The 56,381-nt window shown below is 70.2% G+C and carries 53 protein-coding genes; 33 read left to right on the top strand and 20 right to left on the bottom strand.

Annotated elements, in window-relative coordinates; genetic code table 11:
* Window positions 1-79: 79 nt before the first annotated feature.
* Entirely contained in the window at window positions 80-784 is a 705-nt protein-coding gene (locus ACFW48_RS29870) for a hemolysin III family protein (protein ID WP_386319939.1), read from the bottom strand.
* A 296-nt stretch (window positions 785-1,080) separates the two neighbouring features.
* Here ACFW48_RS29870 and ACFW48_RS29865 point away from each other — a divergent pair, with 296 nt between their 5' ends.
* A complete protein-coding gene (locus tag ACFW48_RS29865) occupies window positions 1,081-2,925 on the top strand; it encodes a phosphoenolpyruvate carboxykinase (GTP) (protein ID WP_386319936.1) in 1,845 nt (614 codons plus the stop codon).
* 204 nt (window positions 2,926-3,129) lie between these two features.
* Here the strand turns inward: ACFW48_RS29865 and ACFW48_RS29860 are convergent, their stop codons facing one another.
* From ACFW48_RS29860 to ACFW48_RS29845, 4 genes are read right to left on the bottom strand one after another with little or no spacing between them, the layout of a single operon-like run.
* Window positions 3,130-3,741 carry a hypothetical protein gene (locus ACFW48_RS29860; protein WP_386319933.1) on the bottom strand — a complete coding sequence of 204 codons (612 nt, stop codon included), beginning with the start codon at window positions 3,739-3,741 and terminating at the stop codon, window positions 3,130-3,132.
* The gene (locus ACFW48_RS29855) at window positions 3,728-5,278 is read right to left on the bottom strand and encodes a substrate-binding domain-containing protein (protein ID WP_386319930.1); all 1,551 of its coding nucleotides are present in this window, start codon (window positions 5,276-5,278) and stop codon (window positions 3,728-3,730) included. Before ACFW48_RS29855 ends, ACFW48_RS29860 begins: the two co-directional genes overlap by 14 nt.
* Window positions 5,275-6,495, bottom strand: coding sequence for a toxic anion resistance protein (locus tag ACFW48_RS29850; RefSeq protein ID WP_386319927.1), 1,221 nt, complete (start codon window positions 6,493-6,495; stop codon window positions 5,275-5,277). The genes ACFW48_RS29855 and ACFW48_RS29850 overlap by 4 nt, the downstream gene beginning before the upstream one ends.
* On the bottom strand, window positions 6,492-7,571 hold the full coding sequence (locus tag ACFW48_RS29845) for a substrate-binding domain-containing protein (protein ID WP_386319924.1): 1,080 nt from the start codon (window positions 7,569-7,571) through the stop codon (window positions 6,492-6,494). Before ACFW48_RS29845 ends, ACFW48_RS29850 begins: the two co-directional genes overlap by 4 nt.
* Window positions 7,572-7,729: 158 nt before the next feature.
* On the opposite strand from ACFW48_RS29845, the gene ACFW48_RS29840 reads away from it, so the two are divergent.
* Window positions 7,730-9,586, top strand: a complete 1,857-nt coding sequence (locus ACFW48_RS29840; protein ID WP_386319922.1) for an Ig-like domain repeat protein — start codon at window positions 7,730-7,732, stop codon at window positions 9,584-9,586.
* Between the two features lie 136 nt (window positions 9,587-9,722).
* Here ACFW48_RS29840 and ACFW48_RS29835 read toward each other — a convergent pair whose 3' ends face one another.
* From ACFW48_RS29835 to ACFW48_RS29820, 4 genes are all read right to left on the bottom strand, one after another.
* Window positions 9,723-10,145 (bottom strand): hypothetical protein, encoded by a 423-nt coding sequence (locus tag ACFW48_RS29835; RefSeq protein WP_386319919.1) that lies wholly within the window; start codon window positions 10,143-10,145, stop codon window positions 9,723-9,725.
* Between the two features lie 145 nt (window positions 10,146-10,290).
* A complete protein-coding gene (locus ACFW48_RS29830; protein WP_386319916.1) occupies window positions 10,291-11,502 on the bottom strand; it encodes a pyridoxal phosphate-dependent aminotransferase in 1,212 nt (403 codons plus the stop codon).
* 96 nt (window positions 11,503-11,598) lie between these two features.
* Entirely contained in the window at window positions 11,599-13,209 is a 1,611-nt protein-coding gene (locus tag ACFW48_RS29825) for an amidohydrolase family protein (RefSeq protein ID WP_386319913.1), read from the bottom strand.
* A gap of 49 nt (window positions 13,210-13,258) precedes the next feature.
* A complete protein-coding gene (locus ACFW48_RS29820) occupies window positions 13,259-14,542 on the bottom strand; it encodes an amino acid deaminase (protein ID WP_386319910.1) in 1,284 nt (427 codons plus the stop codon).
* 138 nt (window positions 14,543-14,680) lie between these two features.
* Between ACFW48_RS29820 and ACFW48_RS29815 the strand changes: the two genes are divergently transcribed.
* The 6 genes from ACFW48_RS29815 to ACFW48_RS29790 all read left to right on the top strand — a co-directional run bounded on the left by ACFW48_RS29815 (window position 14,681) and on the right by ACFW48_RS29790 (window position 20,690).
* A complete protein-coding gene (locus ACFW48_RS29815; protein ID WP_386319907.1) occupies window positions 14,681-15,802 on the top strand; it encodes a sugar kinase in 1,122 nt (373 codons plus the stop codon).
* Window positions 15,799-16,563 carry an IclR family transcriptional regulator gene (locus tag ACFW48_RS29810; protein ID WP_386319904.1) on the top strand — a complete coding sequence of 255 codons (765 nt, stop codon included), beginning with the start codon at window positions 15,799-15,801 and terminating at the stop codon, window positions 16,561-16,563. Before ACFW48_RS29815 ends, ACFW48_RS29810 begins: the two co-directional genes overlap by 4 nt.
* Window positions 16,560-16,970, top strand: a complete 411-nt coding sequence (locus ACFW48_RS29805; protein ID WP_386319901.1) for a RidA family protein — start codon at window positions 16,560-16,562, stop codon at window positions 16,968-16,970. The genes ACFW48_RS29810 and ACFW48_RS29805 overlap by 4 nt, the downstream gene beginning before the upstream one ends.
* A gap of 122 nt (window positions 16,971-17,092) precedes the next feature.
* Window positions 17,093-18,580, top strand: a complete 1,488-nt coding sequence (locus tag ACFW48_RS29800; protein WP_386319898.1) for a GntP family permease — start codon at window positions 17,093-17,095, stop codon at window positions 18,578-18,580.
* A gap of 90 nt (window positions 18,581-18,670) precedes the next feature.
* Window positions 18,671-19,300: a hypothetical protein gene (locus ACFW48_RS29795; RefSeq protein WP_386319895.1), complete on the top strand. Its 630-nt coding sequence runs from the start codon at window positions 18,671-18,673 to the stop codon at window positions 19,298-19,300.
* A 67-nt stretch (window positions 19,301-19,367) separates the two neighbouring features.
* On the top strand, window positions 19,368-20,690 hold the full coding sequence (locus ACFW48_RS29790) for an Nramp family divalent metal transporter (RefSeq protein ID WP_386319892.1): 1,323 nt from the start codon (window positions 19,368-19,370) through the stop codon (window positions 20,688-20,690).
* A 681-nt stretch (window positions 20,691-21,371) separates the two neighbouring features.
* Here the strand turns inward: ACFW48_RS29790 and ACFW48_RS29785 are convergent.
* The gene (locus ACFW48_RS29785; RefSeq protein ID WP_386319889.1) at window positions 21,372-23,078 is read right to left on the bottom strand and encodes a chitinase; all 1,707 of its coding nucleotides are present in this window, start codon (window positions 23,076-23,078) and stop codon (window positions 21,372-21,374) included.
* Between the two features lie 373 nt (window positions 23,079-23,451).
* On the opposite strand from ACFW48_RS29785, the gene ACFW48_RS29780 reads away from it, so the two are divergent.
* From ACFW48_RS29780 to ACFW48_RS29725, 12 genes are all read left to right on the top strand, one after another.
* Window positions 23,452-24,339 (top strand): hypothetical protein, encoded by an 888-nt coding sequence (locus ACFW48_RS29780; protein WP_386320166.1) that lies wholly within the window; start codon window positions 23,452-23,454, stop codon window positions 24,337-24,339.
* Between the two features lie 100 nt (window positions 24,340-24,439).
* Window positions 24,440-25,147 (top strand): Flp pilus assembly protein CpaB, encoded by a 708-nt coding sequence (cpaB, locus tag ACFW48_RS29775; protein ID WP_386319886.1) that lies wholly within the window; start codon window positions 24,440-24,442, stop codon window positions 25,145-25,147.
* An 8-nt stretch (window positions 25,148-25,155) separates the two neighbouring features.
* The gene (locus ACFW48_RS29770) at window positions 25,156-26,418 is read left to right on the top strand and encodes a CpaE family protein (RefSeq protein ID WP_386319884.1); all 1,263 of its coding nucleotides are present in this window, start codon (window positions 25,156-25,158) and stop codon (window positions 26,416-26,418) included.
* Window positions 26,415-26,825 (top strand): TadE/TadG family type IV pilus assembly protein, encoded by a 411-nt coding sequence (locus ACFW48_RS29765; protein WP_386319882.1) that lies wholly within the window; start codon window positions 26,415-26,417, stop codon window positions 26,823-26,825. The genes ACFW48_RS29770 and ACFW48_RS29765 overlap by 4 nt, the downstream gene beginning before the upstream one ends.
* A 124-nt stretch (window positions 26,826-26,949) precedes the next feature.
* Window positions 26,950-27,270: a TadE/TadG family type IV pilus assembly protein gene (locus ACFW48_RS29760; protein ID WP_386319880.1), complete on the top strand. Its 321-nt coding sequence runs from the start codon at window positions 26,950-26,952 to the stop codon at window positions 27,268-27,270.
* Between the two features lie 18 nt (window positions 27,271-27,288).
* Window positions 27,289-28,626 carry a CpaF family protein gene (locus tag ACFW48_RS29755; RefSeq protein ID WP_386319879.1) on the top strand — a complete coding sequence of 446 codons (1,338 nt, stop codon included), beginning with the start codon at window positions 27,289-27,291 and terminating at the stop codon, window positions 28,624-28,626.
* A 123-nt stretch (window positions 28,627-28,749) separates the two neighbouring features.
* Window positions 28,750-29,694 carry a type II secretion system F family protein gene (locus ACFW48_RS29750; RefSeq protein WP_386319878.1) on the top strand — a complete coding sequence of 315 codons (945 nt, stop codon included), beginning with the start codon at window positions 28,750-28,752 and terminating at the stop codon, window positions 29,692-29,694.
* Window positions 29,695-29,710: 16 nt separating this feature from the next.
* Window positions 29,711-30,604 (top strand): DUF5936 domain-containing protein, encoded by an 894-nt coding sequence (locus ACFW48_RS29745; protein WP_386319875.1) that lies wholly within the window; start codon window positions 29,711-29,713, stop codon window positions 30,602-30,604.
* A 445-nt stretch (window positions 30,605-31,049) separates the two neighbouring features.
* Window positions 31,050-31,250 (top strand): Flp family type IVb pilin, encoded by a 201-nt coding sequence (locus ACFW48_RS29740; protein ID WP_386319872.1) that lies wholly within the window; start codon window positions 31,050-31,052, stop codon window positions 31,248-31,250.
* Window positions 31,247-31,840 (top strand): pilus assembly protein TadG-related protein, encoded by a 594-nt coding sequence (locus ACFW48_RS29735; protein ID WP_386319869.1) that lies wholly within the window; start codon window positions 31,247-31,249, stop codon window positions 31,838-31,840. The genes ACFW48_RS29740 and ACFW48_RS29735 overlap by 4 nt, the downstream gene beginning before the upstream one ends.
* Before the next feature lie 33 nt (window positions 31,841-31,873).
* Complete coding sequence (locus ACFW48_RS29730) at window positions 31,874-32,452, top strand: hypothetical protein (RefSeq protein WP_386319868.1); 579 nt, start codon at window positions 31,874-31,876, stop codon at window positions 32,450-32,452.
* 8 nt (window positions 32,453-32,460) lie between these two features.
* Window positions 32,461-33,078, top strand: coding sequence for an OmpA family protein (locus ACFW48_RS29725; protein ID WP_386319865.1), 618 nt, complete (start codon window positions 32,461-32,463; stop codon window positions 33,076-33,078).
* 31 nt (window positions 33,079-33,109) lie between these two features.
* Here ACFW48_RS29725 and ACFW48_RS29720 read toward each other — a convergent pair whose 3' ends face one another.
* Entirely contained in the window at window positions 33,110-33,403 is a 294-nt protein-coding gene (locus ACFW48_RS29720; protein ID WP_386319863.1) for a Scr1 family TA system antitoxin-like transcriptional regulator, read from the bottom strand.
* A gap of 352 nt (window positions 33,404-33,755) precedes the next feature.
* Here ACFW48_RS29720 and ACFW48_RS29715 point away from each other — a divergent pair, with 352 nt between their 5' ends.
* Window positions 33,756-33,995 carry a hypothetical protein gene (locus ACFW48_RS29715; protein ID WP_386319861.1) on the top strand — a complete coding sequence of 80 codons (240 nt, stop codon included), beginning with the start codon at window positions 33,756-33,758 and terminating at the stop codon, window positions 33,993-33,995.
* 190 nt (window positions 33,996-34,185) lie between these two features.
* Complete coding sequence (locus tag ACFW48_RS29710; RefSeq protein ID WP_386319859.1) at window positions 34,186-35,043, top strand: hypothetical protein; 858 nt, start codon at window positions 34,186-34,188, stop codon at window positions 35,041-35,043.
* 11 nt (window positions 35,044-35,054) lie between these two features.
* On the opposite strand, the gene ACFW48_RS29705 is transcribed toward ACFW48_RS29710, so the two are convergent.
* Entirely contained in the window at window positions 35,055-35,432 is a 378-nt protein-coding gene (locus tag ACFW48_RS29705; protein WP_386319857.1) for a DUF192 domain-containing protein, read from the bottom strand.
* A 191-nt stretch (window positions 35,433-35,623) separates the two neighbouring features.
* Here ACFW48_RS29705 and ACFW48_RS29700 point away from each other — a divergent pair, with 191 nt between their 5' ends.
* From ACFW48_RS29700 to ACFW48_RS29670, 7 genes are all read left to right on the top strand, one after another.
* On the top strand, window positions 35,624-36,283 hold the full coding sequence (locus ACFW48_RS29700) for a hypothetical protein (RefSeq protein WP_386319855.1): 660 nt from the start codon (window positions 35,624-35,626) through the stop codon (window positions 36,281-36,283).
* Window positions 36,271-37,302, top strand: coding sequence for a hypothetical protein (locus tag ACFW48_RS29695; protein WP_386319853.1), 1,032 nt, complete (start codon window positions 36,271-36,273; stop codon window positions 37,300-37,302). The genes ACFW48_RS29700 and ACFW48_RS29695 overlap by 13 nt, the downstream gene beginning before the upstream one ends.
* Before the next feature lie 127 nt (window positions 37,303-37,429).
* Complete coding sequence (locus ACFW48_RS29690; RefSeq protein WP_386319850.1) at window positions 37,430-37,747, top strand: hypothetical protein; 318 nt, start codon at window positions 37,430-37,432, stop codon at window positions 37,745-37,747.
* Window positions 37,744-39,108: a putative T7SS-secreted protein gene (locus tag ACFW48_RS29685; RefSeq protein WP_386319847.1), complete on the top strand. Its 1,365-nt coding sequence runs from the start codon at window positions 37,744-37,746 to the stop codon at window positions 39,106-39,108. The genes ACFW48_RS29690 and ACFW48_RS29685 overlap by 4 nt, the downstream gene beginning before the upstream one ends.
* A 696-nt stretch (window positions 39,109-39,804) precedes the next feature.
* Window positions 39,805-40,470, top strand: a complete 666-nt coding sequence (locus ACFW48_RS29680) for a hypothetical protein (RefSeq protein ID WP_386319844.1) — start codon at window positions 39,805-39,807, stop codon at window positions 40,468-40,470.
* 41 nt (window positions 40,471-40,511) lie between these two features.
* Window positions 40,512-41,399 (top strand): LLM class flavin-dependent oxidoreductase, encoded by an 888-nt coding sequence (locus ACFW48_RS29675; RefSeq protein WP_386319841.1) that lies wholly within the window; start codon window positions 40,512-40,514, stop codon window positions 41,397-41,399.
* A gap of 83 nt (window positions 41,400-41,482) precedes the next feature.
* Window positions 41,483-42,274 carry a class I SAM-dependent methyltransferase gene (locus tag ACFW48_RS29670; RefSeq protein ID WP_386319839.1) on the top strand — a complete coding sequence of 264 codons (792 nt, stop codon included), beginning with the start codon at window positions 41,483-41,485 and terminating at the stop codon, window positions 42,272-42,274.
* Window positions 42,275-42,375: 101 nt separating this feature from the next.
* Here ACFW48_RS29670 and ACFW48_RS29665 read toward each other — a convergent pair whose 3' ends face one another.
* Window positions 42,376-43,569 (bottom strand): winged helix DNA-binding domain-containing protein, encoded by a 1,194-nt coding sequence (locus ACFW48_RS29665; RefSeq protein ID WP_386319836.1) that lies wholly within the window; start codon window positions 43,567-43,569, stop codon window positions 42,376-42,378.
* A gap of 1,091 nt (window positions 43,570-44,660) precedes the next feature.
* Here ACFW48_RS29665 and ACFW48_RS29660 point away from each other — a divergent pair.
* The 3 genes from ACFW48_RS29660 to ACFW48_RS29650 all read left to right on the top strand — a co-directional run bounded on the left by ACFW48_RS29660 (window position 44,661) and on the right by ACFW48_RS29650 (window position 48,653).
* Window positions 44,661-45,986 (top strand): PhoH family protein, encoded by a 1,326-nt coding sequence (locus tag ACFW48_RS29660; protein WP_386319834.1) that lies wholly within the window; start codon window positions 44,661-44,663, stop codon window positions 45,984-45,986.
* A gap of 426 nt (window positions 45,987-46,412) precedes the next feature.
* Window positions 46,413-47,117 carry a transglycosylase SLT domain-containing protein gene (locus tag ACFW48_RS29655; protein ID WP_386319832.1) on the top strand — a complete coding sequence of 235 codons (705 nt, stop codon included), beginning with the start codon at window positions 46,413-46,415 and terminating at the stop codon, window positions 47,115-47,117.
* A 150-nt stretch (window positions 47,118-47,267) separates the two neighbouring features.
* Complete coding sequence (locus tag ACFW48_RS29650; RefSeq protein WP_386319829.1) at window positions 47,268-48,653, top strand: AI-2E family transporter; 1,386 nt, start codon at window positions 47,268-47,270, stop codon at window positions 48,651-48,653.
* 87 nt (window positions 48,654-48,740) lie between these two features.
* Here ACFW48_RS29650 and ACFW48_RS29645 read toward each other — a convergent pair whose 3' ends face one another.
* Both ACFW48_RS29645 and ACFW48_RS29640 read right to left on the bottom strand, forming a co-directional pair.
* Complete coding sequence (locus ACFW48_RS29645; protein ID WP_310871478.1) at window positions 48,741-49,277, bottom strand: alkyl hydroperoxide reductase; 537 nt, start codon at window positions 49,275-49,277, stop codon at window positions 48,741-48,743.
* Window positions 49,278-49,283: 6 nt separating this feature from the next.
* The gene (locus ACFW48_RS29640; RefSeq protein ID WP_121748980.1) at window positions 49,284-49,838 is read right to left on the bottom strand and encodes a peroxiredoxin; all 555 of its coding nucleotides are present in this window, start codon (window positions 49,836-49,838) and stop codon (window positions 49,284-49,286) included.
* A gap of 137 nt (window positions 49,839-49,975) precedes the next feature.
* Between ACFW48_RS29640 and ACFW48_RS29635 the strand changes: the two genes are divergently transcribed.
* Window positions 49,976-50,914: a LysR substrate-binding domain-containing protein gene (locus ACFW48_RS29635; protein WP_375924087.1), complete on the top strand. Its 939-nt coding sequence runs from the start codon at window positions 49,976-49,978 to the stop codon at window positions 50,912-50,914.
* 113 nt (window positions 50,915-51,027) lie between these two features.
* On the opposite strand, the gene ACFW48_RS29630 is transcribed toward ACFW48_RS29635, so the two are convergent.
* From ACFW48_RS29630 to ACFW48_RS29610, 5 genes are all read right to left on the bottom strand, one after another.
* Window positions 51,028-53,370: an ABC transporter permease gene (locus ACFW48_RS29630; RefSeq protein WP_386319826.1), complete on the bottom strand. Its 2,343-nt coding sequence runs from the start codon at window positions 53,368-53,370 to the stop codon at window positions 51,028-51,030.
* Entirely contained in the window at window positions 53,367-54,056 is a 690-nt protein-coding gene (locus tag ACFW48_RS29625) for an ABC transporter ATP-binding protein (protein ID WP_386319824.1), read from the bottom strand. The genes ACFW48_RS29630 and ACFW48_RS29625 overlap by 4 nt, the downstream gene beginning before the upstream one ends.
* Complete coding sequence (locus ACFW48_RS29620; RefSeq protein ID WP_386319821.1) at window positions 54,053-54,577, bottom strand: PadR family transcriptional regulator; 525 nt, start codon at window positions 54,575-54,577, stop codon at window positions 54,053-54,055. The genes ACFW48_RS29625 and ACFW48_RS29620 overlap by 4 nt, the downstream gene beginning before the upstream one ends.
* A gap of 165 nt (window positions 54,578-54,742) precedes the next feature.
* On the bottom strand, window positions 54,743-55,135 hold the full coding sequence (locus ACFW48_RS29615; protein WP_386320163.1) for a hypothetical protein: 393 nt from the start codon (window positions 55,133-55,135) through the stop codon (window positions 54,743-54,745).
* Window positions 55,081-56,028, bottom strand: coding sequence for an SPFH domain-containing protein (locus tag ACFW48_RS29610; RefSeq protein ID WP_386319818.1), 948 nt, complete (start codon window positions 56,026-56,028; stop codon window positions 55,081-55,083). Before ACFW48_RS29610 ends, ACFW48_RS29615 begins: the two co-directional genes overlap by 55 nt.
* Window positions 56,029-56,381: the final 353 nt, after the last annotated feature.

The following is a 56,381-nucleotide window of genomic DNA, read 5'->3' as shown; positions in this document are numbered from 1 at the left end:
CGCGGGGTGTGGCACGCGCGTCCGCGGCGTTGTCGTCGGTTGCCAGGGCTCCGCCCTGCCGCCCTCCTCACGACAGGCCCTAGTACGCGACCATCGAGATCCCCACGTAGTGCGCGATGAAGGCCGCCAGCGTGAAGGAGTGGAAGACCTCGTGGAAGCCGAACCAGCGCGGTGACGGGTTGGGCCGCTTGAGGCCGTAGATCACGCCGCCCGCGCTGTAGAGCAGGCCGCCCACGATCACCAGGACGAGGACGGTGATGCCGCCGGCCCGCATGAACTCGGGGAGGTAGAACACGGCCGCCCAGCCCATGGCCAGGTAGCACGGGGTGTAGAGCCAGCGCGGGGCGCCGACCCAGAAGACGCGGAAGAGGATGCCAGCCGCCGCGGCGGCCCAGATGCCCCACAGCAGCCACTGGCCCTTGGCCTCCGGCAGCAGAAGCATCGTGAGCGGGGTGTAGGTGCCCGCGATGATCAGGAAGATGTTGGCGTGGTCGAGACGCCGCAGTACGCCGTCCATCCGCGGGCTCCAGTCGCCCCGGTGGTAGAGCGCGCTGACGCCGAACAGCAGGCAGGCCGTCAGGACGTAGATTCCGCAGGCGATACGTGCTTCGGTCGACTCGGCGAGGGCGGTGAGCACCAGGCCCGCGACGAGGACGGCCGGAAACATACCGAGATGCAGCCAGCCGCGCAGCTTCGGCTTGACCGGATGCGGCAGGGAGAGCGCTACGGGACCGCGGCCGTCGGCGGGCGTGTCCCTGGGCGCGTCGGAGGCGGACGCAGTCATGGGGGCATCGTACCTACGGGACCGTAAGTTACGCATCAGTACGGACGGTCGTGGGTGGCGAGTGGTCATCGTCTCACGGGGTACCCGGCCACGCACCCCCGTAACTCCCCGATGCGGGCACGTGGCGATCCTCACGCCGCTCAGGTGTGACGCCCCCTGGACAGATGGGCGCTCACGTCGGATGATCAAATGAGTGCGGTCGACACCGGATGAGCGCCCAAGAGGTCAACGTCACGCATCCGGGTCGCAGCCCCCACGGGGCCTCCAAACAAAAAACCCCTCATTTAGGAGCAATCGTGGCGCGCGACATCGCTGCTCCCCCCGTCCCCACCAACCACCAGGAGCTGATCTCGTGGGTGAACGAGATCGCCGAACTGACCCAGCCGGACGAAGTGGTCTGGTGTGACGGATCCGAGGCCGAGTACGAGCGCCTGTGCGGGGAGCTCGTCGAGAAGGGCACCTTCCGCAAACTCGACCCGATCAAGCGCCCCAACTCGTACTACGCGGCCTCCGACCCCTCCGACGTCGCGCGCGTCGAGGACCGGACCTTCATCTGCTCCGCCAAGGAGGAGGACGCCGGCCCGACCAACCACTGGAAGGACCCCGCCGAGATGCGGGAGATCTTCAGGGGGGAGAAGGGCGAGGGCGGCCTGTTCCGCGGCTCCATGCGCGGCCGGACCATGTACGTCGTGCCCTTCTGCATGGGCCCGCTCGGCTCGCCGCTGTCCGCGCTCGGCGTGGAGATCACCGACTCCGCCTACGTCGCCGTCTCCATGCGCACCATGACCCGCATGGGACAGCCGGTCCTGGAGGAGCTGGGTGACGACGGCTTCTTCGTCAAGGCCGTGCACACCCTCGGCGCCCCGCTGGAGCAGGGCCAGGAGGACGTTCCGTGGCCGTGCAACAGCACCAAGTACATCTCGCACTTCCCCGAGGACCGCGAGATCTGGTCCTACGGCTCCGGCTACGGCGGCAACGCCCTGCTCGGCAAGAAGTGCTACGCCCTGCGCATCGCCTCCGTCATGGCCCGCGACGAGGGCTGGCTCGCCGAGCACATGCTCGTGCTGAAGCTGACCCCGCCACCCTTTGCCTCCAGCCGGGTCGAGCCCAAGTACGTCGCCGCCGCCTTCCCGTCGGCCTGCGGCAAGACCAACCTCGCCATGCTGGAGCCCACGATCTCCGGCTGGACCGTGGAGACCATCGGCGACGACATCGCCTGGATGCGCTTCGGCGAGGACGGCCGCCTGTACGCCATCAACCCCGAGGCCGGCTTCTTCGGCGTCGCGCCCGGCACCGGTGAGCACACCAACGCCAACGCGATGAAGACCCTGTGGGGCAACTCCGTCTTCACCAACGTCGCCCTCACCGACGACGGCGACGTCTGGTGGGAGGGCATGACCGAGGAGACGCCCGCCCACCTGACCGACTGGAAGGGCAACGACTGGACGCCCGAGTCCGGTACGCCCGCCGCGCACCCCAACGCCCGCTTCACCACCCCCGCCGCGCAGTGCCCGATCATCGCGCCGGAGTGGGAGGACCCCAAGGGCGTGCCGATCTCGGCGATCCTCTTCGGCGGGCGCCGCGCCACCGCCGTACCGCTGGTCACCGAGTCCTTCGACTGGAACCACGGCGTCTTCCTCGGCGCCAACGTGGCCTCGGAGAAGACCGCCGCCGCCGAGGGCAAGGTCGGCGAGCTGCGCCGCGACCCGTTCGCCATGCTGCCGTTCTGCGGCTACAACATGGGCGACTACATGGGGCACTGGGTCGACGTGGCCAAGGACAAGGACCAGTCCAAGCTGCCCAAGATCTACTACGTCAACTGGTTCCGCAAGGACGACGAGGGCAAGTTCGTCTGGCCGGGCTTCGGCGAGAACAGCCGCGTCCTGAAGTGGATCGTGGAGCGCCTGGAGGGCAAGGCGGACGGCGTCGAGACCCCGATCGGCGTGCTGCCGACCAAGGAGTCCCTCGACACCGACGGCCTCGACCTCGCCGACGCCGACCTGGAGTTCCTGCTCAGCGTCGACAAGGAGGTGTGGCGCGAGGAGGCGGCGCTCGTCCCCGAGCACCTCAACACCTTCGGCGACCACACGCCCACCGAGCTGTGGGACCAGTACCGCAACCTGGTGCAGCGCCTGGGCTGACCGTCCCCACCCAGCTCCGCGTCCGGTCCGACTAGCCCTGACCCGCGAAGTCGTCACGAAGGCCGGCCGCGAGGGGGTCTCCCCACGCTCCAGTAGCTCAGCAGTACCCCGGAGCACGGGGGAGGTCCCGCTCGGGCCGGGTCACCGCACAACGGCGTGCGGAGGACCCGGCCCTCCAGCGTTTCCGGGCCCGCCCGTCGCCCGTCACCCCGAGCGGTCCTCCAGGTACCGCGTGTGGGACTCCTGCCGCCGGGCCTCGGCATCGCGCAGCCGGTCCGTCAGCCGCTCCGCCTCCTCGTGGAGCAGCGTGAGCTGCCGCTCCAGATGCCGCTCCGGCGGTTCCTGCCCCGGCGTCATCCGCGTCCACCACCGGGCCCGTACATAGGCGTCGACCGCCTCCGGCACGTCCTGTCGCACCGCCCGCGACACCGCGTGCACACCGTCCGGGTCGGCCGCCAGCACCTCGACGACCCACCCCGGCTCCAGCAGCGCCTCCAGCAGGCCGGTCAGCTCACCCAGCCGCTCCCCGGCGGCCGGCGGCAGCTCGACGCCGGCCAGGTAGGCGCGCAGCCGCCCGAAGTCGCCGCGCACCGCGTCCAGCTGCGCCGACGGGTCGGCGAAGTCGGGCGGCGCGGGTCGCTCCGGCGGGGCGATCAGCGCGCCGGCACCGTACAGACCGGCGACGACCACGGGCCAGTACGGCCCCGCCACTCCCGCGAAGGTCAGCACCACGCCCGCCAGCCCGCAGGCGCTGCCGGCCAGGTTCTTGCGGGACTCCAGATACGCCCAGACCCCGTTGCCCTTACTGGTAGCCACGGATCTCCTCGAAGGCGCCGTCCAGCGAGCCCTTCCGGGCGTCGAAGAGGCGGCCGCCGGTCAGTTCGGCGATGTGCTCCAGCTCCGCGCGGTCGGAGTCGCCGAAGAGGACGGTGAAGACCGGGATCTCCTGCCGGGCGGCGCCCAGCGAACCGTAGAAGCGGTCGAAGTCGGCCGCCTTCGCGCCGGTGGTGTTCTCGCCGTCCGTCATCAGCACGATCGACGTGAACGTGTCCCCGCCGCCGCCGAGGTGGTCGTACGCCTTCTCCAACGAGGTGTAGATCGCGGTGTCGCCCCGGGCGGTCAGCCGCTCGGTGTCCCGGCGGATGCCGTCCAGCCCGGCCTGCGGGTCGGCGGGGTCCACGACGTGGGTCGCCACGCGCTTCACGTCCGACCCGAACGGCATCAGCGTCACCTCCTCGCGGTCGCGGAAGTCGCCGGTGAGGGCGGTGAGCGACTGCTTCAGGCGGCTCAGCCGCTCGCCCTCCATCGAGCCGGAGGTGTCGAGGACGTAGACCGTGCGGGACGGGCGGCGCAGGTCGTTCTCGTAGGCGTCGAGCAGGCCGTCGGCGACGGACCGGGTGCCCGGGTAGGGCAGTTCGCGCCGCCGGCTCGTGTCCAGGGTGGACACGAGCGGCACGGAGGCCAGCACCGGGCGGCGGTGCGTCCGGACCGTGATCTCCTCCTGCGTCCCCGGGCTGCGCAGCGCCTCGGCGAGGCGGCGGACGTCCTCGCGGGTCGTGGCGTTCGTCCAGGCGAGCGTGGAGAGCGGGTAGTCGGCGGTGACCACGCCGTCGGTGGGGCGGAAAACGGTCAGTCCGGGCAGGCCCGCGAGGACGGACTCGTAGTTGAGCAGCGCGTCCACGTTCTCCCGCCGCTCGTACGCCGCCGCCAGCCAGCCCGACGAGCCGGAGGTGAGCTTCTGGCCGGTGAAGAACGTCCGCAGCCGTGGCGTCGCCTTCGCCACGTCCGCGTCCGTGAGCGCGGACTGGGCGCCGGAGAGCGCGGAGGCGACCGAGACCAGCGTGGCGAAACCGGAGTTGGAGCGGGCCGGGTCGGTCATGCCGTAGGTGAGCCTGCCGTCGGCGACGGCCCGCTCCACATCGGACCAGGTGACCTGCCCGGGCCGCCAGCCCAGCTCCGCCACGGTGGCGTTCTTCACGCCGATGGCGACAGGGCTGGTCATCACCGGGGTCTCGGACACGACCTGCTCCGCCGCCTCGGGCCGCAGCCGCAGGGGGTCGTTGGAGGACAGCCACACGGCGTCGTACTTCCCCTCCGCCCGGCCCTTCGCCAGCAGGTCGACGGCGTCGAGGGTGCCGATGGGGGTGAGCTGGACGGAGATGCCGGTGTCCTCGCGGACCTTGTCCAGTACCGGCGTCATGTCCGTCAGCTCGCTGGAGGCGAGGACGCGCAGGGTTCCGGGCTCGGCGGCACCGGACACCCCGGGCGTCGGCCCGTCCTTCCCGTCCTCCTGCGTGGTGCAGGCGGTGAGCAGGGCGAGCGCGGCCAGGCACCCGGCCAGGGTGCGCCTCATCCCAGGCCCCCGTCCCCGGCGTCCAGGGCACCCTGCGCACGGCTGCGCTCCAGGTACGCGCTCGCGTGCCGGAGTTCCCCGGTGAGGGACTCCACGGTGGCGGCCATCGCCTCCGTCGCCTGGACCTTGTAGGTGTCGATGGCGTCGAGGGTGCGGTAGATCTGCTGGAAGGCGGTGCGCAGGGTCTCCGCCCCCACCGCGGGGTCGGCGGCGATGCGCTGGATCTCCCCGCTCTGGGTGGCGAGCATCTCCGCGTTGCCCCGGATCAGGTCCTCCGTCGTCCCGCGCAACGCGTTGACCTGCTCGACGACCTTCTTCTGGTGGTCCAGCGCGGAGGCGAGCATCACGGAGATCCGCAGCGCGGACACCGTGGTCGTGGCCGCCCGGTCGACGCCCTTGATCAGTTCCTCGTTGTTGCGGCGTACGACGTCCATGGCGAGGTAGCCCTGCGCGCACACCGCGAGCTGGGTGAGCAGGTCCTGGTGCTTCTGGCGGACCGGGAAGAGGACGTCCGCGCGCAGGGCGTCGGCGGCCCGCGGGTCGGCCGGCTCCACGTCGGCGACGTGCTGCTCGACGGCCGTGTCCAGGGCCTCGGTGAGTACGACGTACTCCTGGAGCTTGCCCATGGTCTCCCACAGGCGGACCCGCTCGGTCTGCAGCGCGGCGTTGTCGCGGCGCAGTTCGTCCTGGCCGCCGCGCAGCGAGCCCACGATCTTGTTCAGGGTGCCCTGGGCGGAGGCGTACTTGGCGACGTGGTCGCGCAGCTTGTTGCCGCCGGGCAGCCGGGAGAGGAACCTGCGGCCCTTGTTCGCGGGCAGCTCGCGCGGGTCCAGGTCCTCGACCACGCGCCGCAGCTCCACCAGCGAGCCCGCGACCCGCGCCTGGGCGTCGCCGCCCTGGTCCGGCAGGCTGCGCACGGTGCGCTCCAGCATGCGGTTGGACTGCGAGGCGGCGGTGCGCATCTCGGCGGCGCCGAGTCCGGTGATCTCGCCGACCTTGCCCGCGAACTCCGGCGACCGGGCGTCGAGCGCGGCGAGGCCCTCGACGTAGGCGGCGGCCTTGCGGGCCATGTCGGCGCGGGCCCCGTCGTCGACGGGCACGAGTCCGCCGGCCTTCTCCCGGGGCACGGGTGCGACGGGCTCGGGCGGGGTGAGGGTGAGCGTGAAGTCGTTCCCGGTGTCGGTCACTTGGCCGGTCCCCCTGTGGTCCGCTGTCATCCGCGCGCCCGGCGGGCCATCCCGTGCAGCACCTCGGAGGTGGGCACGGGCGCCTGCCGGACGCCGGTCAGCTGCTGGTTGAGATACGCGGTGTGGGCCTCGGTCGCCTTGGTGAACTCCGCCCCGGCGCCCTGCGGCCGGAACCCGTGCCGGACGGCCAGTTCCCGCAGCCGCGGATCGGTGGCGAGGAGTTCGCCGAGCGCGCGGCCCTCGTCGGTGAGCGGTACGACGGTGTGGTCGCTGGTGGCGGTGGTGTCCGGGTACAGGACGGTCAGGTCCCCGACGCTCTCGCCGCCCTCCCGCAGCAGCGCGGCGACCTGCGACTCGTAGACCAGCACCAGCGGGTCGCCGACGCCGCTGGTGAAGTCCCGGAACGCCGCGTCCGTGCTGGACTTCTGGGCGCCCTGCACCTGGACCAGCTTGCGCATCAGGGGCGCGGTCCGGTCCACGTCGGCGTCGCTCGCGGCCACCCGGTCGCCGTTCGCCACGTAGGAGGCGGCGGCCAGGTACAGGGCGCCGGAGTTGGAGGTCTCCGGGTCCGTGGTCGCGATGTACACCGTCCCGGTCAGCTCGGCGTACTTCTGGGCGCCCTTCAGCTGCTGCCAGGTGCGGTCGGCGCGGGCCGCGTCGAGGTAGGCGCCCATCTTCAGGGTGCCGCCCCTGCTGCGGTCGAGCGTGGCGAGCCCGTTCGCCGCGAGCACCTGGGCGGCGCTGCGGTGGGCGACCACGACGAGCGGTGAGTAGAAGGGCCGGGGCAGCGGCTTGCGTACGCCGTGCTTGTCGGCGAGTTTGTCGGCCGGGGCCTGGCTGGAGGGGAAGGCGAGGTCGTAGCCCTTGAGGTCGAGCCCCTCCATCGCCCAGGACCCGGAGGTCTCCGCCCTTACGGTGTAGCCCTTGGCGGCTAGGGCCTTCACCACGTCGGGGTCGGCGAAGAAGGCTGCCTTCTCCGACCCGATCACCGCGCGCACGGTCTTCGTTGCCGTGGCCTTGTCCTCCGCTTGCCGGCCCGCGACGACGGCTGCCACCACTCCGCCGATCAGCAGGACCGCGAGGACGATTCCCGAGATACGTCTCACACGCGGAGCATCCCTCCGGAATCCTGCGTTCCCCGGCGCTCCGGGTGAACGGCAGGTGGCCGAGCCATACCGGTATGCAACGGGAACGAGCCACTCCGCCCCGACCCGCCGCCGGAACTCCACCACGACGCGGGGCGCGGCGGTGTACGCTCCCGATCTTGCACGACCCGAACGGCGGTTCCCCGCCCCGCAGGGAAGGGGAGCCGTTCCCCAGGGTCGCCGAACACCGCCTGTGGGGGGCACAGTTGAATACGGTTCGAAGCACCAGAAGTACCCGGCGTACCGGAAGCACCAGCCGTACCGGACGTCTCGCGGCCACGCTGCTCACCGCCGCGCTCGCGGCCGGCGGCCTGACCGTCGCCGCCGCTCCCGCCGCGCACGCCGCGGCCTCCGACGTCGTGGCCAAGCTGCCGATCTCCTCGTTCTCGGCACTGACGGTCGACTCCGCGCACCAGCGCGTGTACGTCGCCGACAGCAACCTGGGCTACTACGACAACAAGGGACTCGTCGCCGTCTACGACTTCTCCGGCGAGCGCGTCACCACCATCACCACCCAGCGCCACGTCTCCGGTCTCGCGCTGAACGCCGACGGCAGCGTGCTGCACGTCGGCGGCCGGGACGGGATCCTGCGGTACGACACCACCACGTACCTGCCGCTCAGCTCCGCGGTGGCGGGCACCGACACCTGCGGGCGCAGCATGGCCTTCACGGGCGGCAGGGTGTACCACACCGCGCCGTACGCCAACTACGCCTCCGACTGCGCCGCGACGCTCACGTACCTGGACTACAGCCAGACCGACAACACCTGGCAGCGCAGCGGATGGCAGGACCACGGCAAGCTCCAGCTCGAGGCGGGCCCCGGCGACCGGCTGATGATGGGCCAGCCGCTGAACGCCAAGGCTCCGGACCCGTTCGTCTCGGTGTTCGACGCGAGCGGGACGACCCTGGTGCGCACGGCCGGACGCCGCTTCGCCGACGGCGAGGGCAAGGGCGCCCTGAACCTCAAGGACATGGCGTTCTCCGCGGACGGCACCAAGGTCGCCGTCGCCGACGCTGCCGCCGGGACCCGGCTGCTGGACACCGCCGACCTGTCCGACGCCGCGACCGGTTACCCGGCGCTGCCGTCCGGCGCCTCGGCCTCCGCCGTCGCCTTCAGCGGTGACGGGAAGTACCTGGCGCGCGGCGCCTCGGCCTCCGGGGCCACGCCCGACCTGCTGCTCTCGCCCGCCGACCCGGGCGACGCGACCGCCCCGCTGGAGTTCGTCTTCGAGGGCAGCCTCGACGGCGACCGGGTGGCGCCGCGCGGACTGGAGTGGTCCGCCGACGGCTCCCGGCTGTTCGCGGTCACCACCAACGCGGCCGGTAGCCAGTACTGGCTGCACGTCGTCCAGCCCCCGGCCGTCCAGTACGACACCCGCTTCACCGGCGGGCTGTCCCACAGCCCCGTCCAGGCGGTCGCGGGTGAGGCACTGGCGGTGCGCGGCCGGCTGGAGCTGGACGGCCCGGCGCCCGCCGAGCCGTTGAAGGTCACGGCGACCCGCACCGACGCGGCCGGTACGCACGAGCTGGGCACCGCCACCGTCAAGGCGGACGGCACCTTCACCGTGCTCGACGAGCCGGACCTGATCGGCGAGGCCACGTACACCGTGTCGTATCTCGGCGACCTCACCCACCGCCCGGCCACCGACGTCACCCACACGGTGTCCGTCGGCAAGGCGGCCAGCTCGCTCGCGCTGACCGCCCCGGCGGAGGCGTCGATGAGCACCGGCGTCCACATCACCGGCACGTTCACCGCACAGGGGAAGGCGCTGCCCGAGCGGGCCGTACTGAAGGTGGAGCGCACCGACCGGCTCGGCACCGGCACGCTGTCGTCGGTGACGGTCGCCGCCGACGGCACCTTCGCCATCGACGACCTGCCGCGCACCCGCCGGGACACGACCTACACGGTCAGCTGGCCCGGCGACGACCTGCACACCGGGTCGGCCGCGTCGGCGACGGTCCGCGTCACTCGCTGATCACGCGCACGGCGGGACGGGGCACTCCGGGCACGCTGCCCGGGGCCCTGTCCCGCCGTGCGGGGTGAGTGGCACCCGGCCCGCGCGTCGCTGCGGGTGCGCGCGGGCCGGGGCCGTCGGGGGGAGCCCGGAGGGCTCAGTGGGACGCGAATTCGCGCGGTTCGAGAGCCGCGGCGTGCGCGTCCATGCGCTCGGCGGTCAGGATCGCGGCCGCCGTGTCGGCGCGGGAGGCCGCCACCACCAGGGCGCGGCCCGCGAGGGTGTGCGCCCGCCGGTGCAGGGCCGCCGGATGCGGCTCGGGGCGGGCGGCGGCCACCGGCACGCGGACCGGCGTCTGCCCTCCCCGCAGCCGGGCCACCTGCTCGGCGAGCCGGTCGGCCGCGGTGTCCAGGCCGGTGGAGGGGGCCAGCGCGCGCAGCTCGTCCGTGACGGCGAGCAGTGCGGCGAGGTGACCCGCGAGCTGGATGTCCAGCTCCTCCTCCCGGGACCGGTGGGGGAAGTCCGAGGTGCTGTCGGCCATCGTGCTGTGGACCGACTTGGTGCGGATCGGTTCGTACATGGGATGGCCTCCTGAGTGCTTCAGGAAACCATCCTACATTAGATTCAATCTAAAGTTGAGGGAGGTCGGGATTTGGCTCAGGCTCAGGCTCAGGCGGCTTGGGCTTGGGCTTGGGCTTGGGCTTGGGCTGGGCTTGGGCTTGGGCTCAGGGCTGGCTGTAACCGTCCAGGAAGTTCCCGATCCGGTCCACCGCCTCGCGCAGGTCCCCGGCCGTCGGCAGGGTCACCACCCGGAAGTGGTCGGGCTCGGGCCAGTTGAAGCCGGTGCCCTGGACGACCATGATCTTCTCCTGGCGCAGCAGGTCCAGGACCATCCGCCGGTCGTCCTTGATCTTGAAGACCTTGGGGTCGAGGCGCGGGAAGAGATACAGCGCGCCCTTCGGCTTCACACAGGTCACACCCGGGATGCTGGTCAGCGCCTCGTGGGCGGCGTCCCGCTGCTCCCGCAGCCGCCCGCCCGGCAGCACCAGCTCGTTGATGGTCTGCCGCCCGCTGAGCGCCGCGACCACGCCGTGCTGGCCCGGCATGTTGGCGCACAGCCGCATGTTCGCCAGGACCGTCAGGCCCTCGATGTAGGACTCGGCGTGCGCGCGCGGGCCGGAGATCGACATCCAGCCGACCCGGTAGCCGGCCACCCGGTACGCCTTCGACATGCCGTTGAAGGTGAGGGTGAGCAGGTCCGGGGCGATCGAAGCGGTCGGGGTGTGGGTGACCTCGTCGTACAGGATCTTGTCGTAGATCTCGTCGGAGCAGACCAGCAGGTTGTGCCGGCGCGCGATGTCGGTCAGCCCGCGCAGCATCGCCTCGTCGTAGACCGCGCCCGTCGGGTTGTTCGGGTTGATGACGACCAGCGCCTTGGTGCGGTCGGTGATCTTCCGCTCCACGTCCGCGAGGTCCGGCATCCAGTCGGACTGCTCGTCGCACCGGTAGTGCACCGCCGTACCACCGGAGAGCGAGACGGCGGCCGTCCACAGGGGGTAGTCGGGCGCCGGGACGAGGACCTCGTCACCGTCGTCCAGCAGTCCCTGCATCGCCATCACGATCAGCTCGGAGACGCCGTTGCCGATGAAGACGTGCTCGACGTCCGTCTCGATGCCGAGGGTCTGGTTGTGCATGACCACCGCCCGGCGCGCGGCCAGCAGCCCCTTGGCGTCGCCGTAGCCGTGTGCCGTCGAGACGTTGCGGAGGATGTCCTCCAGGATCTCCGGCGGGCACTCGAAACCGAAGGCGGCCGGGTTGCCGGTGTTCAGCTTCAGGATGCGGTGCCCGGCCGCTTCCAGCCGCATCGCCTCCTCGAGCACCGGGCCCCGGATCTCGTAACAGACGTTGGCGAGCTTGGTCGACTGGATCACCTGCATGTCCGTGAGCTTACGACCCGGTTGCGCGTCATGGGTCGTGTTGTCCGCCACGTGGGACGTGCGGTTTGGATGGATTTCCTCCGGTCGCGCGGGCTGCTAGCGGGAAGTCCGCCGCACCGACCGCCCCGCCAGTACGTCCGTCCGCCGCCCGTCCTCCATCACGAACCGCCCGTCGACCAGCACGTACGGAACGCCCGTCGGCAGCACGCGCGGGTTCTCGTAGGTGCTGCCCGCCGCGACCGTCGCCGGGTCGAAGAGCACCAGGTCGGCCCGGTACCCCTCGCGGACCAGCCCCCGGTCCGGCAGCCGCAGCCGGGCCGCCGGGCGCGAGGTGAGGTGGGCGACGCACTCCTCCAGCGACAGCACGCCCAGCTCGCGGACGTAGTGCCCGAGGTAGTGCGGGAAGGTGCCGTAGGCGCGCGGGTGCGGCTTGCTGCCCTGGAGGATGCCGTCCGAACCGCCGGTGTGGACACGGTGCCGCATGATCGCGCGGACGTTCTCCTCGTGGCCGACGTGCTGGAGGATGGTGGGGGCCAGCCGGTCGGTCAGGAGCAGGTGGCGGGCGACCGCCCAGGGGCTCTCGCCGCGCAGCCGCGCCGACTCCTGGACCGTGCGGCCGACGTACTCCGCGAGCGCCGGGTCGCCCGTGCCCGAGATCTCGATCGTGTCCCACTCCACGGGCACGCCGTGGCAGCCGTCGGCGCCGATCTCCTCCAGGTGGTGCCCGACACGCTCGGCGGTGTCGTCGTCCGCCAGCCGCTTCAGGATCCGCTCCGGGCCGCCCTCGCTCGCCCAGCTCGGCAGCAGCGCCACGAGGGTCGTGCAGCCTGGGGTGTACGGGTAGGTGTCGAGGGTGATGTCGGCCCCGGTGGCCAGCGCGTCGTCGAGCAGGGTCAGCAGCTCGGGTGCCCGGCCCTTGTTGACGCCGAAGTTCATGGTGGCGTGGGCGAGGTGGAGGGGGCAGTCCGCCTCGCGGGTCAGCGCCACCATCTCCTCGTACGCCTGGAGGGCCCCGGCGCCGTACGAGCGGTGGTGCGGGCAGTAGTAGCCGCCGTACCCGGCCACCACCCGGCACAGCTCGGTCAGCTCGGCGTCCTTGGCGTACATGCCGGGCGTGTACGTCAGACCGGACGACATGCCGACCGCGCCCTGCTCCATGCCCTCGGCGACCAGGCGGCGCATGTGCTCCAGCTCGGCCTCGGTCGCGTCCCGGTCGTCCCAGCCGACCGCGAGGGCGCGCACCGTGCCCTGCGGGACGAGGTACGCGGCGTTGACCGCGATGCCCCCGTCGAGCCGGTCCAGGTACTCGCCGACCGACCGCCAGTCGAAGTCGATGTCGTCACCGGGGCCGTTCCACCCGGCGATGGCGCGGCGCACCTCGCCGAGCGTGCGGTCGTCGACCGGCGCGTACGACAGCCCGTCCTGGCCGATGACCTCCAGGGTGACGCCCTGGGCGGCCTTGGCGCTGTGGTCGGGGTCCCGCAGCAGCGCCAGGTCGCTGTGGGCGTGCATGTCGATGAAGCCGGGGGCCAGGACCAGGCCCTCGGCGTCCAGCTCACGGCGCGCCCTGGGGCGCTGGCAGCCGGCGGCCGCCGCCTCCTTGACGATCGACACGATCCGGCCGCCGTCGACCACGACGTCCGCGCGGTAGGAGTCGGCGCCGGAGCCGTCCACGACGTCCGCGTCCCTGATGACCAGCTCTTCCATGTCCGGCTCCCTTTCTCGGGCGTCTCGGGTCTCAGGCGTCTCAGGCGTCTCAGAAGAAGGTGCGGATGTAGTCGACGACCGTCCCGTCCGCCTCGGCGACCGGGATGAGCTGCCACTTGTCGAAGGACGTGCACGGGTGGGACAGGCCCGTCCCGACCCAGTCGCCCACCTCCAGGTCCGCGTCCCCGGCCGTGCGCAGCCAGGCGTGCTGGTCGGAGAGGCCGGTCACCTCGACGCCGGTGGCCGGACGCTCGGTGCCGTCGCGGCGGACGACCTGGGCGAAGGGCAGGTGGAGGTCGTACGCCGCGTCCCGCTTGCCCGCGTTGGTGAACGCCTGCTCGGGGGAGGGGCGGGAGACGACCTGGCTCCACAGGCGGAAAGCGGGCTCCAGGGCGCCCTCCTCGGGGACCCGGTTGAAGGGGGTCAGCTCGCGGTAGTGACCGTCGTCGTGGGAGACGTACGCGCCCGAGCGCAGCAGCTTCAGCACGGGCAGGGACAGGTCGGGGACCTCGGCGAACACGTCGGCGACCGCGTCGAACCAGGCGCTGCCGCCCGCGCTCACCACGATGTCTTCCAACCCGTTGAACCGCCCCGCCTTGTCGAAGTCCACGGCGAGCGCGACCAGCCGCCGCAGCCAGGCGTGCACCTTCTCGGGGTCGGCGTCCGGCACCTCGCCCTCGTACCCGGCGACACCGGCGAGCCGCAGCGTCCGCGTCCCGGCCACCGCGTCGGCGACCGCCGCGCACTCGGCCTCCGTGCGGACGCCGGTCCGGGCACCCTCGCCGGCGGCCAGTTCCACCACGACGTCCACCGGGCGGGAGGCGCCCGCGTCCGACAGTGCCGCGTCCATCAGCCCGACGCCGCGCACGGAGTCGACGTAGCAGACGAAGCGGAAGTCCGGGTCGGCGTCCAGTTCGGAGGAGATCCAGCGCAGGGCGGCTGCGTCGGCCGACTCGTTGGCGAGGAAGATCCGCCGGATGCCGAAGGCGCGGGCGACCCGTACCTGGTGCGGCACGGCGAGGGTGATGCCCCAGGCGCCGTGCTCGATCTGGCGGTGGAAGAGCTGCGGGGCCATGGAGGTCTTGCCGTGCGGTGCGAAGGCGAGGCCGTGCCGGGTGGCGTACGTCTCCATGAGCCGCAGGTTGTGCTCCAGGCGCTCGGCGGACAGGGCCAGCACGGGGGTGGTGAAGCCGCCGGTGAAGAGGTTGCGGCCCTGACGGGTCAGCTCGGCGACGGTGAGGCCTTCGGCGTCCGGCGGGAGGCCCTTGAAGCGGTGGTCGACGCGCTCCTCGGCCAGACGGGCGAGGGCTTCGGTGCCGGTGTCGAGGGCCATGGAGCCTCCCTGATCTGATGCGTTGCAAAGAATGCAACGATCGTTGCGTATATCGCTTACTGCTGTCTAACATCTCGGCCAACGCGGGGTCAACGGATCCGCCGAGGCCCGCCGGAGCGACGAGGAGCCCCCACCATCGTGACCGCCACCGGACCCACCAGCACCGCCCCCGGCGTCGTGGACGTCGTCGCGCTCGGCGAGTCCATGGTCACCTTCCTTCCCTCCGTGCCCGGCCGCCTCGCCGACGTACCCTCCTTCGACCGGGCCATCGGCGGCGCCGAGTCCAACGTGGCCTGCGTGCTGGCCGCCGCCGGGCACTCCGCGCGCTGGGTCGGCCGGGTCGGCGCCGACGGCTTCGGCGACCACCTCGTCGAGGCGATCGGCGCCTACGGCGTGGACGTCTCCGCGGTGCGCCGCGACCCCGACCGCCCTACCGGCGTGTACTTCCGCACCGCCGGGGACCGGGCCACCGACGCGCACGAGGTGGCGTACTACCGGGCGGGCTCCGCGGCCTCGGCGATGTCGGCCCGGAACATGGACCTCGACGCGGTCCGCTCGGGGCGCGTCCTGCACCTCTCCGGCATCACGCCCGCGCTCTCCGCCGACTGCCTCGCCCTGATGCGCGAACTCACCGCCCGCCGTCCCGGCCGGCCCCTCGTCTCCTTCGACGTCAACCACCGCCCCGGGCTGTGGCGCGGGGACGCCGACGGCTCGCGGGTGCTGCTGGAGCTGGCGCGCGGCGCCGACATCGTGTTCGTCGGCGAGGACGAGGCCTGGGGGCTGGGCGGCGCCGAGGCCGTGCGCGCCGCGCTGCCCGAGCCCGAGCTGCTCGTCGTCAAGCAGGGCGCGACCGGCGCCACCGCCTTCCACGGGCCGCACGTCACCTCCGTCCCCGCCCTCTCCGTCGACGTCGTGGCCGCCGTCGGCGCGGGCGACGCCTTCGCCGCCGGGTTCCTCTCCGCCACCCTGCGGGACCTGCCCGTGCGCGAGCGCCTGCGGCACGGCCACCTGATGGCCGCCGCCGCCCTCACCGTCCCCGGCGACCTCGCCGTGCCGCCCACCCGTCACCCGACCACCGCCCCTCATGGAGCCTCCCCCAGAGCCGAAGGCCTGGGGGGACCCCCACCGCGGCGCCCCTCCTGGATGCACCACGCCGACCGCCTGGCCGCCCTCGACGACGACGCGTGGGGGAGACTGCGACTCGGCCCCGGCTGGACACAGGCCGGCGAAAGGGCCGACGAGGAGGTAGGTACCCCATGAGCCAGACCGTCGACCGCGCGCTGAGCATCCTGCCGCTGCTCGCCGAGGGCCCCGCCGACCTGGGCCGGGTCGCCGACCGCCTCGGCGTCCACAAGTCCACGGCCCTGCGCCTCCTGCGGACGCTGCACGAGCACGGCTTCGTCTACCGCCAGTCCGACCAGCGCTACCGCCTCGGCGCCCGGCTGATCGCCCTGGCCCAGGAGGCGATGGAGAACCTCGACGTCCGCGAGATCGCCCACCCCCACCTCGTACGCCTCAACGAGCAGTGCGGACACACCGTCCACCTCGCCGTCTACGAGGACAACGAGGTCCTCTACATCGACAAGGTGGAGAGCCGCTACCCGGTCCGCATGTACTCCCGGATCGGCAAGCCCGTCGCCATCACCGTCGCGGCGGTGGCCAAGCTGCTGCTCGCCGACCTCCCCGAGAACGAGCGCCGAGCCGTCGTCGAGAAGCTCGACTACCCCCTGTACACGGCCCGTTCGACACCGAACGCCGACGGCTTCCTCAAGGAGCTGGCCAAGGTGCGCGAACAGGGCTGGGCCACCGACCTCGGTGGCCACGAGGAGTCCATCAACTGCGTCGCCGCGCCCATCCGGGGCGCCGACGGCCGGGTGACGGCCGCGATGTCGGTCTCCGCGCCGAACGTCGTCGTCACCGCCGACGAACTCCTCACCCTGCTCCCGCTGGTGCGCCGTACGGCGGACGCGATCAGCGGCGAGTACTCCGGCAGGACCCCAGCCAAGGAAGTCACCGCATGACCGACAAGACCGCTCTCACCCCCGCGACCCACACCGTCCCCCCGGCGAAGTTCAGCCACGGCGTCCGCAAGGGCAACCTCCTCCAGGTCGCCGGCCAGGTCGGCTTCCTCCCCCACGAGGAGGGCAAGGCCCCCACCCCGGCCGGCCCGACCCTGCGCGAGCAGACCCTCCAGACCCTCGCCAACGTCAAGGCGATCCTCGAAGAGGGCGGTGCCTCCTGGGACGACGTGATGATGATCCGCGTCTACCTCACGGACGTGGACCACTTCGCCGAGATGAACGAGATCTACAACGCCTACTTCGAGGAGCAGGGCCTCACCCAGCCGCCCGCCGCGCGCACGACCGTCTACGTCGGTCTGCCCGCCGGACTCCTCATCGAGATCGACGCGCTGGCCGTCCTCGGCTGACCCTCGCCTCCGTCTTTCCTTCCGTCTGACTGTCGCACGGCACGGCGCCCCTCACCCCCGGGGCGCCGTGCCGCGCCCCGCCCTGCTCGAAAGCTGTATGTGTTTACCCAGAGGACCCCCGTATGTCCCCTATGTCCCTCCAGCTCGCCGCCTCCGCCCCGGCGGAGACCCCGCCCCACACCGGTGGCCTGCTCCACCTGATCGACGGCACGGCGGGCCTGCTGACCGTCGCCACGCTCGGCATCGTGCTGCTGCTCTTCCTGATCATCAAGGTGCGGCTGCAGCCGTTCGTCGCGCTGCTCGCCGTTTCCATAGCCGTCGGCCTGCTCGCCGGCCTGTCGGTCACCGAACTCTTCGGCACCGTCCAGAAGTCCGACGCCGTCTCCACCATCGAGTCCGGCATGGGCGGCATTCTCGGGCATGTCGCCATCATCATCGGCCTGGGCACCATGCTCGGCGCGATCCTCGAAGTCAGCGGCGGCGCCCAGGTGCTGGCCTCCCGGCTGCTGGGTCTGTTCGGCGAGAAGCGCGCACCCCTCGCCATGGGGCTGACCGGCCTGATCTTCGGTGTCCCGGTCTTCTTCGACGTCGGCATCTTCGTCCTGGCGCCCATCGTCTACGCCGCCGCCAAGCGCTCCGGCAAGTCGGTCCTGCTCTACTGCCTGCCCCTGTTGGCAGGCCTGTCGATGACCCACGCCTTCCTGCCGCCGCACCCCGGCCCGGTGGCCGCGGCCGGACTGCTGCACGTGGACCTCGGCTGGGTCATCCTCATGGGCATCGTCTGCGGCATTCCTGCCGTCCTCGCCGCCTGGGCGTTCTCCGCCTGGATCGGCCGCCGCATCTTCGTGCCCGTACCGCAGGACATGGTCGAGGCGGCCGAGGAGGCCAAGCAGGCCGTCATCGACGAGCAGACCAAGGCCGGCGTCGCGCCGCACGAGAGCCCCGTCGCGCTCGGCACGGTCCTCGGCATCATCGGCACCCCGCTGGTCCTCATCCTCGCCGCGACCTTCTCCTCCATCGCCCTGGACGAGTCCACCCTCCGCTCGGTGATCGAGTTCTTCGGCAACCCGTTCGTGGCCCTGACCATCGCCCTGCTCCTCGCCTACTACCTGCTCGGCATCCGGCGCGGCTGGTCCCGCAAGTCCCTGGAGACCGTCTCGACGGCCTCGCTGAAGCCGGTCGGCAACATCCTGCTGGTGGTCGGCGCGGGCGGCGTCTTCGGTGCCGTCCTCAAGGCCAGCGGCGTCGCCCAGGCCCTCTCCGACACGTTCAACGACGTCGGCCTGCCGGTGATCGTCCTCTCCTACCTGATCTCCCTGGTGCTGCGGGTCGCCCAGGGCTCGGCGACGGTGGCCATCGTGACGACGGCGGGCATCGTGGCACCGCTGCTCGCCGAGGGCGACCACTCCCAGGCGTTCGTCGCCCTGGTCATCATGGCCATCTCGGCGGGCTCCATCTTCGCCTCGCACGTCAACGACGGCGGCTTCTGGATGGTCGCCAAGTACTTCGGCATCAGCGAACGGGACACGCTGAAGACGTGGACCGTGCTGGAGAGCGTGCTGTCGGTCGCCGGGTTCGTGGTGGCGGCGGTGCTGAGCCTGTTCGTGTAGGCGTCTCGTGCAGGCGTCTCGTGTAGGCGTCTGATAACGAAGTTGGGGCTGGCTGTGTCCGACACAGGATCGTCGACCATACTGCCCGCTGTGGAGCAGCGCAGAGGATCGACCAGCCAGCCCCTGGAAGGCGCCGGATTCGACCCGGCCTTCATCCCCGGGCTCACCGCGCCCGTGACCGGTGAGCCGGAGGACGTGAGATCGGCGAGGGAGGCGGAGGAGGAGCCCGAGGACGTTCGCGTCGCGGACGGGACCGCGGCCCCCGAATCCGCCGAACAGGCCGAGGAACCGGAGGAGGAAGAAGAGGCCCCGGACCCCGGCGGCCCCGTCTTCGAGGCCGCCGACCGCCGCGCCAGGATCGTTGCCGACCACAAGGGCGTACGCCTCTCCCTCGACGACCAGAGCTGCGAGTTCCGCTGGAACGAGGTCGGGGCCGTCGAGACGGAGACGGGCCGCTTCGGCAAGCGGTTCACCGTCACGGTGCACACGCCGGACCACCGCTGGTACCCGATCGAGATCGAGGCGTCGTCGCGGAGCCGCTTCCCGGAGTGGGAGTCGGCCCTGGACGAGGTCCTGGACGCCTACTTCGAGGACGGCGAGGCGAAGGACGCCGCCGAGACGAAGGGCGACGCCGAGACCAAGGACGACGCCGACGCCGATGGCGATGCCGGGACACGCAGCGAGAAGGACGGCGAGGACGGCCGAACCCGCGACGAGTAGGCGCATCGCGTGAAGATCCCCGCACGCCCTCTTGTCCCACCGGCCGCCATGAGCTTTGTTGGCCCGCATGGCGGACACCACGGGCAACACCAGCGACGCAGGGGCACCACGCGACCCCGACTCGGCACCTCGTAAATCCAGTTGGCGCTACATCGGCCCCGGCATCGTCGTCGCGGCGACCGGGGTCGGCGCCGGCGACCTCGTGGCCACCCTGATCGCGGGCAGCAACTTCGGCTACACCCTGCTGTGGGCGGCGGTCCTCGGCTGCCTGGTCAAGATCTCCCTCGCCGAGGCGGCGGGCCGCTGGCACCTGTCCACCGGCCGCACCCTCTTCGACGGCTGGGCGAGCCTCGGCCGCTGGACCACGTACTTCTTCGGGATCTACGTCGTGATCTGGGGCTTCTCCTACGGCGCGGCGGCGATGTCGTCCAGCGCCCTGCCGCTCCAGGCACTGTTCCCCGGCGTGATGGACCTCGAATGGTGGGGCGTGGCCTGCGGCGTGGTCGGCCTGGTCTTCGTCTGGTTCAACAAGTACGCGGTCTTCGAAAAGGTCATGACGGTCATGGTGGGCGTCATGTTCGTGGTGACGGTCTACCTCGCGATCCGGGTCGCGCCCAACCTCGGCGACGCCTTCGCCGGCCTCCTCCCGGTCATCCCGGACGGCGAGGACTCCGTCCTCAACACCCTCGGCCTGATCGGCGGCGTCGGCGGCACGATCACGCTCGCCGCGTACGGCTACTGGGTCAACGCCAAGGGCTGGGCCAACACCGGCTGGATGAAGGTCATGCGGCTGGACAACCGGGTCGCGTACATCACGACCGGCGTCTTCGTCGTCGCCATGCTGTTCGTCGGCGCGGAGCTGCTGCACGCCGCGAACATCGCGCTCTCCGGCGGCGGCAAGGGCCTGGTGCAGCTCGGCGACATCCTGGAGGACGAGTACGGCACGGCGACGGCCAAGTTCTTCCTGATCGGCTTCTTCGCCACGTCCTTCACCTCGCTCATCGGCGTGTGGCACGGCGTGAGTCTGATGTTCGCGGACTTCGTGGCCCGGCAGCGCGGCAAGACGGCGGGCAAGGGCAAGGAGATCGCCTCCGGCGAGCACGAACGCTCCTGGCCCTTCCGCGCCTACCTGCTGTGGCTCACCTTCCCGCCCATCGTCCTGCTCTTCCAGGGCGAGCCCTTCCGCCTGGTCATCATCTACGGCGTCCTGGGCGCGGCCTTCATGCCCTTCCTCGCCCTGACCCTGATCTGGCTCCTCAACTCCTCCCGCACACCGCGCGAGTGGCGCAACGGCTGGCTGAGCAACGGCATGCTCGCCGTCGCGGGCCTCCTCTTCCTGGTGCTGTGCCTGAAGGAGGTCTGGGACCAGCCGTGGGCGGACTTCTTCTGATCCCACCGACCCACCGACCCACCGGCCCGCGCCACCGCGAACTCGGCGTACTCCTTCGCCCGCGCTTGCCTCATGTCCGTGTCCCCCCGTGCCCACCGCTGCCGCGTACTGCCTTCACTTCATTGATGCGGTGGACCCCGGTCAAGATTGACCGTACGGGTAGAACGGCAGTGCAGGACTCTTACGTGAGGGGCGGGGGCCGTGAGCGGTGTGTGGGCGAGCGTGGTGGCTGTGGCGGGGACGCTGCTGGGAGCACTCACCACGGGACTGTTGCAGCGGTGGATCTCGGTGCGGGCCGAGCGGGAAGCCGGACTGCAGCGTCTTCGAGAGGCGGCGATCACGCTGGCGGACGCATTGACGGACTACAGAGGGCGGCTGTATTGGGAGACGAGCCTGCGTTCCGCCGCCGGAACCACGCCTGAGCAGGAAAGAGAGGCCAAGAAGGAAAGCTGGGCTTCCCGGTCGCAGGTGAACTACGCGATGAACCGGCTACGGCTGTCAACGCGGGACGAGAGCCTCCTGGAGTTGGCGACGGCGGCTCGCGACGCGACTTTCGGTGTCCAGGCGGAAACGTGTAGCCCTCATGAGGCACGAGACCGACAGCACGCGTTTCTGGCGGCTGTCGCCGCGCCGACACCCCCGCCCGCGTCTCGGCGGGCGGGGGCAGCCGATTAAGCGTGGCTACGGCAGCGCGTGCACATGCGCCCCCACCGCGTTCGACCACGCGTTGCCCGCCGTCGCGTCCCAGTTCGTGGACCAGGTCATCGCGCCCCGCAGGTCGGGGTACGTCCTCGACGGCTTGAAGGAGCCGCAGTTCGTGCCCTTGGTGAGGCAGTCGAGGGCGGCGTTGACCACCGACGGGGAGACGTAGCCGCCGCCCGCCGCACGGGTGGAGGCCGGCAGACCGAGGCCGACCTGGGACGGGTCGAGGCCGTTCTCCAGCTGGATGCAGGCCAGGGCGGTGAGGAAGTCGACCGTGCCCTGCGCGTACACCTTGCCGTCGCAGCCCAGCATCGTGCCGCTGTTGTAGTACTGCATGTTGACGACGGTGAGGATGTCCTTCACGTTCAGCGCCGTGCGGAAGTACGAGCCCGACGTCGACTGCATGTCGATCGTCTGCGGCGCCATCGTCAGGATCATGTCCGGGCCCGCCTTCGCCGACAGGGCACGCAGGGCCTGCGTCATGTAGGTCGGGTTGAGACCGTTCTCCAGGTCGATGTCGACGCCGTCGAAGCCGTACTCCTGCATCAGGGCGTGGACGGAGTTCGCGAAGTTCGTCGCGGAGGCGGCGTCGTTCACCGAGACGGTGCCCTTCTCGCCGCCCACCGAGATGATGACCTTCTTCCCGGCGGCCTGCTTCGCGCGGACGTCCGCCTTGAACTGGTCGACCGTGTAGCCGCCGAGCCCGGCCGAGTCGAGGTTGAAGGTGACCGCGCCCGGCGTCGCCGTCGCGTCCGCGAAGGAGACCGCGATGATGTCGTACTGGGCGGAGACGTCCGAGATCCTCTGGACCGTCGCCCCGTTGTCGAAGTTCTGCCAGTAGCCGGTCACCGCGTGCTTGGGCAGGTCGCCGCCCCCGCCGCCGCCCTGCTCCGTCGTCCGGGCCGTCACCGCCGCCGACCTGGCCGACTCACCGGCCGCGTTCGTCGCCGTGACCTGCATGGAGTACGACGTGGAGGCCGCGAGTCCGGTGACCGTCGCCGACGTGCCGGTGACCGCCGTCACCTTCGTACCGTCGCGGTAGATGTTGTAGCCGGTGGCGCCCGGCACCGCGTTCCAGGCGAGCGACGCCGAGGAGGACGTCGTACCGGAGACGCTCAGGCCCGCCGGGGCCGCCGGGATCGTGGGCTCCGGCTCACCGTCGCCGCCGCCTCCGTCGGGGCCGAAGACGGACAGGTCGTCGGCGTAGTAGGCCGACTGCCCGTACCAGCCGTGCGTGTACACGGTCACCGAGGTCGTCGAGGAGCCCGTCGTGAACTTCGTCGACAGCTGCTTCCAGGAGGCCGAGTCCGGGGTCCAGGCCGACACGTCCGTCGTACCCGTGCCCGTCACGCCCAGGTACGCGTACCCGCCCTGGACCCAGGCGCTCAGTGTGTACGTCGAGCCGGGCTTCACCTTCACCGTCTGGGAACACCGGGCGTTGTCCTGCCCGCTCGGTGCCGCCTTGAGCGCGGCCGAGCCGCCGTGCACCGGGGAGGAGACGCTCGTACCGCTGTTCGCCGAGCAGGACCAGTTGCTCAGACCGGCCTCGAAGCCGGCGTTCTTCGCGTTGTTGACGTCCGCGGCGGACGCCTGGCCGACGGCCGTGACCGAGAGGGCGAGCGCGGCGGTGACGGCTCCCGCCCAGAACTTCGTCCGTCTGCCGAACCGTCCGTGCACGGGCTCCATTGAGGCCTCCGGTGGGGGAGTGGGGGCTTTGAGGTACAAGGTGGTCCAGACCAATTGAGAGTGTCAAGAGGTAGGTACGGACCAAGTTCGCGGTCGGCCGCCGGACTTGGCACCTGCCGGGACGCACGCCCCGGCTCGCCCGGTCGCCCATCGGGAAATGCTCAACCTGCCCCGGTTTGCCGCACCTTGTGCAACACAAGTTGTTCCACAGCTACAGAAACGCTGTTCTCCGGTCACAGACGCGTGGATACAGTGCTCAGGTAGTCACGCAGTGAAGTCATCCGGGTGTGCCGCAGTGACACCGGCAGACCGACGGGCATGGGGAGACGGGGAGCCGCGCGTGCCAACTGCCATTGCCGTGACCAGTGCCGACATGGCACTGCCGCCGCAGGACGAACGGACGCTGTCCGCGGTCGTGCTCCAGGACCTCGACCGGCGTCCGCTGGAGCACACGCTGGCCGAGCTGCAGTCGCTGGTCGACCAGCACGGGCACGTGATCGTGGTGTGTTCGCAAGCCCTCCCGGAGAGCGTGGAACGACGGCTGTACACCGTCCGCGCCCTCCTGGAGACCGACCGCATCGCCCTGTTCCGGCCGCCCCTGCCCCCGCTCGGGCTCGCCGTACTGGCCCGCCAGTTGCGGCAGCTGGCCTCCTGCGACCTCAGCCCCGGCGTCCTCGCCTCGGCCGGCCGGCTGCTCACCCACTACATCCACGCCGGCGCGCTCCTCGGCTCCGTCGCCCGGCTCGACCACGTCCCCGTCGGCCTGAAGTCGCACGCCAGGTCCTGGGTGCCGGGCAGTCAGTTCGGCGTCGTGGCGCATCCCGTGCCGCAACTGGTGCGGATCGGCCCCGAAGCCGCCCTCGACGGACCCGAGTTCGGCACCTGGCTGCTGGTCGCCAAGGGCCAGCTGCCGTCCGACTGGGTCGCCGGCACTCTCGCCCCCTCCTGGCGCGTGCAGGGGCTGCGCGAGACGCCCCTGCCCGCCGAGTCCCCCGGCTGGTGGGGGACCGGACGGCTGACCGAGTTCTGCGCCTATCTGCCCGACCTCTCGGTCCTCTACCAGTTGGTCACGTCGGTGCGGCAGAGCACCTGCCACTGGTGCGGCATCGACGTCCTCGGCGACCGGTGCGTGTTCTGCTCCGCGACACCGCCGGTGTACGACACGACACCGGCGGGGCACGACACGACATCGCCGGGTCACGACGCCCGCCGGGACGCCGCTCTCGGCCACCGCCGTGAGAGACGAGCCCTCACCGGGTAGGCCCGTACCGCGCCCGTACCGCGCCGCTCCCGTCGCCCGGCCTGCCGCCGCCCGCCATCCGATCCGGTTCGACCGATCCCCCAATGAGGTTGCACGGTTCATGAACTCCCGTCAGCGCCGAGGCGTCATCCTGCTGATCCTGTCGGTCCTCTGCGCCCTCGGCGCGTTCGCCGGCGTGCTGTCCGTCGTCAACGACGTGAAGTCGAAGGTCGGGCCCGAGGTCACCGCGTACCGGCTCAAGACGAACGTGGAGCCCTACACGCCCCTCGGCGCGGGGCAGTTCGAGAAGATCGAGATGCCCGAGCGCTGGCTGTCGGAGAACGCCGTCACCGACCTCGGCCAGGTCCGCGGCAAGATCGCCGTGACGACGCTGAAGCAGGGGTCGCTGCTGCAGAGCGACATGATCGTCGACCAGCCCGCCCTGCGGCCCGGGCAGCAGGAGGTCGCCATCATGATCGACGCGGCGACCGGCGTCGCCGGCAAGATCACACCTGGCTCCAGCGTCAACGTGTACGCCACCTTCGAGGGACAGCGCGAGGGCGACCCCGCTCAATCCAAGATCATCGTCACGAACGCCAAGGTCATCGACGTAGGCGACCTCACCTCGCTGAAGCCCGACGAGAACAGCCGCGACCGCGAACCCACCGACGCCGTCCCCATCACCTTCGCACTGTCCACCATCGACGCCCAGCGCATCACCTACGCCGAGTCGTTCGCCCAGCGGGTCCGGCTCGCGCTGGTGGCGCCCGGCAGCGACACCACGGTCCCGGACAAGGACCGGACGTACGAACTCGCGAAGGACAAGTGAGAGCCCGTATGCCCACGAGGATCCTCCCGGCAGTCGGCGACCCGGACGCCGTACGGTCCATCACGACCCTGCTCAGCCAGCTCCCGGACGCCGAACTGGTCGCCCCGGTGACCGACTCGACCCAGCTCGTCGACACCCTCGCCCGCCTCGCCGCCGAGTCGGTCGACGAACTGCCCGAGGTGGTGATCGTCCACGAGCGCATCGGTCCGGTCCCGGCCCTGGAGTTGATCCGCGAGGTCGCCCTCCGCTTCCCCGCCGTCGGCGTCATCCTCGTCACCTCCGATCCCGGCCCCGGCCTCTTCCAGGCCGCCATGGACTACGGCGCCCGCGGCCTGGTCGCCCTGCCGCTCGGCTACGAGGAACTGGCCAGCCGCGTCCAGGCGGTGGCCCAGTGGTCGGCGGGCGTACGCCGGCACCTCGGCAGCGCCGTCGAGGTGTTCACCGGAGCCGGCGGCACCGTCGTCACCGTCAGCGGCGCGAAGGGCGGCGTGGGCGCGACCCTGACCGCCATCCAACTGGCCCTGGCGGCACAGGCGTCGGGCCGCCCCACGGCCCTCGTCGACATGGATCTCCAGGCCGGCGACGTCGCCTCCTACCTGGACGTCCAGTTCCGCCGCTCCGTCGTCGACCTCGCCGCCATCACGGACATCTCCCCGCGCGTCCTGGCCGACGCCGTCTTCCGCCACGACACCGGCCTCGCCCTGCTGCTCGCCCCCGGCGAGGGCGAACGCGGCGAGGAGGTCACCGACCGCGCCACCCGCCAGATCGTCAGCGCCCTGCGCTCCCGCTACGAGGTCGTCGTCCTCGACTGCGGCGCCCAGCTCGGCGGGGCCGGCGCCGCGGCCGTGGAGATGGCCGACTCGGCGCTGCTGGTCACCACCCCCGACGTGGTCGCCGTGCGGGGCGCCAAGCGCGCGGTGCGGATGTGGGACCGGCTGCAGATCCGCAAGGCGGAGGAGACCACCGTGGTCGTCAACCGGCACACGCGGGCCACCGAGATCCAGCCCCCGCTGATCCAGAAGATCACCGGCACGGCGGTCGCCGGCACCACCGTCCCCGCCAACTTCAAGGAACTCCAGGGCGCCGTGGACGCCGGCCGCGTCCACGAACTGGACAGCAGGGGCACGGTGAAGCAGGCCATGTGGGCCCTCGCGGGCGAACTGGGGCTGGTCAGGACCGGCGAGGGAGACCATCGCAAGGGCGGCGGCCGGTTCCGCGGCGGCGACCGGGGGTCGGTGAGCTTCCGGCGGCGGAAGGACGGTGCGGGATGAACGCCTTACGGCGCCGGCCCCGGGACGCCCGGCCCACGGGAGGGGACGCGGGCCAGGTCACCATCGAGTTCCTCGGCATGACACCGGTGATCGTCGCGACGCTGGTGGTGCTGTGGCAGCTCGTACTCGTGGGATACACGTACACGCTCGCGGGTAATGCTGCGGACGAGGCGGTACGGGCGGCGACGGCCGCGGACCGGGGGGCGCGGCAGGGAGCCTGCCAGGAGGCGGGCCGGGACAAGCTGCCCGGCGCGTGGGAGGGGGGCGCCGAAGTGGGCTGCGACACCGCGGGCGGCTATGTCACCGCCGACGTGCGCATCGAGGTGCCCATCCTCTTCCCGGGCACGGTCAGCTTCCCGTTCACCGTGCACGGACACGCGGGGGCCGTGGAGGAGGAGACCGACTGAGATGCCGTACTCCTCGAACTCCTCGTGCTCCTCGAACTCCTCGTGCTCCTCGTGCTCCTCGAACCCCTCGAACTCGTCGTGCTCGTCGTGCTCCCCGAACGGCCGCGGCAGGGACCGTGGCCAGGTGGCCATCGAGTACCTCGGATTCCTCCCGATCCTGATCATCGTCGCCATGGCCGCCGTACAGCTGGGCCTGATCGCATACACCGCCCAGCAGGCCGGTACGGCGGCCCGCGCCGGCGCCCGCGGCGCCTCGCTCCAGGAGAGCGCGGGGGAGGCGTGCGCGGCGGCGGTCAGCAGCTGGCTCGCGGACGGCACCGACTGCCCACCGTCGTACGGCGGGGACGAGGTGACGGTCACCGCCACCGTCGACATCCCCTCGATCGTGCCCGGCTGGGACTTCGGGGACGCCACCAGGACCGCCACCATGCCGCTGGACCACTGACCGAGGAGCTGAGGACGCATGAGCCTGCGCGCACGCATCCACTCCCCCGAGGAGCACGGCAGCCGGGGCGAGGACGGACACCTGGTCGCCTCCTACCGGGCCAAGCTCCTGGAGGAGATCGACCTCGCCGAGATGAGCTCGCTGGCGATGGCCGAACGCCGGGCCCGCCTCGAACGAGTCCTCGGGCACATCATCAGCCGTGAGGGCCCGGTCCTGTCGACGGTCGAACGCTCCCAGCTGATCCGCCGGGTAGTGGACGAGGCCCTCGGCCTGGGCATCCTGGAACCACTGCTCGAAGACGCGTCCATCACGGAGATCATGGTCAACGGCCCGGACGCCATCTTCGTCGAACGCGGCGGCCGAGTCGAACAACTCCCCCTCCGCTTCGCCTCCAACGACCAGCTGATGCAGACCATCGAGCGCATCGTCTCCACGGTCAACCGCCGCGTCGACGAGTCGAACCCGATGGTCGACGCCCGCCTCCCCTCCGGCGAACGCGTCAACGTCATCATCCCGCCCCTCTCACTGACCGGCGCCACCCTCACCATCCGCCGCTTCCCGCGCTCCTTCACCCTCCAGGAGCTGATCGGCCTCGGCTCGCTCGACGAGCACATGCTGTACCTGCTCGCCGGCCTGGTGCAGGCCCGCTTCAACATCATCGTTTCCGGCGCCACGGGCACCGGGAAGACCACCCTCCTCAACGCCCTCTCCGGCCTGATCCCGGAGACCGAACGCATCATCACCATCGAGGACTCGGCGGAACTCCAGCTCCAGCAGGCGCACGTCATCCGCCTGGAGTCCCGCCCGCCGAACGTCGAGGGCCAGGGCCGCGTCACCATCCGCGACCTCGTCCGCAACTCCCTCCGTATGCGCCCCGACCGCATCGTCGTCGGCGAGGTCCGCGGCGGCGAGTCCCTGGACATGCTCCAGGCCATGTCGACAGGCCACGACGGCTCCCTCGCCACGGTCCACGCCAACAGCGCGGAGGACGCCCTGATGCGCCTCCAGACCCTGGCCTCCATGTCGGACGTGGAGATCCCGTTCGTCGCCCTGCACGACCAGATCAACAGCTCCGTCGACGTCATCGTCCAGCTCACCCGCTTCGCCGACGGCGCGCGCCGCATCACCGAGATCGCCCTGCTGGCCAGCCACGGCGGCGAACCGTACCGCCTGGCCACGGTCGCCCGTTTCAACGCCCGGCCGATGACCGCCGACGGCCGCGTCTACGGCGCCTTCGAGTACTACCCCCTCCCGCGCCGCACCGCCGAGCGCCTCTACATGGCGAGCCAGCCAGTCCCGCAGGCCTTCGGCGTGGCCCACACCGCGGAACAGCTCGCGACCCGGGAGGCCAGGTGACCGGACCGACGAAAGCCGGGGAGCAGCCGCCCCGACGAAAGCCAGACAGCCGCCGCCGCCCTGATGGAAGCCAGACAGCAGCCGTACCGGTAAAAACCATGGCAACCAGGTAGGAACCGCCCGATGGAACTGGAAACGCTCGTCACGCTCACCACCGGCATCACGGTGCTGACCTGCGCCCTGGCGGTCATGGGCCTGCACTCCTACGCCGCCGGCAGGGCCCAGCGCGCGGCCTTGGTCGACCGCCTCTCCGCCACCGGCCAGGTCCGTCCCACCGGCCGCCGACGCCGCTTCCGCACCCTGGACCGCCGCCTGCGCCGCACGAAAGTCGGCCGCAAGCTCGAACTGCGTCTGGCGGCGACCGGCCTGGACGTCACGCCCGGCGAGTTCTTCGTCTACCTGCTCGCCACGGTCGCGGGCCTCTGGCTGATCGGCCAGGCCGCACTGGCCCCCTTCTTCGGCCCCCTCGCCGGCCTGCTGGGCATCGGCGTGGCGATCCAGTTTCTCAACTGGCAACGCCAGAAACGCATCGAGAAGTTCATCAACCAGCTCCCCGAACTCGCCCGCATCCTCGCCAACGCCACCCAGGCGGGCCTCGCCCTGCGCACCGCCATCGGCATGGCGGCGGAGGAGCTGGACGCCCCGGCCGGCGAGGAGCTCGGCAAGGTGGCCGACCAACTGGCCATCGGCGCCTCGATGGACGACGCCCTCGGCGAACTCGCCGACCGCCTCCCCTCCCGCGAACTGGTCGTCCTGGTCACCACCCTGGTCCTCTCCAATCGGGCGGGCGGCCAGGTGGTCAGCGCGCTGCGCAACCTCACGGACACGCTGGAGGAGCGCAAGGAGACCCGACGTGAGGTCCGCACCCAGCTGTCCCAGGTCAGCATGACGTCGTACGCCGTCCCCGTACTGGGCGTCGGCTCGCTGTTCCTGATGAACGGGGTGAAGGACGGCGCCCTGGAGCGCATGACGGGCTCCCCGGCCGGCCAGACCGCGGTGATCATCGCGTTCGCGCTCTACGCGGTCGGCTTCGTCCTCATCCGCCGCCTGTCCCGCATCGACGTCTGAGGGGGAGCTGACCGACATGGGACTGGGACTACTCCTCGCCCTGCTCATGGGCCTGAGCGTCTGGGGCGTCTTCGCCGGTATCCGCATGTACCGGGCCGACGCCAAGCTGCCCCACGACCTCGCCCTCGCCCTGGAGGTCGGCTCCACCCGCACCGGCGCGGTGGACTCCCTCATCGACCGCATGGGCATGCGCTACGCGCCCGCCGTACTGCGCCTGATGGGCCCCGCCCTGGTGGCCAAGTACCGCCGCAGGATCGACCTGGCCGGCAACCCCGGCGGCCTGACCATCGACCGCTACGCCGCCCGCCGCGCGGTCTACGGCTTCCTGGGCGCGCTCGGCTTCCTGGTCTTCCTCCTGCGCGGCCAGTTCGTCGTCGCCCTGCTCCTGCTCGCCTTCGGCGCCTTCTGGACGGAGGTCGGCATCTGGTCGGCGATCCGCATCCGCAAGGACGAGATCGAGCGCACGCTCCCCGACTTCCTGGACGTCCTGGCGGTCGTGGTCAGCGCGGGCCTGGGCTTCCGCCAGGCCCTGGACCGGGTGGCCATCCGCTACGAGGGCCCATGGGCCGACGAACTCCGCATCACCCTGCGCCAGATGGACCTGGGCATGAGCCGCCGCGAGGCCTTCGCGGAGCTGCGCCGGCGCAACGACTCGGAACAGGTGGCGATGTTCGTGACGGCACTCCAGCAGGGCGAGGAACTGGGCGCGCCCATCGTCGACACCCTGGTCGCCCTGGCCAAGGACATGCGCCGCACGGACGCCCAGAACGCCCGCCGCAAGGCCGCCCGCGCGGTCCCGAAGGCCACGATGATGATCACCACCTTCATGGTCCCGGCCACGATGATCCTCCTCGGCGCCGGTCTGATCCTCGGGTCGGGGACGGACTTCGGCACGATCACGGGCGAGTAGGGGAGGGAGGGGAACGCCATGTCGATCAAGCGGCCGCGAAAGGAGGGCGGCGTAAACAAACAGAGTGCGACTGCACACGAAGCGACGACATCAACAAGCAGGTGCCTACCGCCTAGTCGGGCCAGCTTCGAACAACACCTTTCGCACGTGCAATCACCTGTGGGAGAGTCGTTGACTGGTACTCCCGACAGGCCGAGGTCCCAACTGAGCGCAGAGGAGGTGGAGATCGTGGACGACGCGACATCCGGCATGACCAACCAGAACACCGCCGCCACCCGCCCCCGCGACCCCCGCCGAGCGGCTGCGCCCAGGGTGACCTCGACGGACCGACTCACAGCACGTGACGGGGCCCACGACGGGCCCCCGGGGACCTCGGAGCCGAGGGCCCTCCCGCCGCACGTTCCGCACGACGAACGCGGCATCGTCCACCCTGGAGGGGAACACCATGACCAACTGGCTTCACACCACCACCGCCTACCTGCACTCCCGCGCCACCGCCCGCAACGACAAGGGCCAGACGGCTGTGGAGTACCTGGGGATCATCGCGGTGGTGGTGGCGATCGTGCTGGCGATCACGGGGACGGATATCGGGCAGACGATCTACAACGCGATCACGGACAAGATCACCGAAGTCACCGGCGGTTGACGTACCTCCGCAGACACGGTGATGCAGGGCAGGCTTTCCCCATCTACATCACGGTGGTGGGGGGCCTGCTCTTTCTCGCGCTCGCATACCTCGCTGTCGGCCAGGCTGCAGCGACTCGGAGCGAAGCTCAGACAGCGGCAGATGCTGCGGCACTCGCTGCAGCCTTGGAAACTCGGGATCAGCTCGCGGACCACTGGCTGGCGAACGTGTTGGAACCAGATTCGTGGCAGGACGTCTTCGAGGGCGAGGTACCGGTTTCCAATACGTGCTGGCGCGCTAATGAGCTGGCTGCACGCAATGACGCAACCGTGAATTGCTATCCGGACGGGCTACTGGGTTACACCGTCGTTGCAGAGACCAACGAGACCGTCGGGGACACCATCGTCCCAGGCACGGAGGATCAGAAGGCTACGGAATCCGCCACCGCCGTCATCGAAGCTCGCTGTTCGATCGAACTACCCGCTGAGGACTCCGCCGATGGTGCGCTGCCCAGGCTCTCGTGCGAGGGCGAGGAGTGGGATTTGAAGCCGGACGACCTCTTGGACCTACCCAGGCCCGAGGACCTGTTCGACGTCCATCTGGCCCACTGACGTGAAGACGACGAGTAAGAAGGAAGCGGAGTCATGACTATGGGGTTCACAACCAAGGCCCGCAGGGGTCTGGTCGCCGTGCCCGTTGTTATCGGACTGGCTCTTGGCGTGGCTGGTTGCGGTGGTGGCGACGATGACGACAAGCCGGACACTTCTGTCTCCTCATCCAGGAGCAGTGAGTCCCAGCCGGATGCTCAGGAAGGGAAGTCAGAAGCACCACTGGCGGAGCTCAAGGGGCCTTCTGGCCTGATGCTCACAGTTACCCTCGCGCAGCGGGACTCCGGAGGATTTGTCACCGTCAGCGGCGAGTTGAAGAACGACGGTAGTAAGACGGTCACCGTGCCGGCGCAGCTGAGCGGAAACGAGACCGAAATCGTTCGTAACGGCAGGTCACTCGGTGGGGCCACGTTGGTGGACTCTGAGGGGAAGAAGCGCTACTACGTATTGCGGGACACGGATGGACGACCTCTCACCACAACCAATTTCTCCGCTGTGAAGGCAGGCGAGTCACTGCCTGTCTTCATGCAGTTCCCTGCACCCCCCGCGAGCACGACTGAGATGACGCTCCAACTGCCAATGTTCTCGACTGGCATCATCGAGATCTCCGGGTGAGGCCCACCATGACCCCAACCCCACGCTTGGCAACCGCCGTCACTCTCATTCTCGCCACGACCGTCTACGGCACCAGCATGGCCCACGCCGACGACCCCAACGACCCTCCAGGAACTGAGCCCTCCGCCACCGCCCCCATCGAAGTGGACCCCAACGACCCGGACCTCAAACTCCCGGACGGTGCCACGCTCGCGCAGGCGAAGGTGCTGGACATCAAGTCGGTCGTGGAGGAGCAGAGCGGCGACGAACGCCGCGAGGACACCAACACGAGCGTGACGCTCGCGCTCCAGGCAGAGGTGCTGTTCGGAAAGGACAGCGCGAAGCTCGGCTCCGAGGCGAAGTCCCGGATCACGGGCATCGCCGAGGAGATCAAGACCCAGAACGCCACCAGGGTCCGCGTCTTCGGCTTCACCGACAACCTCGGCTCCTCCGCCCACGGCGACGCACTCTCCAAGCAGCGCGCCAACGCCGTACACGACATCCTGTCCCAGACCTTGAACGACCCCGGCATCACGTACGAGGTCCGCGGCTACGGCGAGCAGTACCCCATCTCCGACAACTCGACGGAGGCCGGCCGCAAGAAGAACCGCAGGGTCGAGGTCACGTTCCCGCGCACGGAAAGCTGACCGGCGGAGACCGACCGTCCAGCGGGACCATTCACAGCAGGAAGAGGAGCGTGTGCCCGGCCCCTGGGAAGCCGTCCACATGTGTGGGTACCACCTGCACCTCGATGCTCTGCTGTTCTGACTGCTCGGCCAACTCCTCCAACTGCCGACGGGCGATCTCGAAACCGCCGTAGGGCAAGTACTCGGCGTACTCGGCGTGCGGCACGGAACGCCGGCTAGCCCCGGCCTCGGCTCGCGTCGGCCGGGCGTCGTGACCGAGTCGCATGGGAAGGCTGGTCGGCGAGAGCTGGAGCAAGGGGCCGAAGGCGGAGAGGGGAAGCACCATGGCAACGACGCCGTCGGGGCTCAGGGCGCGACCACCGGGTAAGGCTCGCGTGGGCAAGGGCCTCGTACTCGCGGCGCTGCTCACGCTGGTGACGGCGACTGGCTGCGACAGCTCTCACGAGCCGGTCGGGACGCCCCCGGGCAGCAGCCAAGGCTCGAAGTCCGGCGCAGCGCAACCCTCTTCACCCCCGCTCGAATCCTCCGCCGACCACACCGCCCCCACCCGCCCCCCAATGTCGGCGGCAGATGGACGAGACCTCGGCGCCTGCGCGGACGGTGATTGCCAGGTCCTGGTGTCCGAGCCGGTCACCGTACGTTTCCGAGGCCCATCCGGCGCGGCGGCGACGCTCCACGTGACCAAGGTCGGCCCGAACGAGGTCGCCTACACGGTGAAGTCGGGCCATGGCCAGTCCAGGGGCAGCGCCCGCGGCCCAGGACAAGGCTGCGTCACTGTTCTCCGCAGCAACGGCAGCGGCAACTCCTGCGGTGGACTGGGCGACGGCGCCAGGCCGAGCGCCCAGCCCGAAGCCGTGGTGATCCAGGCAGCGACAGGAGAGGCCGGTACGGCCGTCCTCGACATCGTTTCCAAGTGACGCCTCCTGCCGTATAGGCCAATATCGGAGCAGGACAGGAAAGGACAGGACAGGGCAAGGCAGGAAAGCGGATGCGAAAGCGTGAACACTTCGGGTCCAAGTGTTCACGCTTTCACACAGCACCCGCTGCGATGGGAAGAACACGGGGGTGGATGGTGGCTCGGACGCCGGAGCGACGGAGGAATCGGGGATGAGCGGCTTGGCCGAGCCGGGGGAGGAGACGCAACGGAGGCGATCGCGCCGTCCGGGCACGCTCACGGTCGCCATCGGCGTCTGCGTGCTCGCCGTGGTCGCGGGAATGTTCTTCCTCGCGGACCACGTCGGGCCCGCCCTCGAGGTTCTCCTGTGGGTCGCGCACGGAGTACTTCTCAGCGCGCTGATCCGAAGGCTGGGAGCGGAGGAGTCGAGTACGTCCGCGGCGCTGTTCATCGTGATCACCTCCGCCATGGCTGTGTACGTCATGGGTCTGGCGCGCGACGACCTCACGCTTCAGCAGCGTGGCGAAACGGTCACGGCCACGGTCGTGGAGGAGTGGCTCGACCCCGCTCAAGGACGCAAGGGCCGTGACTCCCACTACGTGCTGGAGCGACAGGACGGCTCTCCTGTCCCGGGACCGGAGATGACAGCGACGTCAGACCTCTACAACGTCGGCCAGGTGTTGACGGTGATCGCGGACCCCGAGGGGGAGCTCCGCCCCCAACCACCCGGTCACGCGGACTTCACTGCCGAACTGGTCGGAGCAGGGGCGCTCTCGGTAGCCGCACTGGGCGTCGTCGGCTGGATGACCCGGCGTGGTTCGGTTGCCGCGAGGCGCCAGGACGACGACAAGGCGCGGCGGGCACAGGAGGCGAAACTACGGCAGGCCCTTGGCACTCATTCTGCTGACAGGCGCGGCTACATAGAAGTGACTCCCGAGGCGTACCCCGACGTGTCGCATCAGCGGGCCGCACGGATCGCCTGGGAGATGGGCCTGCGGGCGGAGGCGGTGGGCAACCGGGGTACGTGGCGTTTCGGCGAGAACGTCATCGAGGAAGTCCCACACGGCTGAGGGCCGGCAGCTCACACCCCTTCCACCACCTCCACCCTCACCCCCACCCGCACTCCCCACCCGGCCATCGCCCCGGCCTCTGCCTCCAGCACATGCCGGGCAAGCCATCGGGGCATCCCCAGCCTGCCCGGCCGCATGGTGCGCACGGCTATGACCGTGAGCCGCCGGTCGAGGTAGGCCACGTCGATGGGCATCCGCATCCGGAAGGTATGCACGCTGTTGGCAGGGGACAGGAGAATCGCCCCGTCTACGGAGTCCCGCCCCAACAGTCCCTTGGTGCGGGCGCGGTAGGAGCCGGCGATCTCCAGCGGAACGCGGACACTCTCTCGGCCGGCCTCACCTCCCACGACCAACGCGCCCGCCCCGTCCCGCCAGCCCCGCCGTCCCATCGATGCCCCTCCCGCAGTTCGCCGTCCCACCGAACGTATCGGCCCTGGAGCAGATCCGGCACGGGCCCACGGTCTCAAGCGTGGTCGGGCCCGGACACCCCAAGGAGACAGGTTTCACCCTGGTGCCACCCGGCCCCGGTGGATAGCGTTGCTTCGCTCGAGAGAAGCCCCGTCCCACCCAGGAGTCGACCGTGAACCGCCGCCCCACCCTGCTCGCAGCGCTCACGCTGACCGCCGCTGCGGCCCTGACGCTGTCCGCGTGCGGCAGCGACGACGACAGCGCCGCGAAAGACAACGACAAGATCGCAGGCGCTGACACAAGCGGTGAGGCATCGGTCTCGCCAAGCCCTGGTGCGTCGGACACCGACAGCCGCCCGAAAATCGAGTTCCCCTCTGACGCCAAGAACGTCTTCGACTACCAGAAGACGGGGGACGCGGCGAAAGACGCGGTCCTCGCGGACAGCACTCTGGGCGTCAACTCTGTCGACGAGGCCATCTTCAAGGGCAGCACGGACACCAAGGCCCTCGGCTTTTACAACACCGAGTCAGCCCTGAGTGACTCCATCACGTATGTACTCGGGTACGTCGACAAGAAGAACACGTGGGTCGGTGAGACCCGGTACTTCGACTACAAGGTGAATCTCGTCGAGGACGACCAGGCATACGTGACCTACTGCTCGGACGAGAGCAAGTCCTTCATCAAGGACAAGAAGACGGACAAGGTGAAGAAGACGCCGACAACGGCTGACAGTTACGTCCTCTATAACACGAAGCTGGCGAAGAATACCAAGGGCGTTTGGCAGACCACCGACATCGCGTCGAACCGGGGGAGTAAAGCATGCCAGCCGTGAGGAACAGCTTCAGGATTGCGGCCCTGGTCGCACTCGCCAGTGTTCCAATGATCGCGGCGCCCACGGCGTTCGCTGGCGGGCGTGGTGAGGGCGGCACCCGCGGTTCAACGGACCAACGGGCCGAAGTCGGCGGGGACGGAACCGTTTCCGTGACGGTTGGCGGTGTCGTCTTCGACCGTTCAAAGAACGGGAGCGGTGACTCGTCCGGGGCGTTGGCGTCTTCCACATCGTGGAGCCCGCCACCCTGCTGGTATGCCCCCAAGTACACGCCTGAGCAGTTGCAAGAGCATCTGGAACCGATTTGGGAAGCCGGCTCCACGGGGTACGAGTGGGACGCCGAGCAGCGGGAGAAGTACAACGCCGGCGACGAGGAGAAGGGCTTCAACAAGGACAAGACCGGCAAGGGCTATTGGTGGGCCTCGTACGTCAACAAGAGCTACCCGCCGGGCTGGGATTCCTGTGACGAGGACTATTTCTGGGTGGACACGGGCGATGCTCCGCCGGCCAACGTCGAGAACGCCGTCACCCCCGAGATCCTCGCAGAGCTTGCCTACGCGGAGATCCGCGTCCCTGGGACCGAGGTGACGCTGGCGCCCGCGGAGGCCACCAAGGTGAACCTTCCGACGTGGGCGTGGCTGGATGGTGCCGAGTTCAAGCCGGTCTCGGTCACCGCGTCCGTGGAGGAGATCGGCATCGAAGCGACGGCCACCGCGGAACCGGTCTCACTGAGGATCGAGCCGGGCACCGAGGAGGCCGAGCTGCACCCCGCGGCTGGTGTGTGCGAGATCAACAACGGCCGTATCGGCGAGGCCTACGCCAAGGGCAAGGCAGAGGAGACCCCGCCCTGCGGTGTGACTTACCTGCGTTCCTCTGGCGACGGTTCGTATCCGCTCCAGGCCACCGTCACCTGGCGGATCCACTGGACCGGCAGTGGAGGGGCCGGCGGCGACCTCCCCGACGGCACGTTCGGTGCTACTCAGGATGTCGTCGTCCAGGAGATCCAGGCCGTCAACCGCTGACCGGCAGCACCAGCCCCCAGTGCGTAAGTGAGCCCCCGAAGAGGGGCGGCGTCCGCACGCACGCCACGAAAACCGGATGTCGTCGTTCCTCTCATCGGTGCAGGTGGACCGGAGAGGGGACGGACACATGGCGGAGCGGCTTGCGGTTGACGGCGACGAACTCGGGCGGTTCATGAAGTCGCTGAGGGAGTCGTCGACTTCGCTCAGAGGCGTCCGAAAGGCACTGTCGGACGCCACGATCACCGGCCTCGGCACGGACGACCTCGACTCGGCCTGCGAGGCGTTCCAGGAGGACTGGAAGTACGGCTCCGAGGAGATCGGCAAGCAGACCGAGGACCTGGCCGACATCATCGGCAAGAGCAAGGACAGCTACCTCGAAGTCGACAAGGCGCTCGAGGAGGCGGTGCGGAAGTCGCGCGAGGCCGAGAGCGGCGGCAAGAAGTGACCGTCACCGCGGGAAACGACCAGTACGGTGCAGCGCTCGACCCGCAGTCCCGTGCCGACCTTGGCAAGCCGCAGGGGCTCAAGTCCGCCCCGCGAATCCCGAATCCCGGTTATCCGCACCTCGGCTTCAACCCCGTACCGGGCGACACGGAGACGGTGCGAGGCCTGCAGAAGAAGCTCAGCGGTTGCGCCAAGGTCCTCCAGGAGACACACGACCTGGTCACCAAGCTCCTGGACGGCAGCTACTGGAAGGGTGACGCCGCGGTCGCCTTCCGCGAGCAGCTCGACGGCGGCCCGCTGCCGCTGAACCTCAAGAACGCGGCGAACTCCATCCGCAAGGCGGCCAGGCAACTGGATCGCTGGGAGGGCGAACTCGACGACTTCCAGCGGCGGGCCAAGAAGCTCGAAGAGGACGCGAAGGAAGCCCAGGCCGCGGTCGACCGCGCACAGGGCCGTGCGAACAAGGCCGGCGACGACCCCGACCTCAAGAAGGACGGCGCCGATCACGACGCCGCGCAGAAGGCGTTGACGCGCGCGAACGCGGACCTGGACGACGCCCATGCCGAGCTGAAGAAGATCACCGGCAAGGCGAAGAGGCTGGCCGAAGAGCACGAGGAAAAGGCAGGCTACCGGGCGGGCAAGATCCGCGACGCCACGAAGAAGCTGGTGCCGCATGAGCCGGGGTGGTTCGACGAGGTACTGGACTGGCTGGGCGACAACCTGCCGGACATCCTCAGCTTCACGGCGGGGCTCATCGGGGTGGTGGCGCTTCTCCTGACAGGTCCGCTGGGATGGAGTATCGCGGTAGCCGCCGCATTAATGCTAACGGCTTCTGGGATTAGCGCGACGGCGCTGGCACTGCGGCTCAACGACTCGGAAGTGCGAGCGTCCTTATGGGACGGCATTACCAAGGGAGAGTTCGATGCCGACTTTTGGAGCAATGCCGTCTCTGTGGGAGCGGACGCCGCAGGCGCGTTTCCGGGTGTTGCGGCAGTGGCTAAGGGATCTTTCGAGGCTACGCGAACGCTTCGGAGGAGTAGTGAGGTGCTTGACTTCTGGCAGAAGGCAGGGGCCTATGGTTCGAAGGTTCGAGACGAGGCCGGGGCAATCACGAATCTTGAAAACTCTATGGTTGCCCGAGCCGTGCGCGGTTTCAGTGATCCCGGTAGAGCGGCTAAGGCGATCGCCGGAACTTCGGGTCTGACCGGTGTCGCCACAGGGGGGTTCGAGCTGTATAACAAAGCCGTAGACGCTGAGGATGACGACATTAAGGACGGTGCTGTAGCAGGCATCGACGGCTCACGCCTCATCGTTGACAGCGGTGGCCTCGTGGATATCGCACGATACGTCTTCTGCCGCTAGGCAGGAAGGGAAGAACTCGTGAACCCCAGCGACTGTGTCACCGCTTGGGACCATCCACCTACACGTAGGGCCTGGGCCAGTCACGTGGTGATGAACGTAGCCGGCTTCGTCGGCTGGGTGAGTGGCTGGGTCGTACTGCTTGGAATCTCGGTCTACTCGCCAGACTGGGTCGTGTGGGTGTTTCTTCCGTACTTCCTGTATGGCCCATACCGAGCTTTGACTCAATTGCGGTACTTTCCAGCAGCGCTGTGGATGCTGCGCATCTTGCGCACTTACCCTTGGCGGATCCTGCACGGCGTTTCGTATGGGCTGGATGATCGGCCCGAGGTCGTCAGTCGGCACTATGGTTGGTTTGAATTTCCCAACCCAGGTTGTCCGGGTCAGCTGTTGCCAATGGTTTTCACCCGGCATCTTCGCTTGGAATGGTGGTCTCGGCGTATGGCGCCTCGCGCCAAACCACGTCTTAAGGCGCAGATCGAAGAGATCTGGTTTGCGGGCGACGTGCGGTTCGTAGGTGTCATCGCTGTACCCGCGCGGAAGGGACGGGCTCCCCGGCGCTTGCACGTCATTGAGCAACGGACGGACGCGCAGAGCGGCCAGCGGTTCAGTGATTGGGGTGCCGGTCCCGATGACATCGAGCGCGGCCGACAAGCGGGTGTTTAACCCGTGCACTCGTGATTCGCATGGAGAGAAGCAGTGAGTAGCTTCAAGATCATTATCCATGACTCTGTCAACGACGCGCAAGCTGAACTCTGGTTCGCCGAACCAGCCGGCTTCATGCCGCTGCCGCTGGACGTCCTGCTTGCTGAGCCCGATTCACCGGCCGCCGAAAGAATGGGCGTGGCCGTCGCGCCGCTACTTGAGGCTGCGCCCAGCGAAGTGGTTCGTCAGCGGCTGATTGCGCAGCTTGCGTCAGGTCAGCAGGCGCTTGGGGCGTTGTGCGAGTTCGGCATCGTCCACTGCTCAATCGGTCTGCACCGCGACGACATTGATGCGGCAACGGGTGATCACCTGCTCTCCCTCTTCACAATCTCCTGGCGCGACACGAACGTCGCCCCCCGCACCGTCACAGCGGCCCGCGCGGTCACGGCGGTCGAGGGGCATACGCGCATCGTCTTCCAGGAACTCCCTTGTGGACCGGCGGTCCTCAGTGAGACCACGCATCGGCCTGCCGCCGACAGCGGCCTCCCACAGCGACCCCTCCTCCAGATCCACGCTCACCTCCCGCACCCCGACCGCAAGCGCCTGGCCGTTCTCACGCTGAGTACCACGGCCACGGCGCGTCGGGAGGAGTACCGGGCGATCCTGCGTCAGGTCGTCGAGACGGTCAGTTTCGAGAATCCCCTGGGCGCCGACTCGTAATGTTGTTGTCCGGCGGCCTCGGCCAAAGGTAGGAAGGGCCCATGACTGGACTCGGCGCCGTATTCCGCCCCCAGCTCGCCCCCGAGCGGCTGCGTGCCGTGGCGCGCGTCGCCGACGAGGCCGGGCTCGAGGAGCTGTGGCTGTGGGAGGACTGCTTTCGCGAGGGTGGGATCTCCGCGGCCGCCGCCGCGCTCGCCTGGACCGAAAGGGTGCGGGTCGGGGTCGGGCTGCTGCCCGTGCCGTTGCGGAACGTGGCCGTCACCGCGATGGAGGCCGCCACGCTGCACCGGATGTTCCCCGGCCGCGCGATCCTCGGCGTCGGCCACGGGGTGCAGGACTGGATGGGGCAGGTCGGGGCGCGGGTCGAGTCGCCCGTCACGCTGTTGCGGGAGCACCTCCTGGCGCTGCGGGCGCTGTTGGGTGGGGAGCGGGTGACGACCGAAGGGCGTTACGTACGGCTCGACGACGTCGCGCTCGACTGGCCGCCGGGGGAGGGAGTCGAGGTGTTCGCCGGCGCCACCGGGCCCCGCTCGCTGCGGCTGGCGGGGGAGGCCGCCGACGGGACGGTTCTCACCGCGGCCACGCCGCCCGACGGGGTGCGTCGGGCCCGGCGGCTCATTGACGAAGGGCGGGCGGCGGCCGGGCGCGCGGTGACCGGGCGGGCCGAGGCGCACAAGGTCGTCGTGTATCTCCTGGCCGCCACCGGGCCCGGCGCCGGCGAGCGGTTGCGGGCCGAGCTGGTCGCCGAAGGTGTCGGATCGGTGCCGGATCTCGGTGTCGCCGGGGATGCGGGGGCCGTCGCCAGGGCCGTGGAGAGGCTGGCCGAGGCGGGGGCCGACACCGTGATCCTCCAGCCGACCGGTGACGAGCCCGATCCGGAGGGCTTCGTGCGGTTCGCCGCAGAGGAGGTCCGGTCCTTGGTCGCCTAGCCAGGTCCACCGCCGCCGTTCATGGCACATGCCGCCCCGCCCGCCCGCTCGCCCGCACCACGAAGATCGGACTCATCCCCCCCATGACTCAGCCCAACACCCGCACCTTCGACGATCTCGTGGCCGAAGGAGCCTCCGTGCCCACCGAAGGGTGGGACTTCTCCTGGTTCGAGGGGAGGGCCACCGAGGCGCGGCCGTCCTGGGGGTACGCGCGGGCCATGGCGGGGCGGCTGGCCGAAGCCAACGCCGTACTGGAGGTGCAGACCGGGGGAGGGGAGGTTCTGGACCGCGCCCTCGAAACCGCTGCCCCTCACCGTCCCCGTCTCGTCGTCGCCACCGAAGGCTGGCCCCCCAACGTCGCCAAGGCCACCGCACTGCTCCGCCCGCGCGGCGTCCCCGTGGTCGCCTCGCCCGACGACGCGTCCCTGCCCTTCGCGGACGGAGCCTTCGACCTGGTCGTGAGCCGGCACCCGGTCGAGCCGCACTGGGGTGAGGTCGCCCGTGTGCTCGCGCCCGGCGGTACGTACTTCGCCCAGCACGTCGGCCCCGGCAGCGTCTTCGAGCTCATCGAGTACTTCCTCGGTCCCCAGCCGGAGGAGAGCCGGAACCACCGTCACCCCGAACGAGAGCGGGCCGACGCCGAGGCCGCCGGTCTGGAGGTCGTGGACCTGCGGGCGGAGCGGCTGCGGATGGAGTTCTACGACATCGGTGCCGTCGTCCACTTCCTGCGCAAGGTGGTGTGGATGGTCCCCGGCTTCACCGTCGAGGGCTACCGGGACCGACTGCGTGATCTGCACGAGCGCATCGAAGCGGACGGTCCCTTCGTCGCCCACAGCACGCGTCATCTCTTCGACGCGCGCAAGCCGCACCGCTAGGGAGTGTCGTTCGGCTCTTGCCGGGGTGGTCGCGGGGCACCGTTGTCCGGAGTCGGCCTGATCCGAACGCCACCCCTGGGGCGCGGCGGACGCCGAGGCGCTCACGCGTGCGCGCCCACCGTCACCTCGCCCACCACCAACTCGGCCTCGGCTTCCAGCACCTCCCCGACCCGTTCCGCCTGCGCCGCCAGTTCCCGCTGCTGCCGGGACGTCAGGCGTCCCAGCGGTTCGACCGTGACCGTCGTCCGCCGCCCCCGGCGCCGCTGGTGCCAGACGCCCGCCGCGACGCCGTCCACGAGCAGCACGGGGAAGTTGCCCGCCTGCCCGCCCGCCAGCGCACGCTGGTAGGCGGCCCCGGGGAAGAGCAGCTCCCGCGGCCGCGCGGCGATGAGGTACGCGTCGAAGTACGGCAGCAGCCGCACCCCACGCAGGAGAGCTTCCCGCTCGGATGCGTCGGGGAAGACGGTGTCGGCCGTCACCACCCACGCCGGCGTTCCCTCGAAGTCGACCAGCTCGATCTCGCCCGCGGCGGCCAGCTGGTCGTACAGGGACCTGGCCCAGCCGGGCGGTGCCGCCAGCCACCGGGCGAAGTGCTGCGGCGTGGCCGGGCCGTACGCGTGCAGGTAGCGGCGTACCAGGAGCCGCAGCGCCTCCTCGGACCGCATCGGAGTGAAGTGGGGCGGGCGGGTGTACGTCACCTTGCGGCCGCGGTTCGGGCCGAAGGAGAGGGCGCCGGACTGGCCCGCCCGGTGCAGCACCTGCCGCCAGCGCGGCCACATGGTCTGGAACGCCGGCATCACCAGGTCGCCGGCCCAGGGGCCGGTGCGGGCGACGACCTCCTCGCCGAGTTCGTCGATGGTCAGGAAGGTGCCGTCGAGGGCGTCGCCGATCGCCGACACGACCTGTTCCGCCTGCTCCCGCGTGAGCCGTACGTCGGACGGGAACGAACCCGGCCCGTCGGCGATCGCGGGCAGTGCGGCGCACCACATCGGCAGTTCGCGGGTCGGGAGCAGGTGCACCGTCCCCCGCGGACCGTGCGTCTTCACGAGCGAAGGGGGCGGCGCGGAGGGTGACCCGGTCGGCCACAGCGACGTCCGTACGTCCGCCCGGGTCACGCCGTCGGCCCGCAGGCCGACCGACAGCTCGGCCGCCGACAGTACTTGGGCGTGGACGCCGAGCATCGCGCCGGCCACGTCGGCGACCGGTGTGCCCGTTCGGGCAGACATGGCCAGGAACTGCCGGTCCAGCCGCCGTGCGCTCGCCGCGCCCCAAGTGATCCCCGCCGTCTTCGTCATGAGGTGACGTTAGAAGAGGAGTAGGACAGGTCGCGGCCTGATCGGCGCCCCGGTGGAGCGGATATTCGGGGCGTATACGGCGTACCTTCGCAAATATTGGCACGACTGGTGACAGGGTGCGGAATCACCCTCCGATCCTCACAGGGTTCCCACATCGTTATGCATCGTTGTCCGCCTCGCGTCGATTCCGGCGTGCCTGATCACGTAAGTTCGGAGCAGGTAATTCGCGTGAGCAAAGCTGCGCGTGTGGCACCGCGCAGTGGAGGGGGCTGCGCGGTGCCCGGTCAAGCGGGCGTTCGCCGGTGGGTTCACCCGGTGGAGGGAAGCGGGGGTGGTCCGCCGCCCGCGTCGCGGGGGCCGTCGGGGCCGCTCCGGATCGCCTCTCCCGTCCGTTCAGCCCCTTCAGACCCCTGTTCACCCATGAATCCGCTGTGTTCTGGCCATGATTCAGGGCGGAATGAGTGCTTCCGGGGCCATCCGGGCGTCGCCGGGCAACTTCGGAGAGTAGTTGTGGCACGCCGATGCACGCGGCATCACTTACAAAGGGTTATGGTGGAAACCCCCCCTCGGGCCGGTCCGTCTCCCCCCCCACGGACCGGCCCGTTTTTTCTGCCTCTCCCGGCCGCACGTCTCCTCTCCTCGCCGGCCGACTTCTCTTCCCCTCTGTCCGGGGGCCTGCCTCCCGTCTCCCTCTCCGGGGCCTGCCTCGCTCCTCCCCGGCGGGGACGCCCCCCGGCCCCCCCCGGCGGGGCCTCGCGCCGCAGTCTCCCGGCGGGACGCCCGTAATGAGGAGTTCACCGGTGCGCCGTCCTGTGTCGTGGCATGGCGGCGCTTGTTCGAGGGCATAAGCCAAGCAGGTCGACGCCCGAACCACGGGTGTCGTATCTCAGCGGGCGGCACGGAGCCGTCCGCCCGGGAGGCCCTTTGCACCAGCCCCACCGTGCGGTCACGGCACGGAAGACGCGGCGGAGGGCCGGTTCACGGCCCGCGCCAGTGCATGGCGGTCGTCGACCGGTCGGCTCGTTCCCGCCCTCCCGGCCCAGCGTCCACTCCGTCGCTCCCCGACCTCTTCCGAGGGGGTACGTCCTTCCGTGGTGACCAGCACAAAGCGCCACAAGCCAGATAGGCGCACCTACGTTCTCGACACCAGCGTCCTGCTGGCCGACCCGAACGCTCTGAACCGCTTCGACGAGCACGAGGTCGTGCTCCCGATCGTCGTGGTGACGGAGCTGGAGGCCAAGCGGCACCATCCCGAACTCGGCTACTTCGCCCGGCAGGCCCTGCGCCTGCTCGACGAGTTCCGGGTGCGGCACGGTCGCCTCGACGCCCCCATCCCGATCGGGGATCTCGGCGGCACCGTGCGTGTCGAGCTCAACCACTCGGACCCCAGCGTGCTGCCCACCGGCTATCGCCTGGGGGACAACGACTCCCGCATCCTCGCGGTGGCCCGCAATCTGCAGGCGGAGGGATTCGACGTCACCGTCGTGTCCAAGGACCTCCCGCTGCGGATCAAGGCGTCCTCCGTCGGCCTGCTCGCCGAGGAGTACCGCGCCGAGCTGGCCATCACGGACGCCTCCGGCTGGACCGGCATGTCCGAACTCACCCTGCCGGGTGAGCAGGTGGACATCCTCTTCGAGGAGGGCCGGGTCCACGTCCCCGAGGCCGCCGAGCTGCCCGTGCACACCGGCCTGACCATCCAGTCGGAGCGCGGCAAGGCCCTCGGCCGGGTCACGCCCGACGGCAACGTCCGCCTGGTGCGCGGCGACCGGGAGGCGTTCGGCATCAAGGGCCGCAGCGCCGAGCAGCGGATCGCGCTCGACCTGCTCCTCGACCCGGACGTCGGCATCGTGTCGATGGGCGGCCGGGCCGGCACCGGCAAGTCGGCGCTGGCGCTGTGTGCGGGCCTGGAGGCCGTGCTGGAGCGCCGGCAGCACCAGAAGGTGATGGTCTTCCGGCCGCTGTACGCGGTGGGCGGGCAGGAGCTCGGCTATCTGCCCGGCTCCGAGGCCGAGAAGATGAGCCCCTGGGCGCAGGCGGTCTTCGACACGCTGTCGGCCGTCACCAGTCGGGAGGTCATCGAGGAGGTGACCGCGCGCGGGATGCTGGAGGTGCTGCCGCTCACCCACATCCGGGGGCGGTCCCTGCACGACGCGTTCGTCATCGTGGACGAGGCGCAGTCCCTGGAGCGGAACGTCCTGCTGACCGTGCTGTCCCGCATCGGGGCCAATTCACGGGTCGTACTGACCCATGACGTGGCGCAGCGGGACAATCTGCGAGTGGGGCGGTACGACGGAGTCGTCGCCGTCATCGAGAAGCTGAAGGGGCATCCGCTCTTCGCGCACGTCACCCTGACGCGCTCCGAGAGGTCCCAGATCGCGGCACTTGTGACCGAAATGCTGGAGGACGGCCACATCTGACCCATCCGCGAACTCCGACCCGGGAAGGGTCGGTTACCCGAGAGTCGGCGCCGTCCGGAAAGGCCAAGAGCCTAGCCGGGCGGCGTCTTCGCGTGTGGGGGTTTCCGGGAATCCCCTGGGCCAAACGGGATGTGAGCTTTCACACGCAACACAGAATTGCCTCACCCCGTCGGGTTACGGCAGAGTCTCACTCCTGTCAGGCCCCGCATACGACACAGCCGTACCCCCAGCGGTACGGCGCCACAGACGCACCAGTCCAACTCCATAGCAGCGTCGTATGCCGCCCGAGCACCACGCGGCGCTCCCCTCGGGGGAGTTGTCCACCGGGCCCGTGCCTCCCGTGACCCGTAGTTGGGGAGGCCAGCGCCAGGGGCACGATTGCGTCCGCGAGGGTCACCGAAGCGGGCGATGCTGGAAGGAAACCGTGTGAGCCGGATCTCGGTCCGGGGATTCGCAGTGGCCTCGGCCACGGCGGTCACCGCAGTCGGAAGCGTCGTCGGCGTTGCCTCGGGCAGCACCGCGCAGAACAACGACGCGGAGGCGACAGCAGCCGGTACGACGCTGCTCGCGGACATCCCCATGGGCGAGCAGGCGCAGGTGCAGACCGCGTCCCTGACGCAGCAGGCCGACGTACAGGCCATCGCCGCGGACGCGAGCGCCAAGAAGGACGCCGAGGAGGCGGCCCGCAAGGCAGCCGCCGAGACCGCCGTGGCCAAGCAGGAGAAGGCCAAGAAGGCGGCCGAGGCGGCCGAGGAGGCCAAGAAGCGCGAGGCGGAGAAGGAAGCGGCCAGCCGCGACGCCAAGCGCGAGTCCACCAGCTTCTCCGTCCAGAGTTCCTACAGCATCAGCCAGATCCAGGCGATGGCGCGTCAGATGGTGCCCAGCGGCCAGTGGCAGTGCTTCAGCAACATCGTGGACCACGAGTCCAGCTGGAACTACCAGGCGGTCAACCCCTCCTCGGGCGCCTACGGTCTCTTCCAGGCGCTGCCGGCGGGCAAGTACTCCTCCGCGGGCGCCGACTGGCGGACCAACCCGGCCACCCAGATCAAGTGGGGCCTCAACTACATGGACAGCCGCTACGGCAGCCCGTGCGACGCCTGGTCCTTCTGGCAGGCCAACCACTGGTACTGAGCCCGCCCGGCGCGGCCCGGAACACCGCTCAACCTCGCGCAGCCCCTCACCGTCCTACGGTGAGGGGCTTTCGCGCGCTCGCCATGTACGGTCGGACCGAAACGACTCCAGGGGGGAGTGGTGGGGAGAGACGGGGGAAGAGGACGGATCATGTCTCGAGTGCCAGGGTGGCTCGGTCGGCTCGGCGCCGGACTGACGCGGATGAGCAGGCGGTTGGACCAGCGCCGTGAAGAGGCCGAGCGAGCGGACTCCGACGACGACGCGCCGACGCCGGCCGCCGATCACGTACCGCCGCCGTCACCGGAAGACACGCCTCATCAGGAGCACACCTCCACACATCACCCGCTCGCGGTCCAGACCCGCCCCGACCCGGCACAGGCCGTCCCCTGGGGTGTGCGCGTCGCCGCCGAGGCGGGATGGCGGCTGCTGGTCCTCGCGGGCACCGTGTGGGTGCTGATGCGGGTCATCAGCGCCGTACAGCTGGTGGTGCTGGCGTTCGTGGCCGCGCTGCTGATCACGGCGCTGCTCCAGCCGACCGTGGCGTGGCTGCGCCGGCACGGGGTGCCGCGGGGGCCGGCCACCGCCCTGACCGCGATCCTCGGGTTCGTGGTGATGGGCCTGATCGGCTGGTTCGTCACCTGGCAGGTCATGGAGAACATCGACAACCTCTCCGACCAGGTCCAGGACGGCATCGACGAGCTGCGCAACTGGCTGCTCAACAGCCCCTTCCACGTCACCGACAAACAGATCAACGAGATCGCCAAGAACCTGCGCGAGGCGGTCGGCGCCAACACCGACCAGATAACGTCCGCCGGCCTGGAGGGCGTCACGGTCGTCGTCGAGGCGCTCACGGGCATCCTGCTGGCCGCCTTCTCGACGCTCTTCCTGCTCTACGACGGCAAGCGCATCTGGCAGTGGACGCTGAAGCTGGTACCGGCGGCGGCCCGGCCGGGCGTGGCCGGTGCCGGCCCGCGTGCGTGGCGGACGCTCACGGCGTACGTGCGCGGCACGGTGATCGTGGCGCTGATCGACGCCATCTTCATCGGCCTCGGCATCTACTTCCTGGACGTGCCGATGGCCGTCCCGCTGGCCGTGTTCATCTTCCTGTTCGCCTTCATCCCGCTCGTCGGCGCGGTGATGTCGGGCGCCCTCGCGGTCGTCGTGGCGCTGGTGACGCAGGGCATGTTCGCGGCGGTCATGACGCTCGTCGTGGTGCTGGTGGTGCAGCAGATCGAGGGGCACATCCTGCAACCGTTCATCCTGGGGCGCGCGGTGCGGGTCCACCCGCTGGCGGTGGTGCTGTCGGTGGCCACGGGCGGCATGGTGGCCGGCATCGGCGGCGCGGTGGTCGCCGTACCGCTGGTGGCGGTGACGAACACCGTCGTGGGCTACCTGCGGGCGTACTCCCGTGAGGCCGCCGCGCGGCAGTCCCCGAGGCCGCGCGGCGCGACGTCGACGGACGCCTCCCCGGCGGCGGGCTCCACGCCGAAGCCCACGGCGGCCGAGCAGCCGCCGTCGGACACCTCTCCGGCGTAGCGACACGCAGCGGGCCCCGCTCACCGAATCGGTGAGCGGGGCCCGTGTCGTTCTCCGCGGTGCGGGACTACTGTTCGCGGTGCGGGACTACTGGTCGGCGAGAACCGCCTCGGCGTCCAGCGTGACGCCGACGGCCTCGACCACGGCGGCGATCTTGAACGCCTCCTGGATCGTCTCGCGGTCCACACCGGCCTTGCGGAGCACCTGCTCGTGCGAGTCCAGGCACATGCCGCAGCCGTTGATGGCGGACACCGCGAAGGACCACAGCTCGAAGTCGACCTTGTCGACGCCCGGGTTGCCGATGACGTTCATCCGCAGACCGGCGCGCAGGGTGCCGTACTCGTGGTCCGACAGCAGGTGCCGGGTGCGGTAGAAGACGTTGTTCATCGCCATGACGGCGGCGGCCGACTTGGCGGCCGAGTACGCCTCGGGCGTGAGGTTGGCCTTCGCCTCCGGCTCCAGCTCACGCAGCACGATGGGGGAGCGCGAGGCGATGGCGGTCGCCAGCACGGTGCCCCACAGCTGCTGCGCCGGGAGGTCGGAGTTGCCGATGACCGAGCCCAGATTGAGCTTCAGGTCCTTGGCGTAGTCCGGAACGGCGGACTTCAGGGAGTCGAGGGACATGTCAGCTCACTCTCCCGACAGCAGCGCGACGGGGTCGAGGGTCTCGTCGCCCTTGCTCCAGTTGCACGGGCAGAGCTCGTCGGTCTGCAGGGCGTCGAGGACCCGCAGGACCTCCTTGGGGTTCCGGCCGACCGAGCCGGCGGTCACCATGGTGAACTGGATCTCGTTGTTCTGGTCCACGATGAACACGGCGCGCTTGGCGAAGCCGTCCTCGCCCTCGATGCCGAGGTCGCGCATCAGCTCGTGCCGGGAGTCGGCCATCATCGGGAACGGCAGGTCGGTCAGGTCGGGGTGGTCCTTGCGCCAGGCGTGGTGGACGAACTCGGAGTCGCCGGAGAAGCCGAGGACCTGGGCGTCACGGTCGGCGAACTCGTCGTTCAGCTTGCCGAAGGCGGCGATCTCGGTCGGGCACACGAAGGTGAAGTCCTTGGGCCACGCGAAGACGACCTTCCACTGACCCTCGTAGGTCTTGTGGTTGATCTGCTGGAACTCCTTGCCCTTCTCCAGCGAGACGCAGGCGGTCAGATCGAACTCGGGGAACTTGTCACCGACAGTGAGCACGCGCTCTCCAAAAGTGCAGCGAAGAAACACCCGTTTCGCGAGTGTTTCCCATGGGTTGGACGTTATTGATGTTGGCACAGGGTGCATTGATTAGTGAAATAGCTACACTCGGTCGAGTTGATCGGAGGTGGCTATTAGTGACAGGTAAGAAGAGACAGCCCAGCCTCGCCCAGCTGCGGGCTTTCGCCGCGGTCGCCGAGCATCTGCACTTCCGCGATGCCGCCGCCGCCATCGGCATGAGCCAGCCCGCACTCTCGGGCGCCGTTTCGGCGCTGGAGGAGGCACTGGGTGTCACTCTGCTGGAGCGTACGACGCGCAAGGTACTGCTCTCGCCGGCGGGTGAACGGCTCGCGGTGCGGACGAAGGCGGTACTCGCGGAGGTCGGCGCGCTGCTGGAGGAGGCGGAGGCGGTACGGGCGCCGTTCACCGGGGCGCTGCGGCTCGGGGTCATCCCCACGGTGGCGCCGTATCTGCTGCCGACGGTGCTGCGTCTGGTCCACGACCGCTATCCGGACCTGGACCTCCAGGTCCACGAGGAGCAGACGGCGAGCCTGCTGGACGGTCTCACCTCCGGCCGCCTCGACCTGCTCCTGCTGGCGGTACCGCTCGGCGTCCCCGGGGTGACGGAGCTCCCGCTCTTCGACGAGGACTTCGTGCTCGTCACCCCGCTCGACCACCGGCTCGGCGGCCGGGAGGGCATCGAACGCGCCGTGCTGCGCGAGCTGAAGCTGCTGCTGCTCGACGAGGGGCACTGCCTGCGCGACCAGGCACTGGACATCTGCCGTGAGGCGGGCCGCGCGGGCGTCCCGGCGACGACGACGGCCGCCGGTCTGTCGACGCTGGTGCAGCTGGTGGCGGGCGGCCTGGGCGTGACGCTGCTGCCGCGTACGGCGGTCCGCGTGGAGACGAGCCGCTCCAGCCAGCTCCTCACCGGCTCCTTCGCCGACCCGGCCCCCACCCGCCGCATCGCCCTCGCCATGCGCACGGGCGCGGCGCGCTCAGCGGAGTACGAGGAACTGGCGGCGGCCCTCCGGGAGGCGATGGAGGATCTGCCGGTACGGACGGTGCACGGCTGAGGGCACGCCGGGCCGGGTGAACTCCGGCCCCGGGGTGCCCCGGCCCCGGCGTGCCCCGCCCCGGCGCGCCCGGTCCCCCCGAGGCCGGGCGTGGGCCCCCGACGCGCCGGGTCCTACTCCGTGCGCAGCCCCTCCGGCCGCATCAGGCGCAGCAGGGGTGGCAGGCTGCACAGGGTCACCGCCAGGACGACCGCGGCGCCGATGCCGGTCATGGACAGGACGCCGGCCCAGTCGACGCGGACCGGGGTGTTCGTCATGTTCAGAAGCACCGCGCCCAGCGTCAGGCCCACCACCGTGGCCAGCAGCAGGCCCAGCGCGATGGGGACCGCGGTCTGCCACAGGACCGACATGCTCAGCGTGCGGCGCCGGGTGCCGAAGGCGACCAGGGCCGACAGCAGCTTCTTCCGCTCGCGCAGCTGCTCCAGCTGCGAGACCAGCAGACTGGCACCGATCAGCGCCAGCACACACGCCGCCCCCACGAACAGACCGGTGCGGATCGCGTCGAACCGGCCGGTCCGTTCCGTGGCCGACCACAGCATGGCGTCCGCCAGCGGATCGACGGCCGCGGTGGTGTTGCGGACCCGCTCGTGCACATCCGTCACCGACTCGTCGAGCTTGAGGTACGCGTGCCCGGTCAGGGCCGGCGCGAGCGAGTCCGGCGCCGCCTCGGGCGTGATCAGGAGGCCGCCCCGGTCGGTTCCGGCCAGCAGACCGCGCTTCGGCTTCGCCGCCTTGACGCCCTGCGGCACCGTCCAGGGGATCTCCAGGCTCTTCGGACTGCCCTCGTACGACGGGTCGAGGTACAGCTTCCGCCCCGGCGTCGCCAGCTTCGCCACGTCGACCCCGCCGTCCCACTCGGCACCGTGGACGGCGAACACGTCCCCGTCTCGGCAGGACGACAGGTTGGCGATCTCCCGCAGCGACGCGCAGTCGCCCACGGTCACCATCGCGCTGGCGTCAGGGTCCTGGGGGCGGTCGCCGAGGTAGCCCTCGGAGAAGGCGTAGACCGCGTTGACGCCCTCGGTGTCCCGGAGCTTCCGGGCGGCCGGCGCCACCGGCACCTCGCTCGGCAGCGTCACCTCCATCTGCGCCAGCGACAGGTCCTGCCCGGTGGACCGGGTGTAGTCGCCCTCCACGCCGGCGAACAGCATCTGCAGCGCGATCGCCCCGGCGACGGCCACCGCGATGCCGTTGACCATGCGGGCCGCCGTACCGCTGCTCATCTGCAGCCTGCGCACGGCCAGCTGCCAGGCCACGCCGCCGGAGCCGAGCCGGGCGACGACGGTCTCGACGATCCACGGCAGCAGCGCGGTCACGCCGACCAGGAGCAGCACGACACCGCCGGTCACCAGGTACTGGTTGAAGTCCCCGTTCTCGCGCCCGTTGCCGATCATCGGGTAGAGCATGGCAAGACCGGCCAGCGGCAGCAGCAGCCGCCACCACAGCCTGCGCCGCGCCGGCCGGCCCGCGCGCACCACGCCGAGCGGTTCGATGACCACCCCGCGCAGCGCGAACAGCGTCACCAGCACCGCGGCCGCCGGCACCGCCACCGCGACCAGCAGGGCCAGCAGCGGGGAGGGATCGAGGTAGCTCGGGAACACACTGATGCGGTACACCTCGGCGGACCCCGCCAGCTGGCGCCCGACCATGAAGAACCCGGCGCCGAAGACCAGCCCGAGGACCGCGCCCGCCAGCGCCTCGCCGGCGGCGATGCGCCGGGTCATGCCGCTGTCGGAGCCCACCAGCCGCAGCGCCGCGAGCCGCCGGTCCCGCCGCTCACCGCCGAACCGCACGGCCGCGGCGATGAAGACCGCGACCGGCGTCAGCAGCACCACGAAGACGACGAGGATCAGCAGGAGCAGCACCGGGTCGGACCGCTCGGACCCCGGGGTCGGATCGCCGAACCGGTCGATACGGGCGATCCGGCCGCTGTCGATGTGCGGCGCGAGCCCTTCGGCGCCCCGGTAGAAGGCGAGTTCGGCCGAGCCGATCAGTCCGGGCTCCCCGATGGTGCCGACGATCCGGTCCGGCAGCCGCTCGCGCAGCAGCGCCCCGGAGTCCGACTCCAGCAGCTCCTTCAGCGCGGGGGAGACCACCATCTCGCCCACCGCCGGGAACTTGTCCACCCCCGGCGGCAGCGGTGCACGCGGCCCCTCCGGCTCCAGGGCACGGCCCCGGACGGTGTCGTCGCGGAAGTCCGTACCGACGTTGGCGACCACCAGGGTGTCGTTCGCCCGCGGCATCCGCTCGTCGCTGAAGGTGATGTCGGTGCGCGCGGCCTCCCGGTCGTGCCGGACGGCGAGCGCGTTCGGCAGGGCCGTCGTCAGCAGGAGCAGCGCCACGCCGAGTCCGACACCGACGGCCGTCAGCACGGCCCGGGTCCAGCCCTCGCGCCCGCCGGTGAAGGCGAAGCGGACGCCCATGGCCAGGTCGGCGGCCCATTGGCGCAGGTTCATACGACGCGCTCCATGTCCCGGGACTTGCCGTCCCGTACGACGATCTCGCGGTCGGAGTAGGCGGCCACCCGTGCCTCGTGCGTGACGAGGACGACGGCGGCGTTGGTGGAGCGGGCGGCGTCGGTGAGGAGTTCCATCACGCGCTCGCCGTTGAGGGAGTCCAGGGCTCCGGTCGGTTCGTCGGCGAAGAGCACACGGGGGTTGGTGACCAGCGACCGCGCCACCGCCACCCGCTGTCCCTGACCGCCGGAGACCTCGCCGGGCCGCTTCTTCCTCAGGTCGTCGACCTCCAGCCGTTCCATCCAGGTCAGCGCGGCCCGCTCGGCCTCCTTGCGGGAGGTCCCGTTCAGGCGCAGCGGAAGGGCGACGTTCTCGACGCAGGTCAGCTCCGGCACGAGCTGCCCGAACTGGAACACGAACCCGAAGTCCGAGCGGCGCAGCGCACTGCGCTGGGCGTCGCTCATGGCGGACAGCTCACGCCCGTCGTACGTGATCGTCCCCGAGTCGGGCGGCACGATGCCGGCGAGGCAGTGCAGCAGCGTCGACTTGCCGGACCCGGAGGGGCCCATCACGGCGACGACCTCGCCGGGGTGGATGGAGAACTCCGCGCCGTCGAGGGCGAGGGTCGGGCCGTAGGCCTTGCGCAGCTGCTCGGCCGAGAGCAGCGAACCTGCGGGAGGAGTCATCGGGCCACCGCCTCACGGAGCTTGTCGAGGCGCGCCGCGGTCAGCTCCAGCCACCGCAGGTCGGCCTCCAGATGGAACAGGGCGTGGTCGCAGATGAGCTGGTCGGCGAGGTCGCCCTTGCGCTTGCGGTCGGTGAGGATGCGCATGCTGCGCAGATGCTCCGAGCGCTGCGTGTCGAGGACGTCGGCGGCGTCGCGGTGGGTGAGCAGCGCGAGGACGACCTTGGTGTAGAGCGTCGACTGGAGATACGGCTCGGGCTTCTCGGGCGTGGCGAGCCACTGCTGTACGTCGGTGATCCCCGCGTCGGTGATCGCGTACCGCTTGCGCTCGGGTCCGCCGCCCGCCTCGATGCCGTCGACGACGACGAGGCCGTTCTTCAGCAGGCGGGACATCGTCGAGTAGACCTGGCCGTAGTGCAGTGGCCGGTCGTGACCGAACTTCTCGTCGAAGGCGCGCTTCAGGTCGTAACCGTGGCGCGGCCCGGACTCCAGGAGTCCCAGGAGAGTGTGACCGATGGACATGCAGAGCACTCTACACACGGTGTATACGCGCCATGTATACGCCCGGTGCAGAGGTGATGGCGGGGCGTACGGGACCGCAGGTCGGAGGCGATTGTCACGGTTCCGTGACGACGGAGGCCGCGCCTCCGCATGACGCGACGCGGTGGCGCGGCCACCCGGATTCCGCTACGACGGTGGCGTGGGTGCCGGACCCGGCCCGGACCCCGAGCCCGGCCCCCGGGGCGGGCGTCCTCTGCGTGGCAGCGGTCCGGCGTCTCCGGGCAGCCGGCCCGCCTCCGCCAGTGCCCTGCGGAGCAGGAACTCGATCTGGGCGTTGGCCGAGCGCAGCTCGTCGCCCGCCCAGCGGGCCAGCGCCTCGTACACCTGTGGGTCCAGCCGCAGCAGCACCTGCTTGCGCTGCTGCTGCGGCCGACGCTTCGGGGCCGGACCCTCGGGCCCGGAACCCTTGGGCACGGAACCCTTGGGCACGGAACCCTCGGGCTCGGAACGCTCGGACGGGGCCGTCACTGGTAGAGCGTCCCCGTGTTCAGGACCGGCTGGGCGGCCCGGTCCCCGCAGAGCACGACCATCAGGTTGGACACCATCGCCGCCTTGCGCTCGTCGTCCATCTCCACGATGCCCTGCTCGCTGATCCGGGCGAGCGCCGCCTCGACCATGCCGACCGCGCCGTCCACGATCTGGCGCCGTGCCGCGACCATCGCGCCGGCCTGCTGCCGCTGGAGCATCGCCGAGGCGATCTCCGGGGCGTACGCGAGGTGCGTGAAGCGGGATTCGATGATCTGCACCCCGGCCGCCTCCACGCGCGCGTGCAGCTCGACGGCGAGCTTCTCGGTGATCTCCTCGGCGTTGCCGCGCAGCGAGAGGCCGTCCTCGTCGTGGGCGTCGTAGGGGTACTCGATGGCGATGTGCCGCACGGCCGCCTCGGTCTGGGTGGAGACGAACTCGATGTAGTCGTCCACCTCGAAGGTGGCCTGCGCGGTGTCCTCCACCCGCCACACCACGACGGCGGCCAGCTCGATCGGGTTGCCGTAGGCGTCGTTCACCTTCAGGACGGCCGTCTCGTGGTTGCGTACCCGCGTCGAGATCTTGGTGCGCGAGGTGAGGGGGTTCACCCAGCGCAGTCCGTCCTGCCGGATCGTGCCCCTGTAGCGCCCGAAGAGCTGGACCACGCGGGCCTCGCCCGGCGCCACCATGTTCAGCCCGCACATCGCGAGGAACGCGGCCAGGGCGACCACGATGCCCGCCATGATCAGCGCGGCCTTCGCTCCGGCCGACGCGGTCGCCGTCGCGGTGGCGATCAGGCCGGCGCCGACGAGCAGCCCGACCAGCCCCAGCAGCAGCGCGAGGCCACCACCGATGCTGTGCGCCTGCATCTCCCGCACCCGTGGCGCGGGCATCTCGGGTACGTCCGCGCTGACCTGCGAAGTGCTGCTGGTGTCGTGTGTGGACATGGGTGGTCCCCCGTTCCGGCCGGGCGCGCTCGCGCACGCTCGGCGTCTATCGTCGGTCTAGCTAAGTGATATCACTTTACCCGCGAATGACAACCTTGAACCCCCCTCGTACGTCGGTTCCATAGGAACGGGTGCTGATTCTCACGTCCGTACAAGGCCGGATCGGCAGCCGTTTGTCATATCTCCCGGTGTTAGCTTTCTGAGTTGACCTGAGCGGCGAACCTGTGTGACGCGTGAGCGAGACGTGGTCACAGATGACTGGAGCGGAGCGGATCGGATCCATGGGACGAGCGGAAGAGAGAAAAGCGCGACAGCGCGGTGGCCGCCGCGCGGCGCCGAAACGCCGCCGTTCG

The sequence above is a fragment of the Streptomyces sp. NPDC058812 genome, from assembly GCF_042744565.1.
In the GTDB taxonomy this organism is placed as follows: domain Bacteria; phylum Actinomycetota; class Actinomycetes; order Streptomycetales; family Streptomycetaceae; genus Streptomyces; species Streptomyces thinghirensis.
The sequence above is the reverse complement of the archived record's forward strand: the minus strand, read 5'-3'. Positions and strand labels throughout refer to the sequence as shown.

What these genes read in the sequence shown, in the direction of transcription:
- ACFW48_RS29610 (WP_386319818.1), bottom strand. Translation starts at nt 56,028, where the DNA reads ATGTCCACACACGACACCAGCAGCACTTCGCAGGTCAGCGCGGACGTA.
- ACFW48_RS29730 (WP_386319868.1), top strand. Translation starts at nt 31,874, where the DNA reads ATGACTATGGGGTTCACAACCAAGGCCCGCAGGGGTCTGGTCGCCGTG.
- ACFW48_RS29620 (WP_386319821.1), bottom strand. Translation starts at nt 54,577, where the DNA reads ATGTCCATCGGTCACACTCTCCTGGGACTCCTGGAGTCCGGGCCGCGC.
- ACFW48_RS29755 (WP_386319879.1), top strand. Translation starts at nt 27,289, where the DNA reads ATGAGCCTGCGCGCACGCATCCACTCCCCCGAGGAGCACGGCAGCCGG.
- ACFW48_RS29665 (WP_386319836.1), bottom strand. Translation starts at nt 43,569, where the DNA reads ATGACGAAGACGGCGGGGATCACTTGGGGCGCGGCGAGCGCACGGCGG.
- ACFW48_RS29790 (WP_386319892.1), top strand. Translation starts at nt 19,368, where the DNA reads ATGGCGGACACCACGGGCAACACCAGCGACGCAGGGGCACCACGCGAC.
- ACFW48_RS29745 (WP_386319875.1), top strand. Translation starts at nt 29,711, where the DNA reads ATGGGACTGGGACTACTCCTCGCCCTGCTCATGGGCCTGAGCGTCTGG.
- ACFW48_RS29710 (WP_386319859.1), top strand. Translation starts at nt 34,186, where the DNA reads ATGAGCGGCTTGGCCGAGCCGGGGGAGGAGACGCAACGGAGGCGATCG.
- ACFW48_RS29810 (WP_386319904.1), top strand. Translation starts at nt 15,799, where the DNA reads ATGAGCCAGACCGTCGACCGCGCGCTGAGCATCCTGCCGCTGCTCGCC.
- ACFW48_RS29675 (WP_386319841.1), top strand. Translation starts at nt 40,512, where the DNA reads ATGACTGGACTCGGCGCCGTATTCCGCCCCCAGCTCGCCCCCGAGCGG.
- ACFW48_RS29770 (WP_386319884.1), top strand. Translation starts at nt 25,156, where the DNA reads ATGCCCACGAGGATCCTCCCGGCAGTCGGCGACCCGGACGCCGTACGG.
- ACFW48_RS29825 (WP_386319913.1), bottom strand. Translation starts at nt 13,209, where the DNA reads ATGGAAGAGCTGGTCATCAGGGACGCGGACGTCGTGGACGGCTCCGGC.
- ACFW48_RS29645 (WP_310871478.1), bottom strand. Translation starts at nt 49,277, where the DNA reads ATGTCCCTCGACTCCCTGAAGTCCGCCGTTCCGGACTACGCCAAGGAC.
- ACFW48_RS29625 (WP_386319824.1), bottom strand. Translation starts at nt 54,056, where the DNA reads ATGACTCCTCCCGCAGGTTCGCTGCTCTCGGCCGAGCAGCTGCGCAAG.
- ACFW48_RS29630 (WP_386319826.1), bottom strand. Translation starts at nt 53,370, where the DNA reads ATGAACCTGCGCCAATGGGCCGCCGACCTGGCCATGGGCGTCCGCTTC.
- ACFW48_RS29870 (WP_386319939.1), bottom strand. Translation starts at nt 784, where the DNA reads ATGACTGCGTCCGCCTCCGACGCGCCCAGGGACACGCCCGCCGACGGC.
- ACFW48_RS29705 (WP_386319857.1), bottom strand. Translation starts at nt 35,432, where the DNA reads ATGGGACGGCGGGGCTGGCGGGACGGGGCGGGCGCGTTGGTCGTGGGA.
- ACFW48_RS29780 (WP_386320166.1), top strand. Translation starts at nt 23,452, where the DNA reads ATGGCACTGCCGCCGCAGGACGAACGGACGCTGTCCGCGGTCGTGCTC.
- ACFW48_RS29855 (WP_386319930.1), bottom strand. Translation starts at nt 5,278, where the DNA reads ATGAGGCGCACCCTGGCCGGGTGCCTGGCCGCGCTCGCCCTGCTCACC.
- ACFW48_RS29695 (WP_386319853.1), top strand. Translation starts at nt 36,271, where the DNA reads ATGCCAGCCGTGAGGAACAGCTTCAGGATTGCGGCCCTGGTCGCACTC.
- ACFW48_RS29750 (WP_386319878.1), top strand. Translation starts at nt 28,750, where the DNA reads ATGGAACTGGAAACGCTCGTCACGCTCACCACCGGCATCACGGTGCTG.
- ACFW48_RS29805 (WP_386319901.1), top strand. Translation starts at nt 16,560, where the DNA reads ATGACCGACAAGACCGCTCTCACCCCCGCGACCCACACCGTCCCCCCG.
- ACFW48_RS29765 (WP_386319882.1), top strand. Translation starts at nt 26,415, where the DNA reads ATGAACGCCTTACGGCGCCGGCCCCGGGACGCCCGGCCCACGGGAGGG.
- ACFW48_RS29820 (WP_386319910.1), bottom strand. Translation starts at nt 14,542, where the DNA reads ATGGCCCTCGACACCGGCACCGAAGCCCTCGCCCGTCTGGCCGAGGAG.
- ACFW48_RS29650 (WP_386319829.1), top strand. Translation starts at nt 47,268, where the DNA reads ATGTCTCGAGTGCCAGGGTGGCTCGGTCGGCTCGGCGCCGGACTGACG.
- ACFW48_RS29690 (WP_386319850.1), top strand. Translation starts at nt 37,430, where the DNA reads ATGGCGGAGCGGCTTGCGGTTGACGGCGACGAACTCGGGCGGTTCATG.
- ACFW48_RS29850 (WP_386319927.1), bottom strand. Translation starts at nt 6,495, where the DNA reads ATGACAGCGGACCACAGGGGGACCGGCCAAGTGACCGACACCGGGAAC.
- ACFW48_RS29670 (WP_386319839.1), top strand. Translation starts at nt 41,483, where the DNA reads ATGACTCAGCCCAACACCCGCACCTTCGACGATCTCGTGGCCGAAGGA.
- ACFW48_RS29800 (WP_386319898.1), top strand. Translation starts at nt 17,093, where the DNA reads ATGTCCCCTATGTCCCTCCAGCTCGCCGCCTCCGCCCCGGCGGAGACC.
- ACFW48_RS29725 (WP_386319865.1), top strand. Translation starts at nt 32,461, where the DNA reads ATGACCCCAACCCCACGCTTGGCAACCGCCGTCACTCTCATTCTCGCC.
- ACFW48_RS29785 (WP_386319889.1), bottom strand. Translation starts at nt 23,078, where the DNA reads ATGGAGCCCGTGCACGGACGGTTCGGCAGACGGACGAAGTTCTGGGCG.
- ACFW48_RS29835 (WP_386319919.1), bottom strand. Translation starts at nt 10,145, where the DNA reads ATGTACGAACCGATCCGCACCAAGTCGGTCCACAGCACGATGGCCGAC.
- ACFW48_RS29830 (WP_386319916.1), bottom strand. Translation starts at nt 11,502, where the DNA reads ATGCAGGTGATCCAGTCGACCAAGCTCGCCAACGTCTGTTACGAGATC.
- cpaB (WP_386319886.1), top strand. Translation starts at nt 24,440, where the DNA reads ATGAACTCCCGTCAGCGCCGAGGCGTCATCCTGCTGATCCTGTCGGTC.
- ACFW48_RS29720 (WP_386319863.1), bottom strand. Translation starts at nt 33,403, where the DNA reads ATGGTGCTTCCCCTCTCCGCCTTCGGCCCCTTGCTCCAGCTCTCGCCG.
- ACFW48_RS29740 (WP_386319872.1), top strand. Translation starts at nt 31,050, where the DNA reads ATGACCAACTGGCTTCACACCACCACCGCCTACCTGCACTCCCGCGCC.